Consider the following 57,671-nt stretch of genomic DNA (forward strand, 5'->3'; position numbering starts at 1 on the left):
TCATCCAGCTGGAAGACAGGACCACTATGGTACAACGGAGAATGGCTAGATGCTCTAAACGTAGAAGAATTACCTAAAACAACAGACGAGTTCTATGATCTTCTTGTTAGATTCCGTGATGAAGATCCAAACGGAAATGGAAAAGCAGACGAAATTCCATTGCTTGATATACAAATGGACAGCTCTCGTCCTTGGCTTTTAGCTGCTTTTGGAATAAAAGAGTGGGGCATTGAAGAGAATGACGGAAAAGTTAGATACGCTCCAATCCAACCAGAGTATAAAGAGTACTTGCAATATATGAATAAATTATATGAGGAAAAGTTACTTGACCCAGAAACTTTCTCACAATCAAGTGAGCAAAAGAAAGCAAAAGGACAAAATAATAGAATTGGTGTATTTCCAGATTGGTTCTCTTTCTTTACAACAGGTGATTCTCAAGAGGAAGCAATGAATGATCCAATGTTCCATCCGATTACAAATGATCCTGGCTCTGAACCAGTAGTGCCAATTAAATCTGGTGTTACGAGAGGCGCATTTTCTTTATCAAGTGATAATCCTAATCCCGAAGCTGCAATGCGTTGGGTTGATTATTTCTATTCACAAGAAGGCTGGGAAGAACTTAATAAAGGACCTGAAGGCTACACTTGGGAATGGGATGAAGAAAAAGAAACAAAATTACCACTTGATCCACCAGAAGGCTTTGAATCATCAGAAGAATATCGAGCAACAATTACACCGGACTATGCAATTACAACACCAACACTAAGAGCTCCAAAGCAATATGAAGAAATATCTGATTTCGATCAATTCTTAACAGAGGAGACAAATAATAAAATAAAACCATTTGGTGAAGTGCCTTATCCATTAGTTTACTTTACTAATGATGAGCAAAAAGAAATTAACACGATCGAAGTTGATCTTAAATCCTATGTAGAACAAATGGAAGCTAAATTTATAACTGGCGTAAAACCTATGAGTGATTGGGATGAGTATGTAGAAACAATTGAAAAAATGAATGTTGAAAGATATGTAGAACTATACCAAAAAGCTTATGACAGATGGGCTGATTCTGCAGAATAACTAACAAGGCTTGTATACTTTTGTATACGAGCCTTAACCATAGAAATCATCTAGGAGGGTACTTTAACCGTGTTCTTAACAGAGAAGAAAGTAAACAATAGAATCAATGAACTATCTGAATATAGATATCGTGATCGTATGTGTCTAAAGGATTGGCAATTCGTAGTAGATGATGGAGAGATAGGGGCATATCCTTCTTCAAAATCTACGTCCAATGCTAAAACCGTGAGTATCGGGGAGCACTGGAAAGGAAGAGACCTTTATGCTTGGCTATCTAGTGTAAAGAAAATACCTGAAGAATGGTCTGGTAAAAAAGTTGTCGGAGTTTTTGATTTTGGTAACACGGGAGGCGGAAATAATTCGGGATTTGAATCACTATTATTCATTAATGGTGAGCCCTTCCAAGGTGTAGACTCCAACCATAAAGAAGTCTTTCTTAACGCTGAACATATTGGAAGTAGTATAGCATTTGATTTTCGATTATGGTCAGGTATGGAAGGTGGCGGCGAGCCACAGATTCAAGAGTTCAAATTCAAACGTGCTGACCTAGCATGGCTCGATGAAAAGGTAGATAAGTATTACTTTGATACAAAAACAATTATTGAAACTGTTGAAACACTAACAGATGACAAACCGGAGAGACACAAATTACTAACAGCATTAAATCAATCTTTAAATAAGATTAATTGGTTAAACCCTGGTTCTGACGCATTCTATGAATCTGTCTATGAAGCAGAAGCATTTTTAACAGAACAAATGGCTACGATAGAAAAAAGTCATGACGTAACCTTCCATTGTATTGGTCATACCCATATAGATGTCGCATGGCTTTGGCAATTGAAGCATACAAGAGAAAAATCTGCACGTTCATTTTCTACTGTATTAAGATTGATGGAGCAGTATCCTGAATATCTCTTCCTGCAAAGTCAGCCTCAATTATATGAATATATTAAAGAAGATTATCCAGACATCTATCAACAAATGAAGAAGCGCATTAAAGAACAGCGCTGGGAAACAGATGGCGGTATGTGGCTAGAAGCGGATTGTAACATTCCATCAGGAGAATCTCTTGTTCGTCAGCTTTTGCTAGGATCAAATTTTCTGCGAGAAGAATTTAATAAAGAGACAGAATATCTATGGCTTCCAGATGTGTTTGGTTACAGTTGGGCATTGCCACAAATCTTAAAAAAATCCGGGATTAAAACCTTTATGACAACAAAGATTAGTTGGAGTCAGTTTAACCGCATGCCACACGATACATTCCATTGGCGCGGTATTGATGGCAGCGAAATTTTAACACATTTTATTACAACAACGGAGCCTTGGCCTGAATCTACTTATTACACTTATAACGGATATATCACACCTAAGGTTATACATGATTCGTGGGATGAGTATAAAGACAAAAATATCAACCAAGATCTTCTTCTATCTTATGGCTATGGTGATGGTGGTGGCGGTGTAAACAGAGAAATGCTTGAAACTATGAAGCGTATTGACGACATGCCTGGATTACCTTATGCAAAGCCTTCTAGAGCGGATGACTATTTCAAACGCCTACATGAGACGGTTGATAATACGAATGAATATGTTCATACATGGGATGGCGAGCTATATTTAGAGTTTCATAGAGGAACTTACACTTCACAAGCTTTTATGAAGCGAATGAACAGAAAATTAGAGTTACTATACCGTAATAGTGAGTGGTTGAATGTAATAGATGGCTTACATGCAAAGTCAGCAGCAAATTATCCAGCAGCTCAACTAACAGCTGGTTGGAAAACGATATTACGCAATCAATTCCATGATATTATTCCAGGATCATCAATTAAAGAAGTCTATGAAGATGCTAAACAGGAATATGAAGAAGCTGAACAGATTGGAAATGAAGCATGGAATCTAGCAAGTTCTCATCTTATTCAAGACGAAACGAATCCTTACGTTTGGACAATTTTCAACTCTGCCCCTTGGAATAGAGACGATCTCATATTTATCGCTGTTGATGAAGCAGGTCGATTTAAGGATGAGGCAGGTCATGTATTAGAAGCACAATATACTAATGGCGGCTACGATGTAAAGGTAAATAATATCCCATCTATGGGTTATGCACCAATATATTTTGAGCCTACTGAAACACCTAGTCAATTAGAGGAGCCTTTTACTATTTATGATAAAGGGATACGTACACCTTACTATGACATTGCGTGGAATGAGCAAGGACACCTTGTGCAAATATACGATCGCGAACAAAACAGAGAGGTTCTCGCACCGAATAGTCGCGGTAACGTATTACAGATTTTTGAAGATAAGCCGCTTATGTTTGACGCTTGGGATATCGATATTTTTTATCAAGAGAAAATGGAAGAAGTAACTGAATTGATGTCCATCGAGTGTGTTGAAAAAGGGAACTTAAAGACTGTCATTCGATTTAAATGGAAGTATGCATCAACAGTTGTTGAACAAGACATGATCGTATACACAGGAACCCATCGTATTGATTTTAAAACGTATGTAGACTGGCAAGAACGTCAACGTTTAATGAAGGTGGCATTCCCTGTTGATATTCGCTCAACAGAAGCAACTTATGATATACAATACGGAAATGTTAAACGCCCAACACACTGGAATACGAGCTGGGACTATGCGCGATTTGAAACGGTTGGTCACCAGTGGGCTGATTTATCTGAGGGTGGCTATGGCGTAAGCTTACTAAACGATTGTAAATATGGTTATGACATTAAAGATAATGTAATGCGGTTGTCATTATTAAAATCAGCTACTCACCCAGATCCACTTGCTGATAAAGGAGAACATCAATTCACCTATTCTCTATTCCCACATGCTGATAGTTGGATTGAAGGTAATACCGTCAAGGAAGCTTGGCATTTAAATAGCCCATTAACATGTAGCAGTGGCGTGATTGAAGAAAAAGGAAAATCATTATTGCACTGCACGGCTGATCACGTCATGATCGATGCAGTGAAAAAGGCCGAGTACAGTGACGCTGTTGTTATCCGTATCCATGAATATGCTGGTAAACGAACAAATGCAAGTCTTTTCGGAGATTGGAAGATAGAGTCATGGAAAGAGTGTGACTTAATGGAACGCCCAATCGATGGATCAGAAGGCATTGGTAATATTGATTTCTATATTCAACCATATGAAATTAAAACATTTTTAGTGACCTTTGCAAAATAAATGTTCGGACAACACGATGTAATTAAATAACATGAACGAGGAAAACAAGGAGGTCTCTATGAATAACAAACATATTCATATCATCTCACACACACACTGGGATAGAGAATGGTACTTACCTTATGAAAAACATCATATGCAACTAATTGATTTAATGGATACATTACTTGAAACATTGAAGACAACTGCTGGCTATAAGAGCTTTCATTTAGATGGTCAGACAATTATTTTAGATGACTATCTACAGGTTCGTCCGGAAAAAAGAGAAGAACTGAAACACTTTATTCAAGAAGGAAAGATACACATCGGTCCTTGGTATATTTTGCAGGATGAGTTTTTGACTAGTAGCGAATCCAATATTCGCAATCTACAATACGGCATGTTAGATGCTAATAAGTGGGGAAATATTTCTAAAATCGGTTATTTCCCCGATTCATTCGGAAATATTGGGCAAGCTCCACAGATCTTGCGTCAAGCCGGAATTAATTGTGCTGTATTTGGTCGAGGAGTAAAGCCAACTGGTTTTAACAATGAAGTAATCGAGTCTGACATTTACGAATCTCCTTACTCAGAAATGCATTGGCAGTCTCCAGATGGCTCAAAAGTTTATGGTATATTGTTTGCGAATTGGTACTGTAATGGAAATGAGATTCCTGTTGAAAAAGAAGCTGCACGAATTTACTGGGAGAACCATATTCAATCATTAGAAAAGTATGCCGCTTCTTCTCATATGCTTATGATGAACGGATGTGATCATCAGCCAATTCAGACTGATTTAGATAAAGCTATTCAAACAGCTGAAGCGCTACACCCTGATATTACATTTACTCATTCTAACTTTAATGATTATGTAAAAAAACTTGTAGATACGCTACCAGAAAACTTAAAAACAGTAAAAGGTGAATTGCGTAGCCAACAAACTGATGGCTGGGGAACACTTGTTAATACTGCATCAGCACGCAATTATCTTAAGCAAATGAATCGAACGGGTGAAACGCTACTTACTAAAGTTGCTGAACCGCTGGAAACCTTCGCCTATATACTAGGTAAGCCATACAATCACAAAAAGTTAGAGTATGCGTGGAAGACATTAATGCAAAACCACCCACACGATAGCATTTGTGGTTGTAGTGTCGATGAAGTACACCGAAATATGGTAACTCGCTTTGAAGACAGCAAACATGTAACTGAATCAATTATTGATGAAAGCCTTACAGCTATAACCGAACAAATCAATACCTATGCTTTTAGTGAATGGGGTAAAAATGCACTTCCGTTTGTTGTCTACAATACTACAGGCTATGAACGAACTGGAACTGTTAGTATGACACTAGATGTAAAACGTGAATATTTTGCTGATGGAGTAAATAAAGAAGCATTAAAATCATTTGAGTTGGGTACGAAAGAATTGGTTGATGCTGATGGTACACGTTACCCATTTAATATGGAAGACTTAGGAATACACTTTGGCTATGACTTACCTAAAGATAGATTCCGTCAGCCATACATGAGCCGTCGTATAAAACTAACATTTGAAGCAAAACAAATTGCAGCTCTTGGCTACAAATCATTTGCTCTTGTGCCAGCCGATGAAAATACTACTCCTATCAATAAGGATACTCTTGTAATTAATAATTCAGAGATGGAAAATGAAAAACTTTATGTACGTATAGCAAAGAATGGATCATTAACCGTTGTCGATAAAGCTACTGGAAAAGCGTTTGAGAATCTCTGTATTTATGAAGACACTGGTGATATTGGTAACGAGTATATGTATAAACAGCCCGATAATGAGAAACCGAGAACAACAGAGAATCTAGAAGCCGAGATCGAACTAATTGAAAATACAGCTTTTCGAGCAACTTTTAAGATTGTGCATCATTGGGAGATTCCAAAAAGTGCAACCGGATTATTAGAACAAGAGCAAAAAGAGTTAGTACAATTTAATGTAAGGAAAGCACAGCGAACAAAAGAAACTATTCCGTTTGTTATCCGAACGCACGTGTCATTAGATAAGAATGGCGAAACGATCGAAGTAACAACATCATTTAATAATCAAGCTAAAGATCATCGTTTACGCGTTCTTTTCCCAACAGATATTCAGACTGATTCGCATCAAGCTGACTCAATATTTGAAGTAGCCATGCGCCCAAACCATCCATCAGAAGAATGGACAAATCCGGATCAATCACAGCATCAACAAGATTTTGTGAATGTTAGTAACGCTAATGAAGGATTAACCATTGCCAATTATGGATTAAATGAATATGAACTATTACCAAACGACAAAAATACTATTGCACTTACACTACTTCGCTCAGTGGGAGAAATGGGTGATTGGGGATACTTTCCAACTCCAGAAGCACAATGTCTTGGTGATCACACCGTGTCATTTGCTATCATCCCTCACAGCGGAGAGGAAACAAAAACGGAGAGCTTCCGTAAAGCGTATCAATATCAGATTCCTTGGTCAACGCAACAAACCAATCTGCATATAGGCGATTTACCTTCTCAAGGAGCATTTATTGAATGGGATGGGAGTAACATTGCTTTTTCTTCCATTAAAGTATCAGAAACAAGCGAAGATATATTAATGCGTTGGTTTAACATGGCGGATAATCAAGAAGAGTTAACGATTCATACTCCTTGGCCTTATCATACTCTATACAAAAGTAATGTCATCGAAGAACAAGGAGAAACAGTTACAAATGGAGATAACAAAGATAGTTGTCTTCCTATTTCAGGTCATGAAATTTTAACGATTGGTATAACAAAATAATTTATGTCTAGATAGGCAAAATGCCTCGATGCTCGTTTTGCCTGTCTGGACTAACCAATAGAAAAGGGGTGATGCATCATGCAAAAATCACTATCTGACTTCAATACATCCTTAACGAACATAATCAATCAACATTTTAAAGATGACTTAAAAATCCGTACTATGTTTGAAAATTGTTTCTCGAATACATATGATACTACCTTGCGTCCGCAAGAGGATGGAACAACATTTGTTATTACGGGAGATATACCAGCAATGTGGTTAAGAGATTCAGCAGCACAAGTGCGCCCTTATCTTTTATTAGCTGAAAATAGTGAATATATGTCTGATTTGATTCATGGTGTCATTCAAAAGCAGCTTAAATATATCATACACGACCCATACGCAAATGCTTTTAATGAAACTGCAAATGGCCAACGCTACCATGACGATAAAACAGAGATGACTCCACTTATGTGGGAGCGCAAATATGAAATTGATTCGCTTTGCTATCCAATTCAACTTGCTTACCTATTATGGAAAGCGACAAACCGTACGGATCATTTTAATTCGACTTTTGAACAAGCAACTAAAGCAATTATAGAAACCTGGAAAATAGAACAATATCACACCAAAAAATCAAGTTATTATTTTTCTAGAGATAGTTGTCCCGCACAAGATACATTATCTCATGATGGTAAAGGTGCTCCTGTTGGTTATACCGGAATGACGTGGTCTGGATTCCGACCTAGCGATGATGCATGCCAATATGGATACTTAATTCCTTCGAACATGTTCGCAGTTGTTGTACTAAAGTATATTGCAGAAATTGCAACAGAAGTACTTGATGATACTGTTCTCGCGCAAGTTGCCATTCAACTTGCGGAAGAAATCGATCAAGGTATTCAGAGGTATGGAAAAGTTGAACATCCTAAGTTTGGAACTATTTATGCCTATGAAACTGATGGGCTTGGCAACCACCTTTTAATGGATGACGCTAACGTTCCAAGCTTGTTATCTATTCCTTATTTAGGCTACTGTGATGCGGATGATCCTATTTATTTAAATACAAGAAAATTTATTCTAAGTGATTCTAACCCTTATTATTATAGTGGAGAAGTTGCAAGTGGAGTTGGAAGTCCGCACACTCCTGAAGACTTCATTTGGCATATTGCTCTTTCCATTCAAGGATTAACAGCTACCTCATCAAACGAAAAGGCAGCAATTCTTGAAACATTTAAACGAACAGATGCTAAGACGAACTTGATGCACGAAGGATTTCATGTTGATAATCCAGATATATTCACCAGATCTTGGTTTGCTTGGGCTAATTCAATGTTCAGTGAGTTTGTGTTAGCGCAGTGTGGCCAGTACGTAAAGGGATCACCACTTGCCAAATAAGTTGTATAATATTTTTTCACTCACACACAAGAAGGTTTGAACAGAAAGTCTATTCTTTTTGTTCTTGCCTTTTTTTCTTGCGTCTATTAATAATTATTGAGACAAGGTTATTTATACAAAAAAGAGCAATACATATAGAAAACAACATATCATACCTCAAAGATTTATTAAAACTTTTTGCTGCTTGTTCTGTTCCTAAACCGTAATTCTCTGAAATATGCATTAACTTCATATAAAAATAAATAGCTCCAAGAAATAAACTTACTTGTATTATAATGTATATGAATTTAATTAGCTTTTTCTTCAATGTCATCTCCTCCCTTACATTTTTCCAGATATATTCACTAACAAAAACAGCTTTATAATCTAATTACACACATGTCATTTCCCGGGAAATAAGCATATAAAATGTCGGGAAATTTTAAATCATTATGTAATAATAGTATAATATGAAGCAAAACACCTCAATAAGCGAAGGAGTGTTATAATGGAACATATTATTTTTATAGAAACAGGTGTTGGGATTGATACACACGGGCAAAATGTAACAAAGGCAGCTGTCCGAGCAGTAGAGAATGCCATCCACTATAATTCAATGCCTGGATTAAAAGAATATTTACCAGGAAAGTCGTTAGACAATATGAAGGTAAATGTAAAATTAGCTGTTCCCGCTGATAAAGATCTCGTTGATATCGAAGTAATTCGAAAAGAGATTCCATATGGCACAGTCACGGTTGAAATCGTTGATGGCGGGATGGCAACGATAAGTGGAATTGTTTTAGAAGAACAAGAGGACAAAAATGATCTAATGTATATCGTTAACGCCGCTGTTGAAGTTGGCTATTAATCTTTGTTAATCGAATCTCCTTTATTTTATCTAAAATAAAGGAGATTTATTTTTTTTATTGAATAATTGTTATATACCCTAAAAAGGAGATGGATCACATGACATACATTGCAGCAACAGATCGATACGAACAGATTCCATATCATCGCGTTGGTCATTCTGGATTGAAACTTCCAGCTATTTCTCTTGGATTATGGAACAATTTTGGTGGTACTGATGCAGTTGAAAATCAACGTGCCATGCTTCATCGAGCATTTGATTTAGGCATCACACATTTTGACTTGGCAAATAATTACGGGCCTCCACCAGGATCGGCTGAAGAAAACTTCGGTAATATATTAAAAAAAGATTTTCAACCTTACCGAGATGAATTAATCATATCAACTAAAGCTGGGTATAAAATGTGGGATGGTCCTTATGGCGATTGGGGCTCAAAGAAATATTTAATTTCTAGCTTGGATCAAAGTTTAAAGCGTTTACAATTAGACTATGTTGATATCTTCTATCATCATCGTCCTGATCCGGACACACCGTTAGAGGAAACAATGGCTGCACTTGACCTAGTCGTTCGTCAAGGCAAGGCATTATATGTTGGTATATCTAACTATTCTGCAGGCGACACAGAAAAAGCAATTGAGATTTTGCAACGACAAGGTACACCGTTTATTATTCATCAAGCTGCTTATTCCATGCTAAATCGTTGGATTGAAGATGGTCTAACCGATGTGTTAGAAAAAGGTGGAGCTGGATGTATTGCATTTGTACCATTAGCACAAGGATTATTAACAAACAAGTATTTAAAAGGAATTCCAGAAGATTCGCGAGCAGCGAAAGAGCATATTCCTTTCCTTAATAACAAGGATATCACCAACGAAGTTATAGAAAAAGTAAAGAAATTAGATGCCTTAGCAAACGAACGAGGGCAATCTCTTGCTCAAATGGCGCTTGCTTGGGTTTTACAAGAAAAAACGGTTGTATCTGCGCTAATTGGCGCTAGTCGTGTAAGTCAAATTGAAGAGAATGTAAAGGCACTAGACAATACCTCTTTTACAAAAGATGAATTGTCGCTAATTAAAAATATTTTAGGTGAGAATTAATTGCTTTATAAGCTATCATTTTGATTAAGCTAATAAATAACCGAGTGATAACGCTCGGTTATTTATTGACATAGAATTCATTGTTGCAAGTAAATTGTAATTAATTAAAAAGTATACTGTTTGTACTAATTTATTATTCTTATTTAGTTTCCTTTTTTACTGTTTTTTACCAGCTGTATATTTGTTCGGGATTTTCTTTTAAGGTGTTATACGTATCTTCTGACAATTGTTTTATTTTTATATCTGCTTGAACAGATTCAACCGCTAACCGACTCGTAAGCTCATTTCGGAAATCTTGTTCGAATGAAATATTTTTATCATTTAGCGAAACAATCACACTAGCAATTGTTCCCTCTTTATTCAAATAACCAGATGTAATACTTTGCTGAATAAATTGGTTTGAAAAATCATATAAGGTTACATCCTCTTCCTCAATGGTTTGTAATAATTGTTCTGCTTCTTGATTCAAAGGATTCACTTCTAACACTGACAAGTCTCTGTTAACAATTACTTCAACACTTGGATTAATTTTTAAAATAATTGCATAGGAAGCTTCTGTTGATCTAGCAGAGAAGATATTTATCACAATTACTATGAGAAAAGCAACCGCGATTAATTTGATAATATGAGGTACAGAGGTTATGAGCTGTTTTTTTTCTACTACATCGTTCTCGGAAATAGTAACTTCCTCTCCAACTTCAGGCATATATCCCTTTGTTCTATTTACTCGCTTAAAATCACCTTCATTGGTCAATATAATATACTGTTTTTTCTGCACTTCCATTACGATGCCGTGTAATTTATCATAATTCATCATGCCACACCTTTGCATTATTATGTTTACTGGCTATTAAAGTACATCCAGTGATAGAGTTCTTCTTTCATATTGAATAAAAAATAATTCAATCATGTTATCTATTATTTTATTATAGATAACGCTTACAATTACTATTAAATTACTTCTTATTCCAATTATGACTTAGAACCTTACTTATGACAATGCGTTTAATCATAGCATATCTATATTCTTTCGCAATTCTTATCAGTTTAAATGACGTTTTCTTATTATATTATTAAAAATAATCTACTATCACGTGCTCATTTATACATATTAAAACATTCTAAGTACGAACTATCCTCAAACATAAAAAACTACGCCTAGACGTAGTTTTTAGTAGCTTATTTTGTTGGAGTTGGATAGGAAACTAAGCATTCCGCTTTTCCACTTAAATGAAAATCTGAAATGGTAGCAGGAATGATAAAGTGGTCTCCTTTTTTAATATTAAATTTTTTGCCATCGATCGTTAACACAGCTTGTCCCTCCACTACACTTACTTGTAAGAAATCAGCTGTACGTGTTTGATTTACTTCGCCATCAAGATCCCAATGATACACAGTGAAATAGTTTTCTGTTACTAAGCGTTTTGCAGTTAGCCCATCTAGTTCCTCTACTACTTGATCGTAATCTGGAGTATGATGAGGCACGGTGGTTACTTCTACTGAAGAATCGAGATGTAATTCACGTGTATTGCCTTCTGCATCGGTTCGATCATAATCATAAACACGATAGGTAATATCTGAGCTTTGTTGTGTTTCTAAAATAACTAATCCAGAACCAATAGCATGAATCGTACCACTTGGCACATAAACAAAATCACCAGCTTTTACTGGAACACGACGCAACAGGTCCCCCCAATTTTCGTCTTCAATCATTTTTGCAAGCTCTTCTTTCGTTTGTGCGTGATGTCCACAGACAATCTCTGCCCCTTCTTCTGCTGATAATACATACCAACACTCTGTTTTACCATAGGGTTGTCCTTCCACTTCGCGTGCATAAGTATCGTCAGGATGAACTTGAACAGATAAATCTGCTGCAGCATCTAATATTTTAATTAATAACGGAAAAGCTTCGTTATTGTTTGCTGTCTTATTAAAAAGTTCACCTTGCTGCTCCCATGCATCTAATAAGGTTTTTCCAGCTAGTTCTCCATTTATGATTTTACTCGGTCCATTTGGATGTGCGGAAATTACCCATGCCTCTCCAGTTTGGTCATTAGGAATATCACAGTTAAATTCCGTACGTAGCTTGTGACCTCCCCAAATACGCTCTTTAAACACAGGCTCTAAGAATAATGGCTCTTGATACATAAATAACATATCTCCCTTATGTTTTTCTTTATTTACTATTTTATCACAGAAATGCATCTTTGGATTTTCAACTTTTGTCCACATTTTTATGCACATTCTAAATAAAAAACTCTTTATCAACAGGAATTAATCGGTTATGCACAGGTTTTCCACAACTTTTCTTAGTGCACTACAAAACTGTTTTGCATATTTTGTATAAGAATAATTGTTCGCTACTAAATATAGAGAGTTATCCTCAGGTTTATGCACAGGTTGTGTATAAGTTTGATTAGTTATCCACGGTTTAGCTTTAAACAATGCAATCTTAGTAATGTTTTTCGTTTTTAGCTTGTGTATAACTACTTTTTGGCTGTTAAAAATTTCTCCATTGGCTCGGTGTTGCACCAACATTTTTCTTAAATTGTTTGTAAAAATAGGTGGTGTCAGAATAGCCTACTATAATTCCGATTTCTCCTGCACGGTAATGTGTTGTTTTTAATAACTCTTTTGCCTTTTCTAATCTATACCGATTCAGATACTCAGAAAAAACAATTCCTAGTTCCTTTTGAAACAGTTGCCCTAAATAGATTGCGTTAACATGGAATTGTTGTCCTAAAGTCTTTAATGATATTCCTTCGTTGTAATGCGCGTGAATAAAATCTAGTACATTCTGAACGATTGGACTTCGCTCACTTTTCTGTTCGTGAATGGATAGCATTAATTCATAGCAATATTCCTTTAATATTTCTTTTAATTGATTAACATCCTGACTATAAGATATTTTTTCAACGGATGCTGTATAGTAAGATATATCATCCGTTTTAAGTGAATAGTGAATATAAGATATAAAATCAAAGGTATATCTTCTAGCTACCTGTGGCGAGATATATTTAGAGTGGTGAACAAGATATTGAAAGAAAGTATCAATTACGTTTAATGGCTCACCTTCTCGGTTAAGCATTTGCTTTACTATTTCATCCTTTAAAACTTGTTGTTCTTTCAACTCTCGCTGCTTGTTCACAACAAACCGACTAGAAATCAATACATTAGGTTGAGAATATAATTCAAGTAAGCTGTTTTCTATCGCATTAGTAAAACTATCGACAATCGTTTCCATTTGCGAAACAGGTTCGCCCATTGATAAATAAAATAAGCCTGTTTTTAATTCCCCTGTTTTTAAATCATTTACTAAAGTTTGATTATCAGAATACAATTGCTCTTCGTTTAAACCTTCGAAAATAATGATAAGTTCTTGGTTCGGACTATACAGACAGTCGGCTGTATAATTCGAATAAATATAATTTCTAATTGCATGCTTCGTTTCAGTATTTTGATAATTTTCAAAGCTTAAAATGGATACATTAAAATAAGGTTGGTTAAACGTTACATTATATAGCGATAGCCTTTCTAAACAATCATGCTTATCAATTTCACCATTTAAAAATTGCCATAATGCGTTATCTTTTAAAGTAAAAGAATGTTCTGCCTCATTCTTATCATTAATTACATTCATTTTTTGCCCAATATTTTGAAGGGTTGCAATTAGTTCAACTTCATCTACAGGCTTTACCAAGTAGTTTTCAACACCCAGCAATAAACTTTTTTTGATGTACTTAAATTCTTGATAACCAGTCAAAACAATACTTTTCATTTGCGGCTGAATTTCTATCGCTTTTTTTATTAATTCTAATCCTGTCATTCTATCCATTAATATATCAGTAATTAATAAGTCTATAGTATTATTTTCGATAAATTCTAAGGCTTGCTCTCCACTGTCAGCAGTCGCGACAATTTCAAACCCATAATCCTCCCAATCTAATAATGCTTTCATTCCTGCTGTGATTATGGTTTCGTCATCAACAATAAGTACTTTATACATGTCTATCACCTCTTTTAGGTATGGATAATATGACACTTATTCCCGCATATTCATTAGTTTGTATTGTAATCCCAAAAGCGTTTCCGTATTTTAATTTTAAACGCTGATGAATATTCCTTAAACCAATCGATTGGACCTCTTCATTCTCTATCGTTTCAAGGTAGCGCATAACCTGATCTAGTCTCTCCTCTGTCATTCCTTTGCCATTGTCATCTACAATAATGTTTATTTGATCTTCTAGTTCTATCACTCGAATAATTAATTGATTGTCTAAACGATCTTTTTTAAATCCATGAATAAAATAATTCTCAATAATTGGTTGTAAAATTAATTTTTGTACAAGTATTTGTTTGACGTCACTAGGTACATCAAAACGAACTTGTAATTTATTGGGGTATTTAAACTGCATTAATTTTATATATTGATTCACGTTTTCTATTTCCGTATATAAAGGTACGGTATCATTGGACTGTAATGAATATCTAAATAGTTTAGATAAATGAAAAATCATTTTACCGGATGTCTGTGATCCTTCAACAATAGCTACCATTCTTATTGCTTCAAGCGTATTAAATAAAAAATGTGGATCGATTTGTGCTTGCAGTGCTTTTAATTCGGCTTGTTGTTGCTTAATATTCAGTAAATAAAATTGATGTATGTAAATATTCAGTTCGTTTAACATGGAATTTATATTGACGGCAATCTCTGTTAATTCATCTTTATGTTTCGATTCTGGAATTCTAGCATCCAAATTCCTTTCTTCAACTTGGCGAATAACGGACACAATCGTCTTAATTCTCCTAGAATAATTAAATGTGATCGAATAAGTAACTAAAAGTGCAATTACAATAACCGATATGATAAGAATCCACATGGTTCCTCTAATAACGGAGAGCTCTGCCCAACCTTTATCAGGAATTACACCGATATATGTAAATTCTCCTTTATTAGCAATGGTATTAACGTAATAATTAGCACTATCCCATTCTATTTCTGTTTCATTTGTTTCGTTCTTTATTTGATTAAGCATACTTATTGGAACACCATTATTAAATGCGTAAGCGATATCACCATCTCTGTCCAATAAAAAGAAAGAATTAGAAACACCTTCACGCTTCTTTAAAATTCTATCAATACGATCGGTTGAAAAATAAAAAGATATCTCTCCAATATTTTTAAGAGTTACAGGGTTATTAATTATTTTTTTTATCGTAATTGTGTTCTTAAGTTTACGTTGACTTGGTAGTGATTCTTCTGCTACTTGTTCTATTCCTTGTCCTACTAAATTACCTAATATTAAGTCACTATCAACAATGCTATTATTCCATTGAATGTTATTATTAACTACTAAATATTCAATCGTTGGGTCTTCTAATGAGCATATACTAATCGCATTTAATTCACTATCTTGACCAAAATAATTAGTGAAATATGTCTCGATATTATCAGGTATAAAAGATTTATTCTGTGAAAATTTATCTAAGCGATATTCTAAATAGTCTACATAACCGTTATGAAGAACAAAAGAAATGTCATCAATTAAACCTTCGTTAATATATAAATCTCTTATTGACTTTTTTATATCTAAATCTTTATCTGAAACATAATCTTCGACTCTCTCTAGTGTTCTATTATTAATATTAACTTCTTTTTGAATAATAATATCCGAGTAGTACTTCGTTATTGTAACAATCAATACGATAACGGTTACAACAATTGTAATAGAAGATATTAAGAATAAACGATTAAATATATTATGAGTAAACCGTCGCAGAGCTTTTCTCCAGATTTTCATATAGATAACCTCGAATCCAACTTTTTTTAATCATAGCACAATACGCATAAGAAAATATGAGACCTGGTTACCATTTATTCTAACAGTTAAACACAAAATAAAATTGAAACAAAATCAAGCTGGAGTAATTTATCCAGCTTGATTTTCAAATATTGTTATTCCGTAGCTTTCCATTCATCAAATTGGCTTTGAATTTCTTGTATAACTTTATCAAGTCCTGCTTCTTTCAATTTTTTATTAAACTTCGGAAGGTATTCTTCTGGATCTACAGAGCCCGTAGCTAATGCAGGATAAAATTCATTAGAAATGTTCGTTATCGCTGCAAGTTCTGTTCTAATTGGATCGCTATTGAAATGAAAACCTAATGTCGGTGCTTCCATAGCTGAATCATTAAATTCTTGGAATTTCTCCCACTTATCTTTAGGATCATTTTCGTATAGGTATAAAATAAAGTGGTTTCCTAATGAATACGTTGGTACGTTATAACGTTCAATTCGTGCTGGAAGGTCTTCGATTACATCATCTTCATTTTTTGTATAATGTACATCTTCTATACCTTTATCTACAAGGTTACGAAGATATGGGTCGGTATTTAATAGATTTAAAAATTCCATCGCTTTCTCTGGATTATCAGAAGTAGTTGAAATAGCTTGGATAGCACCAGAAACAGAGTCATTGATTGTAACAGGTTGCTCTGCGGGCACAGAAACAATTTCATACTTTGCTGCACGACTCCATACTAAATCAGCATATGGCTGGGTATCTCCCATACGGACAAACCAATTTTCTACATCCATTGGCCAGCTATCTTTACTTGTAGCTGCATCTTGTTTTAAATATCCAGCATTAAAGTATTGGTGCATCGTCTTATACGTTTCCATTGTTAAATCAGATTCAAAGTGATTGATTACCTCATCTGTATTGCCTTCAAATGGAATAGCGAATGGCATTTCATTATTAAAGATATAATCATATGGTAAATATGCATTAAAGGTTGCCATAGGTGTAATATTTGGCTCATTTTCCTTAATCACTTTTAGCATTGGTTCAAGATCTTCTAATCTTTTAACCTTGGAAAGATCAAAATCATACTTGTCTACTAATCGTTTGTTAAACGAATAAACCGTTTGTCTTGCTGCTTCTTTATTAGAAGGAACACCATATATTTTTCCATCGACTTTAATTCCTTCTAAAAGCGTAGGATTGATCTCTTCTTTTAATTCTTTTCCTTCCTCATCTAACATATCATCAATTGCAACAAATGCACCTTTTTGAGCGTTTTGAATATAATTTGTTCCATTGGTAAATATAATATCAAATGGTTCACCAGAGTTAATCATTACTTGAGACTTTTGATCCCAATCGCCCCAATCAATTTGTGTCATCTTTACAGTGGCATTAATTTTATCTTTAATGTAATCATTCACTTCTTCAAAAACTTTCTCCGTATCTGGTTGTGGTGTTCCAACAGTGTACCATTTAATCTCATATGTTTCACCATCTGATCCATTGTCTGCCGTGCTTTCTTCATCACCACACGCAGTAAGTATAAAACCTATTACTACAAATAACGCCAATAAAAACCCCAACTTCTTCTTCATTTCATCACTCCTCTTTCTGTTGTTTTATTCTTTAACGCCACCAATAGTAAGTCCGCTTATAAAATATTTTTGGAAAAACGGATACGATACCGCAATTGGCAAGGTGGCAATTACAACCATGGCCATTTTTGCTGATTCTTGTGGAATTGTACTAAACAAGCTTTGTTGCATGTTAGCAACGTCCATATTCTCTCTCATAAATTCGAGGTTTGCCTCTATTTTCATTAATAATGATTGAAGTGGTACTAAATTAGGATCATTAATATAAAGTAAAGCTTGAAACCAATCATTCCAATAACCTAGTGTACTAAACAAGGCAATTGTCGCAATCCCTGGTAAGGATAATGGAAATATAATCTGAAAGAAAATACGCCATTCACTTGCTCCATCGATACGTGCTGATTCCAAGATTGATTCAGAAACTGATTTCATAAAGAATGTCCTCATGATAATTATATAAAAGGCATTCATTGTAAGAGGCAGTATTAATGCCCAAACAGTATCTTTTAATTCAAGAAACTGTGTTACAACAATATACATCGGAACTAATCCACCACTAAATAACATCGTAAAGAAAGCAAGCATTGTAAAGAATCGTCGATATTGAAATTGAGGTCTTGATATAGCATAAGCATAAAATGTTATCATTAATACACTTATAGCTGTTCCAACAACGGTAACAAAAATGGATACACCATATGAACGAAATAATTGACCTCTCATGCTCCACAAATATTGATAGGCATCGCTACTCCAAGCTTCTGGTATAAGTTGAAAACCATTTTTCACAATACTTTGTTCACTAGTTAAAGAAATAATAACAACATAGATAAACGGAAAAATACATGCAATTGCTAAAATACCTAATAATACTGTAACAATTATATTTACAACCGGGTGTAATCGCTGAGGATCTCGATATTTTTTTCCCATGGTCTTCATTTGACCTCCTTTCTAAATTTCCAATCCAATGGAGTGGTCGATAGCTAACCGTATGGTAAGTAATACAAGTTAGAACAGAGCACTCTCTTCGTCAATTTTTCGTACAATATAGTTTGTAATGATCACAAGTACGAAACCTACTACTGACTGATATAGTCCAGCTGCTGTACTCATACCGATATCACCCAAATTCATCAAACCGCGATAAACGAATGTATCTATTACGTTTGTTACAGAATATAAGGCACCTGAATCCCTTGGTACTTGATAAAATAATCCAAAATCGGAGTTGAAAATCTTACCTATATTCATAATGGTTAAAATAATCATTAGAGGTTTTAACATTGGTATAGTAATATTCTTGATTTGGTTCCATTTGGATGCTCCATCAATCATTGCGGCTTCATAATATGTTCGGTCAATACCTACAATTGAAGCTAAATAAACAATACTACCATAGCCGACGCCTTTCCATAAGCTCATAAATACAATAATAAACGGCCAGTATTTTGGCTCACTATACCAGGCTACTGGATCAATGTTGAACCATTCGAGAATATAATTTAACAATCCATAATCAGCGCTTAAAAAAGTGAAAACAAAGTAACTTCCGATAACCCATGAAATAAAGTGAGGAAATAGAATGGAAGTCTGATAAAATTTCGATAATTTTTTACTTAACATCTCACTAAGTAAAATAGCTGTGGCTACTGCAAATACAAGCCCTAATACAATAAAAATAGTATTATACACAAGTGTGTTTCTTGTAATAATCCATGCGTCATCTGTACTAAATAAGTATTTAAAGTTGTCAAAACCTACCCATTCACTATTGATAACACTTGCGAAGAAGCCATCAGGATCTATCCGGAATTTTTTAAAAGCTAATACTTGCCCAAACATTGGTAGGTAAGCAAATATAAGAAGCCATATTGTTCCGGGTAAGACCATTAGAAGCCAAGTTCGATTTGTGTATATATCGCGTGCTATTTTTTTCATTTTTCTCCTCCTTCGTGTTTAATAGAATTTCGGTATGCTGATTTTTTAGTATGTAACAAGTTATTGTCTGCTACATGGTTTACTAAGTAGTCCTAATGAATTATTACATTCCTTCAGTCAGTAGTTTGCTATTAAACAATTTATTGTAAGCGCCTTCATAGTTATATTTTAAAGCTTTTCTCTACCGATTTATAGTTGATTAATTTTCGATTAACTGCAAAAATCTTAGAAATAAATATTAAGATTAAACATTATTAAATAAATGAAAAAGTCTGCTGACATATAGACAGCAGACTCTTCATTTTAAAATAGTATTTTTATTGTTTTTATTTCATATGGTTTAATATTTAACGAAATAGATGATTCTGAAATGTTTCCAATAGGCTCTTCCATTAGATCTGTTTCAACCCATGACTTGTACTTTTTGTGAACGATAAGAGGTACACTTCCTCTGCGACCTTCAAATTCATGTAAACGAACGATAATCTCCTTACCATCATATGCTGGTTTAATTGCATCAACCCAAACATGATCCGCAGTAGTTTCAATAAATGAATGATTACCTGTCCATTTCCCTTTCACTGCTAATATTGAATCATTTAACTCCCATGCCTTCACTTTTGTTTTTGCATCACGCCAATCACCTAAATGAGGGTAGAGCGAATAAGTAAATGCATGTTCGCCTATATCCGCTTCTGGATCGGGATGCATTGCAGCTTTTAATAAGGTTAATCGCATGACATTTTCTTTTATATCGTAGCCATACTTAGAATCATTTAGTAAGCTAACACCGTAATCCGGCTCTGATAAATCAGCCCACTGGTGGCCAACCGTTTCGAACTTCGCCATATCCCAGCTTGTATTCCAGTGTGTTGGACGTTTTACATTTCCATACTGAATATCATAAGTGGCTTCTGTAGCACGAATCTCTACTGGAAAGGCTACCTTTAGTAGTTTTCTCTTTTCTTTCCAATCAACAAAGGTTTGAAAGTCTATACGACGGTCATTATGATAAAAGGTTATCTTCTGCGTTATGGTGGTTTCATGATATAACCAAGTCGCTTCCATACTAAATGTAAGTAATCCATCTTCGGCTACTGTGAATGAAGTAAGTTCATTAATCTCTTCCATTTTTTCTTGATAAAAGAGGTCGATATCCCATGCATCATGAGCAAGTGGTTTGTCTTCAAAGATTTGTAGTACATTCCCTTTGCTACCATTAGCTAGTATCTGACGTTTTGCTTCTTTATCATAAATCTCAATAATATGCCCTTGTTCATCCCATTTAACATGATAAAATGGTGTTTCTAGTTTTTTATCATGATAGCTAAAACTTTTTGATGGCTCTGGTATTGTTTGTGATGGTTGAAAATGCAATTGGCTAACACCAAAAGAAGGTAAATTATCCACTTCAACAAGCCAACCATCTTTCTGTCTTTGGTGATTCAATAGATTGTTATTATTATCTTTCCAGATACCAGCAGCATAATTAGTAAACTCTGAAATGAATACGTTTCTTTTTCCTGTTTGATGTATTGTATTGAATAGGATAACGGAAGCTTCTGCCTCTTCCTTCTGTCTACTAATAATGTTCGACTCCAAATTCTCCACCAACTGAAGGGCTTCTGCATACTCTTCTTTAGCGTCTTCATATACTTCACGAATAGATGAGCCTGGGATGATATCATGAAATTGATTTCTTAATATTATTTCCCAACCACTCTTCAACTGTTTATTCATTTCTAACATTTGATCCTCTGATAGCCAAGAAGCTAAGAACTCTGCTCTACGATACATAAGTTCAAGTTTCCGATTCATTTTTTTTATAAATGCTTGACTTGTGTAAGTACCACGGTGATATTCTAAATAAAGTTCACCATCCCATTTATGAACATAACCAGAAGATTGTTCTACATTTTCATGTAATTTATTAAAGAAAGTATTGGCAATTGATGTTTTCACATTTGGCATTCCTGGTAATTGATCAAATCTTCGTCGCATTTCAAGCATATGACGATTAACTCCACCACCACCATCTCCATAACCATAAGAAAGTAATAAATCCTTAGATAAATCCTTATCCCGGTAGCTCTCCCATGCCCCTCGTACTGTTTTTGCTGTGATGAAGCCATTATACGTATAGAACCAAGAATCTGCATCATTCCAAGGTTCTGGAGTAGTAATAAAATGTGTTAAAATCTCTGTTCCATCAATCCCCTTCCAATAAAAGGTGTCATGTGGCATACGATTATACTGATTCCAGCTTATCTTTGTTGTCATCATTGTTTTAATACCTGACTTTTGTAAAATCTGAGGTAACGCCCAGCTATAACCAAAGACATCAGGTAACCATAAGTACTGACAATCCACACCAAACTCCTCTTTGAAAAACCTTTTTCCGTGTAAGATTTGTCGAACAAGTGACTCACCACTTGGAATATTACAGTCAGCTTCTAACCACATTGCACCTCCGACTTCCCAATTCCCATCTGCTACCTTCTGTTTTATTTGCTGATAAATTTCCGGATAGTCTTCTTTTATATAACGATATAGTTGTGGTTGTGTTTGTAAAAATAAATATTCAGGGAACTGTTTCATTAACTGTAATACCGTTGAAAAGGAACGTGCTGACTTTTCCCTAGTATTTCTTAATCGCCATAGCCAAGCAACATCAATATGTGTATGTCCAACAGCATGTATAGTGATATCAGAATGTTTCTCTACTGCTTCAACTGCTCGACTTAAATTAGCTTCTGCTTGATAACAGGATTGATAAAAAACGTCACTTCCTGGTTCAGTCCAATCAATCGTCTTAAATGTATCTTGAAGCATTTGTTTGATAATAGAATAATGCTCATCATTTTCATTACTTTCTTTTAATACTTCGTAAGCAGCTAATAAAGTGTAATATAACTGATCCAATTGCTTATCTAACCAACCGATTTTTGCCGTTTCCAATTTGAATTCATTTTCAATTGGGATACCTCCGCCTTCAAGTCCAGACCAAAGTCTGAAATCTAATTGAAGTGGGGCTGTTTGAAGCTCCTTATCAAACAGAACTTCCTCGTGATTAGAATCAACACCTTGATACGGTTTACCATTTACAAATAATAAGGATTCGAAACCGGAGTTATTTCCTCCGCCTGTTTTACCGAACGAAAAGAGCCCTACCATTTGCTTGTCCTGAAATTGCAAATGTTGATCTATTTCAGCATGTAACCATAGATAACGGTCTCTTCCTTTCCAATAATCTCCCAGTTTCATATAGATTTTCTCGTTGTAGTTTCTCGGTGGGTGATTGCCAATTTGTCCATCATCTTCATACGTATAAAAATGTGGAATATCAAAACAATCACGATAACGATAGCCTTCCAATTCATTGATACGCGCTTCAAATTTCCTTTCGGTTAAAAACATATTTTCACCCCGGCTTCTTTTATTTATAACGAAAAATTACCAGCAGTTACAATCCGGTGATAAATGTTTCCACCAATTAATCCGTCAACAATCTCCCATGGACCATCATGAAGCAAGCGTTCTTCCTCTAACTCTTCTAAGTGATCTATTTCCCCTTCCAACCATTGATTAATACGATATTTAACGGAATCGATTCGTGTTATTACCCCTCCATATCGGATATCTATTACTTCCCAGCCAAATGGTTTATAAGCTTCAAGCCAGATATCACGATGCAATGTACGAAGTTTATCTACATTTGTTTTCACCCAGTCTAACTGAGTAAGAAATGATCTAACTTTTTCAATGTCTTTTCTATCATAAGCAGCTTTTAATTGGAGACCTAGCTCGGCCTTAACGCCCAACACACTTGCTAATTGTTGATAGAAATTAAATAAGCGCTTCCATTCCGGATTATTATTTTTAGCTTTTTCAATCATTGGAACTAAATTTCTATAGTGCTCTCCAAGTCCTAACCCTTTAATATTTTCGTCATATAAACCAAGTAAAATATCTTGATATAAGGTCACTTTTGAAGTCATAGATATATTCATGTTGTCTTTCATTACACCAGGTGTTTCATCTAAGTATTTCAAAATCATAAAATCTTCAAAGTTACCATTGCAGCAGAACTTAAAGCGGTTATTTATCTGTTCTGCTGTTACATCTCGATGGTACGTGTGTTCAGCAAATAGTTGAAGGATTGGATACGCAGTAGAGAAAGGTGTTTCTGCGCCATTATCACCCCAAAGTGTTACAAAAACTTCTTGAATCTCTTCCTTTTTACAAGCTCGCATAGATGCTTCAGTAGTAGCAACTGCTTTTCCATAGTTTGGTGCAATGCCATTCCAAGTCCATGCTCCACCAGCAAAAATTGGCTTGCGGCCTAGCTCCTTGTGATGCTTAAAACTATTTTCATAGACTTCTTGCTTATTGTCATAGTAATTCCAATAAACAAGCTCCACATCTGGTATTCCATCAATAATATCCGATCGTATTTGGCCGTCTTCATCACGATAATTACTATCTTCAGCAAATAATGGGGAATACATATCGCTCCATATCATTGGTTTATATCCATACTTTTCGGTTAGTGCAACAACCTTTTGTAAATGCCTATTCATTATCTCAATATGATTTTCATAACCATGCTTTTCTAAGTATTTTCCCAACCCTAATTGAAAGGTTTCATCCATTCCTATGTGAATACGTTTCGTTTTAAAAGCTTGGGAAGTTGCCTTTATACAGTTTTCTAAAAATGTATATGTTTCCGGTTCATCGACTAGTAATATATCATCTGTATCTTTAAAATTTGAAGCATAATTCCACTTAATTGCTTCACGTAAATGACCTAAGGTTTGAATACATGGAATCATCTCAATCCCCAATTGATAGCCATATTCATCACAAATTCTTAATTCCTCCGCGGTATACCTTCCACGCATATATCCGAAATAAGGGTGTTCCTTCACTTCGTACGTATCTTCGGTATATAACATTAAACTATCTAATCCCATAATTGCCATTTTTCTTAGCAATCGCTTAATGTCTGATACTGTAGGAACTGCATTACGTGAAGCATCTATCATCACCCCAGACATCTCAAACTGTACTTGTTCTGATACATGGAATTGATTTGTTTCTTTAAATCGTTCTAACCATATGCCTAATGCTCGAAAAAATTGAACTGGTTTATTAAAAATAATTTCTCCTTGATTATTTTTGTTTGACACACTTAGGCAGTCTTTCTCCTGCTTAACTTGAATAGGATAACCATCTGCTGAAAGCTCAATATCTAATTCACTAGCTATTATTTGCAAACCTTCTATTACAGAAGATATGTCTCCTTTTATGTTCAACTTCATCTTCATTCCTCCTATTAGCATACATTTGTTGATTCATCACCCTGTTTGTTGCGTTCGTTTCTCAATAGCGGTAAATCGGCTTAACGTTACTCTCATCATCCAAAACGCTGGTAACACAGCTGAAACAAACGGTATTAATCCTGGTTTTTCATAAATCATATATCCTATTAATGAAAAACCTAAAATGATTAATATTGTCGTAGGAAGGCTGGTTAATGCGAATAGAAAAGACTGCTTCAGATACACCTTATTGGATAATTCATAGTGAGAATAAATCGCAAAGAAATAACCGACAGCTAGTAATAATATAAAAAAGAGGATCCATAATAAAATAAACAAGGAATTGGCTAAAAATCCTGTCATTAATTGGTCTACAATTTGAATATCAACATAAAGGAAAAACGCAATTCCATAGAAAACAAAGCCAATTTTATTGCCCTGCTTCCATTCTTTAAAATAAATACGCTTAAATTCCTTGAAGACAGGTATGTCCGTCTGCTTCCTCATCCATTTCCGCAAAACGTGAAATAACGCAATAGACGCAGGAAAAAAGCCGAAAATACCCAATCCTAAGATTGTAAATGCAAACCAATACCAATTTAGCAATATCGCTTTCCATATCCATTCAAAGACAACGAGCAACCATGGTGTTCTTTTCATTATGTTCTCCTCTTTTCTTCTAACAAAGCTACTTTCAATAAAAGTTAAGCTATGTTATTTTTTTGCTAATTGCTTTTCTAACGGACTTCCTTTCACGGCTTTACCAGTTAAGCTCAATACAAATTCACTAAACATACTATTTGCCCAAGCAAACCAATCCCTTGTAAATTCTTCTGGTCTATCCGTGTCAAAGCCCTCATGCATGTAATTGGTTCCACCATCTGTATTTTTAAAATAACTTAGAATACGTTGCTTTTCTGCTTCATCTGTCGTTGTCATCCCTTCAATTGCGAATGCGATGTGCCAGACGTAATGATCAGGTGTATGGGGACTACCAATTCCTTTGGCACATTTCCCTTCATAATAATAAGGATTATCTCGGCTTAATAAAAAATTACGTGTATTCTTGTAGACAGCATCTTCATATGGAAGATATCCTAAGTACGGAGCAGCTAAAAGACTTGGAACATTGGCATCATCCATCATATTGTACTGACCATCTCCATCTGTTTCATAAACATAAACATCTCCATGAAATGGATGGTTCAGCTTACCATGCGCCTCAATTCCTTGTTGTATATCGGCGCGAAGTTTTAAGCACTCTTCTTTAAGAGAAGGCTTATTAATCACTTCATCCGCCATTTCAGCTGCATAACCAAGTGCTACAACAGCAAACATATTAGCAGGTACTAAATAACCATACATACATGCGTCATCACTCGGACGAAAAGCACTCCATGTCATACCAGTAGGAACGACTTTCCCTCCTTTTCCATCACGTATTAATGTGTCCGATTGGCGAACATCAGCACGTGAAAATGTATAATTAGATAATTTTTCATGATCTTGCTCTGTTCTCCACACTTTCAATATCGTTTCCATTACTGGTTGTAGCATTTCTTTAATAAAATCTGTTCGTCCTGTAGACTTCCAAAATAAATATGCTAATTGAATCGGATAACACAATGAATCAATCTCATATTTTCGTTCCCAGATATTTGGTGTCATATCTGTTTGATCAGTTTGGTGTCCTTTACCGTTTGCACTTTCATTAAATGCATTGGCATATGGATCATGCAAAATAAAATCAAATTGTTGACGAATGACGCCTTCTAATAAATCGGCTATTTCTTTATCTTCTTCTGCGGCTAATAGATAAGGACGTACTTGTGCAGCTGAGTCCCTTAGCCACATTGCCGGAATATCGCCTGTAATAACAAATGTCTTACCATCTTCTTGTTGCTTTAATGTCGTTGTATATGTGTTAACAAAACAGTTCTCAAACATCTGATGTAACTTCTCATCTCCAGGGAAAAACTCTTTTACTTGATTAATTAGTTTTTGTAATGATTCTGGTATATTTTCTACCATTTCCTTCACTCCTAAAGTTTTTTATCGAAACCGAGTGTAATAATTTCACTTTCTCCTATTTCATATAAATCTTCTTCTTTATTTGTTTTTTCTTCGAGAATGGAGCTTTTATATGATTGATGCTTTTGAATCTGAGCTTGTAACGTTAATTTCTTCTCATTGGGATTAAACCAACGCACCATTACATCTTCGCGCTCTTCTTCTACTTTCATCGATGACCATGCAAGCCCATCTGCCTTCACCTTTAAAAATTGATGTTTATCCGGTAATAAACCCTCATGTATGCTCGTTTGAACAGCGACAAATGGTACTTTAAACTGATATGCATCAATAAAAGCTTGTGACTGTATAACATCTGATTCGTGTGGGAGCACTTGCCATTCAGCCGTCTGTAATCCTTGACATTGCGCTTCAGGCGTTGGGAAGTCTCCCCAATCTCCTAGCTCGGCAACCGAACGAAGAACAGTTACTGCAATCGTGCCGTCTTCTTTTAATATTTCATACTCTTGCAAACCATCTGTTGCGATCGTCAACCCTTTTTGGTTATCAGATAAGCTACTGAATCGATGTTGATGATGACAAAAACTAGGATTCTCCCATTCTTTTTCTGGTGTATTTGGACGAGAAACAATTTCAAAAATACTATCCGCTTTATGTTTGTCTGCTCTTATACCTGTTGGAAACAAAACACGTAAACGGTGATCTGTTGCTTGGTTATCAATGATTAATTTAAAAGACGGACCTTTCATCCCTTTTGCAAGTGTCACAATGGTTTTAAGTGCTATGTCTACCATTTGCTCTGATCTACCCGCTTCTCGTTCCTTGTGCCAAATGAGGTGTTTACGTTCTTTTACTAACTGATCATCAGCAGAAATAGGAATAGAAAGTGTTTGTGTAAATTCAAGTATCGTTCTAAATGCACTACGTTCGATACATTCAAACTTAGCGATAGAACCTCTTGTTGTTATTGCAGGCTGTCCCTTTGCTTCTTTATACATATATTCGTTCCCTACATCTCCAGTATTCTCATATATCCCGAGACGTTTAAAGGACTCACCAGTAACTTTATCCGCTAAATCAAAGCTACCATCTTCATGAAAACTAACATGTACATATTCATTTTCCATTTCATTGCTTTCTGTTTCAGGTTTATTTTCCTCTATTAATTCTTTAGGACTAAATGTCGGCACAAAGTAAAACGTTTTATAACCAAACGCTGGAATATCTTCTGTAAAAAATGAGAGCTTTACACGCTTCGCATAATACGGTTGACGGAATTTATCATCTGGTAGATCATAATCAAATGTAATAATAGGATCATCTGCTTGAAAATCAATTAGGTTACCTTCACAATCTACAAGTTTATAAGATGATGCTGGTTTATTTTCGAGATGAGCTGGTATTTGCTCAAATGGCATTTCTGAAAAATACACTTTATCCAGATCTATTACCTTCGTAACGACATCACTTTTTGACCAGCCAGTGGTATTAATGATGACAATAGGAATGCCGCCTTCTGGTGCGCTGGAAGTGTCAATACGCTGAGATAGTTCAGTAGACTTATCCTTAACAAATACATCACCCATTTGTGCGACAGTTTCAAACCGAGTGACCATTTCTCTGTGTACTTCATCAATACTGCAACCACAAATACTATCATGTGGATGATTTTTCATTAGTGATTTCCACATAAACTGCATATATTTATGCGGATAAGGAGCTCCAGTTAAAAAGTTTAACGTTGCAAGTGGCTCGGCAACTTTCTCTAATAAATTCTGGCAATAATTATTCCATTGTTTTAAATAAATTCGACTTGATGCCGTATTAACAAGTGTAGACCATCCATCTGTACGTTGATTCCGTAGCTCTCCTTCAATCGTTTGTAGACTCTTTGGAAGTGATTTATTTAGGTCTGTGACATATTCATCAAAGCTTGAGTGTTTAAATGTATAATTAGGGTAAAGCCCCGTTGCTGTTTCTATTGCTTCTGGTACATCTTTTTGTAGCGGTTGGTGGTCACACCCATTCATAAATAACAGTTGATTCGTTGATGCGTATTTCTCAACATCTTTCAGTTTCTTATCCCAAAAAGCTTTTGCTTCTTTTTTGTCAACGGGTATCTCGTTTCCATTCGAATACCAATTTGCGAATAAAATCCCTAACACTTTAGATCCGTCTGGTGCTTTCCATTCCATCTCTGAAAATGGTGATTCAAAAGAAGGCGTATCCGATACAGTATTATTAAATCCAGTCGGTTTAACTCCTCGACCAAAGGCAGCCGTATGAATATTTGCTTGTTTTAAAAGTTGTGGTGCTTGCCCATAGATTCCAAAAGTATCAGGAAAGTAGCCAATTTTAGATACATGTCCATAACTCTTCGTATCATTCAAACCAATTTGTAAATTCCTCACATTAGATTCTGAACTAGTTAAAAAGGCATCTTGCAAAATGTACCAAGGGCCAATATGTATTTTCTTTTCTTTAATTAATTGTTTAACAATATCTCTATTTTCAGGGTGAACATCGAAATAGTCTTCTAATAAAATAGTTTGTCCGTCTAGATGAAAAGACTTAAATGCATTACCATCCTTTTTGAATTGTTCAATTAAATGATTCATTAATTTAATAAAATAATAACGATGCTGTTCAAAAGGTAGATACCATTCTCTATCCCAGTGCGAATGAGAAATTATATGGGCAGTTTTTTTCATAATACTCCACCAATCCTTTTTAAAATATTAAGAAAACGCTATCATTTTTCTATAGCCACAATTCCTTATTTCTACAATAAAAAAAACCATAGCCACTAGCAATAGAATGATTGTAACTCATAAAGTTATTACAGTGTTTATTAAATTAGTTCATTGATTTAAGTAAGTGATACAAAAGAGGTCACCCCCTTTTCGCATAAATGCTACGAAGGGCTAACCTCTTTTGACAGAATGAACTTGAGTGAGTCTATGAGCTCTTTTTCAACTGCTTCATACGCTCCATGGCCTGAACTAGACGGTCATGGTTAGTGACTTGTTCTCTTCGTTTGGGATGCAGTTTGTTGTAAGCGACTTTACAATTATTAACAATATGCTTATCATCAATAGTTAAGTCGTCGACACTCGGCAAATCATTAATTTGATGAATGACCTTTGTTACCTCTTCATTTAAATAAGCCACACTAAATCTTAAGCTTTCCCTTTGACCTGCAGTTTGAACAGTATAGTAGATCCTTCCAGATTCAGTACTACCGAAGTCTAGCTGATTAAATGTAATGCTACCATCTTGTTCAGCCGTCGTTTCTGCTAACACAACCTGTCCATCTATGGAGTTGTATAATCGAACCGTTTGATTCTTTTTAACTCTATCAATGGTAACCTGATCTTGATCTCCCTCATTATTTTCTGCTGTCACAAAATGCATCATAATATTATCTGTTCTAGGGAGAGCGTCGCTTTCAAACATTTGCCACTCATAAATACGGATAGCACCCCAAGGAGAATTCCCGCTATCATGAATCTGTAGTTTGAATTCTCTTGCTGTAATAGGCTCATCTAAAATAATGTCGGTTACAGCTTTTGTATTATCTGTAATCCTTTTAGCACTAATCCACTCCCCGTTATCATCCTTATAAAGGAGTTCAAAATCAACGGTGTTCATGTTACTTGCTTCACCGCCATGTTCTGCGTGTTCTACGCGCCAACGACGGATCGTTTTCTTTTCACCAATATCAATGCTCATATAACCACTTTCCATATTGGTTGCACACCACTTGCTGTTACCAATTTCTGTACCGTCTATTGCTTTAACGGCGGGCTCCGCATCGTTTTCCGCTGACACACCAGTTACTTTTGCATTAAGAGCAACATTGGGTGAAGTAGGATTTTGCTCTATTTCTGTTGCATCTGTATCCATGCCCCAATCAAATCGAACTTCAGCGGCTTCTCCACGCACATAATCACGATTGACCGGTACCACCTTTAGCAAAGTAACATTATCAGATGCAGCATTTTCAGTAGTACGTGTAATATTTGGTGTGTAGAAATAGTTATTTGGTGTTACACCTAGAAGTGTTTCTACTCCATCAGCATTTTCTTGGTAAACCTCATAGTATAGGTCATTGTCAGCCCAGCTCAAACGTGCTTCTGCCTCAAACGCTGTCCTAGGCATCTTTTTTATAATTTTTACATCTGAAGGCTTTGTTAGAACCGCTGCTTTTTCATCATAGACTGACAACTGACCTAAATGGATTGAATAGTCATCCATTTTGTCAGCATTACTTACTTTTAAACTTAACGCATGGGCTGTTTTTCCGGCATCCTTCCCAAGATCGACAACTGTTGTCTTCCACTCGGCGCCTGACTTAGGCAATGAATAATATTTCATCTTATCCTGCGCATAATCCTTACTGTAAGCCACACCAAGTGACACGTCTCCCCCTGTAGGATTTTGATAAACTACACGTACCTTAGTTGAATCAGTTACAGATAGTTTTGTGCTATAAAGCATTGTGTCATTAACAGAACCGGCATCAAGTGTACCACTGAATTCTAGTGCGTTGCCACCATTATAGGCTTTATCAAAATCATATGAAACATTGATTCTGCTTCCTTCATTGCGGACCCACCAGCGCCAAGTAGGCATAATATCTTGAATAGAACGGTTATTCCATTCTAGTTTACTGGCTATTTTTCCATTTACAAAATATTGTTTTCCGTGTCCACTATTAAAATTAGTCGTAAAAGGCTTTTCCTTAATAACAGACGAATCCGTTACAAAGCGAGCCATCCCCTTCCAATCAGCAGAATCATCGGCAAGTGCAGGGTCACCCTGAGGCCCTGTCCACAATGTTTTTTCTTTTTCATGGAAATCAGCTGGATCTTTGGCTATTCCCATTGTTGAATTTGGTGTATAAAGCGCGATGGAAACCTTTGGCTGCTTGTCCTCATTTAACAGTGCATCCGTATTGACTTTTGTATTATACGCATTCTGTTGTAATTCAAAACCTGCATAGGCATCAAAAGGATTACGCTTATGACCGTTCATTGTTTCAACGGTAGTATTAATTTTGTTCGTTGACCAGTTATAGTTTAAAAAGAATTCATCAACGGCGTAAACACCATCCTCAGCTGGTTTTACGTACATGTCATTCTTACTATTGATAGCATTTTGATAGTTAATGGCACCATTATTATCTTGTGCATCATACCAGCTTACATTAAGTTTTGAATTCCGCTTAATATAGCCCATCATTTCATTCATGCGTTCTGCTGTCTGTTTACTAACACCATATGTTTCCTGATTAAAGAAATAGCCATCAAATCGAAAGTATTGCGCTACTTCAATCATTTTGTCTGCTACTGGGAAACTACCATCTGCTTTCTGCTGCGTAAATGCTTCTATTTCCGCAACCCCTTCAGGTGAATTACCCCATGGGAAACCAAGCGTTGCATAGACTGGAACACCATTCTTATGAGCAGCATCAACGATATCCGGTGTTGGAATGGCGAAAATTCCCTCACTCGTACCCGCCCAATAAATGTATGAATCAAGCAACTGCCAGTTATCAAAGGCGTAAACATTGAATTCATTACTTCCTACAGAGCTTGCCTCATCATGATTCCATGTTGTGATGGAAGCAGAAGTAATACCCGCTTTTGGATTAGCTAATGGATTAACTTGCGATCCTTTAAAGCGATTTTTGTTTAAAGGAATACTAGCACGGTTCAATTCTGCATCAGGGTCATTTTCAGGCGACCACTTTAGCAACGTTTCCACGTTAAAAGCCGGGGCCAACGGCTTAAGACTAAGATGCTCCGCATAATTCTCATTGACGACATCTGTTCCATCCCCATTCACTTCGGCTCTTACTTCATTCACTCCCATTGAACTAAATAACATGAAAGTGGCTAATACAGATAACATACGAGTGTAAAACTTATTTCGTTTTCTCCTCATATTATCCTTCCTTTCTAAAGGTTTGTTTTGAAAGCCCTTTCATTTATTATAAAATTCCTTTTTTGGTTTAAATAGTGAAGTATTAATAGATTTAATGGGAAAATTAAATCTAAAATTTCAGTTTTTTATGCATTTGCAATAAAGCGCATTGTATTCAAATAAAAAATAAGGTAACGAGCGGCATCTTTTGCTACCGCTCGTTACCTTATTGTTCTTGTGCTGTTAATGTTACATTCGTACTCTGCTTGCTTCCATCACGATAAAACGTTACTGTCATTTGATCTCCTGGCTTTTTATCTTGATAGAGATGCTTACGCAAATCAATAATGTTTTGAATTGGTTCGTTATCTAATGCAGTAATAACATCATAAGTAGTCAAACCAGCTTCTGATGCAGGTGATCTAGGTTCTACGCTTTGCACATAGATCCCGCTAGTTACTTCACTAGGCAAACTCAAGCTTCTCGCCCATTCGACTTGTGCAACATCTTCTAATGAATATGCTTCTACGCCTAAAAAGGCACGTGACATTCGTCCGTTTTTTTCCAATTCTTCTATAACTGGAATCGCATCGTTTATTGGAATAGCAAATCCAATCCCTTCTACAGACGATTGTGCGATCTTCATGGAATTGATGCCAATTAACTGGCCATCCATATTAATTAGCGCGCCCCCGCTATTACCTGGATTTATTGCTGCATCGGTTTGGATTACCTCTGCTTGCCAATCGGCTCGACCATCCCCATTAAAATCTTGAGGAATTGCTCGTCGTTTACCGCTAATTATTCCTTGTGTGACAGATCCAGATAAATCTAAACCTAATGGATTTCCAATAGCAATGGCTGGCTCTCCAACTTTAACATGATCAGAGTCTCCTAAAGTGGCGACGTGCTCTACGGCATCTCGGTCCATTTCAAGTACTGCTAAATCCATGAACAGATCACTACCTCGAAGCTTCGCAGATAATCTTGAATCATCGGATAAAATAACTTCAATTTGATCAGCACCATCTACCACGTGGTAATTGGTAACTACAAATGCCTTATCTCCTTGCAGTTTATAAATAACTCCTGATCCAGTTCCTGCCTCACTTCCCGCTTCCTCAGAAAAGATCGATGTAGCTTGAAGATTCTCTATTCCTACAACCGTAGGAGCTACTCTCTCAACAACCTCAGTAATTTGAGTAGAGATATCTACACTCATCGGTTTTACTAAAGAAGGGAGTTCATTATCTCCAGTAGACTGTTCCTGTTGATAAGCTGATTCTGGGAGAATAATTTGATAAGGTAAAATATCATATCGGATTAAACTTGGTAAGACTGCTGCAAATAATAACACACCAACGACCATTCCTAATAAACTTGGTACAACCCAAGATTTTCTTTTGCGTTTATTTTGATCGGTATGGTTAGGCTGATACGGATCATTATAATTCACGTAAAACGCATCCTCTCTTTACTATCTCGTTTAATGCTAGTGTGCCTCATTACAACATTTTTAAACGATTTCGCACAAAGGAGTTGGTGCATTTGGATCGGTGTCATGTATTTCAAGCTGACTACCTATTGGAAAACCTTTTTCTATTAAATGATTTTCTACTGACATTCGTGCTAGCTCTTTCATATTATTATCTTTACTTAAATGAGCAAGATAAATTCGTTTTGTCTGATCGCCTATTATATCAGACAACGCCAAGGCAGCATCATCATTTGAAACGTGTCCACTATCACCTAGAATACGACGTTTTACGTTCCAAGGATAACGTCCCATTTGTAGCATCGATACATCATGATTGGCTTCAAAGATTAAAGCATCAGCGTTTTCTACTGTTTTCTTTATTCTTTCTGATACATAGCCAAGATCAGTCACGATGGCTACTTTTTTTCCGTCGTGATGAAAGGTGTAAAACATCGGTTCTGCAGCATCATGTGATACACCGAATGATGTTACATCAATATCACCGAAAATTTTTGTCTCTTCCATGTTGAAGGTGAATTTCTGATCCAGGGTGATTTTCCCGATTGAACCCTCCATTGCCTTCCATGTCTTTTCATTAGCGTAAATGGGCAAGTTATATTTTCTAGCCATGATCCCTAATCCTTTAATATGATCACTATGCTCATGTGTGACAAGTATTTTAGAGAGCTTGCCAGGATCAATATGCGCCTCTGTTAACAAGCGCTCCATTTGCTTTCCACTTAACCCTGCATCGACTAATATATTTTCCTTATCTGTACCGATATAAAATGCATTGCCTGTGCTGCCTGATGCTAATACTGAAAAACGTAACGTCATTCATTTCCCACTCCAATTGTTGTATCGACAATGTTTAATAAACTGTCCTTTATTGTTTCATATAGCGCCTGTTCTTCCTCTTCATCCTCAGTTTGAAGATAGAGCATGCTGCTTGTTTCGGGTGTTCCTATTTCTTTAATAAATTCTTTATAGGTAGTTTCAACAAAATTATTATTGTCGGGGTAATTATGTCCCTCAATTGCGTTGACAAAATATTCTTGTGATTCATTTACTTGTACATTCCATGTAGGATTTAATACTTGCTCTCCATTAGGAAGAGAAATTAGATTATGATATCCCAAATTGACAGCTGTTACTTTGTCACCAGTCTCAATCAAATTCTCCTTTAAGAATAGGGTAGAAATAGCATTCATTTGTGAATTTAATTTTTCTGGTTCTTGTTGTTCATTATCTTCTTTTTCCATCATCGTCTGAATGTATTGTGTCATTTCCCCATCATCATTTAATTGAATGATAAGCAGTGCATTTTTATTATAAAAAATAGGTAGATCCATTCGTTGAAAGAAAACAAGAATATTCTTCGACGAGTCCTTGCCCCAATACGTGTATTGCTTATTATTTAATATTAAATTATCAAGCTGTTCTTGATAACCTTCTTCTTCAACATCAATTGGTACCGGTTCTGTAAAACGACCAATTAATAAATAATCGTTTACAATGAGTTGTTTCTGATTATCAAGCTGTTCTAATTTAGCAATATCAGTTTCAGAATACGCTTTATTCATCGCATAGATCAATGGTGCCTTAAAAGATTCATCAGACACATTTTCTTCTATGCCTTCAATATTCGAAGCAATCTCTTCTTCTGTCGACGATTCTTCACTATACTTATATTCGTCTTTCGTTAGCAGTTGTTGGATGAGAAATATATCAAGGACAAGGAAGCAGATAATAAACAATAGCTTAGTTTGATTCCACTGCATCTTGTACTCCCCCTATCCTTTGCTCCGGCAACTCTAATTCTTCCCATCCTCCGATTACCTTCACATACCAAGTAGGTGTTAGCTTATAAAGCTGCCTTCCGCTTTGTTGTTCTAATTTATAGCCAATCGTCACATCGTATACAGAGCGATTTGTATAGCTGTCTCCTTGCAAAATAGATATGACAGCAGATGCGTCCAGTATATTAGACTCTTGTCCTGGTCCACGAATATCGAGCAATTGAATGTTGGGGTGAATATATTTATGCACTTTTTGATCATGCCATTGCACAGATATCCTAGTTAGTGAATCAATTTGATACACTGGCCGTCCGTTAAAACTCAAATTATAATTGACGACATTTGTTCTCGCGGTAGTAGACAAGTCCGTCAAGATAAATCGATATGGATCGTCGGCTGTAAATCCTAAGTGCGTATTAATAAAATTATTATGCACTTGATCTAACAATTGATAGTCATCAATCTCTTGGTCATTTGTTGATGTCGCATTAGTTGGATCAGTGAAGCTAATCCGATTCGTATCTCTCGTCAACTCCCTTGTACCATCCGTATAAATCATTGCACCCTCTTTTAGAAAGGAGCTTTTGACGGAAGAAGGGGTTTTAAATAGCAAATTAATAAATGGATTGACTTCTATCTCTTTATAAGAAGATAGGTAAGACGATATACTTAGTTCTTGAGGTAAATAAATATTCACATCCTCATTATTTTTATATACAAGATAATTCGATGTCACATTATTATCGCGATAGTTGTTTAAATAGGTCACTATTTGACTATAATTTTGAACACTAGCTCGAATCGCAGCGCCTGTACTTGCATTAATAAATACGAGCTGTGGATCTCCTTGACTATTTGATAAATTAATATATAATCTATCAAAACTGCCTTCTGGTATCAATTCATCGTCTACCATAAATAAATCACGCACAATTTCATTAGGCACTGCTGTTGGGAATATAATTTCTGTTAGGTTTTGCTCCTTGTTGATTGCCTCGTAATCTATCTCCGTTTTGGAAAAATCAAAGATAGACCATGTTTGCATTTCTTCATATAATGAAAGTTCGTCTTCTTTCATTTTTAACCCAACTGGTTGCCCTGCCACATGATAGATAATTTGTGAGGGTTGAATTGTTTCTCGCTTTGTTTGAGCTTCTCCCGAGAGCTGAGCCTCAATTAAATCTTCATTACTCGCTAATTCTTCATTGCTCGGTTGGTAATTCCAAATAGCAATTGTTAAAAGCAAGCTTAGCACAACCAAGAAAATTAAGACGATTGTTGTCCAAGTTTCGAGTTTCATGCTTTCTCACCCCGCTTTCGATTAATAAGCGGTAAAGTAAATATAATTGTTGTCCCTTTACCCTCAACACTATCCGCCCATATTTGTCCATGGTGAGTAGTGATGATTTCTCTTGCAATGGCAAGTCCCAAGCCAGTTCCACCAAGTTGTCTAGAGCGCGCTCTGTCCGCTCGGTAAAAACGATCAAAAATACGATCAAGCTTATCTCGCGCAATACCAGGCCCTTGATCCGTTATACTTACTTTAATACGTTGCCTTTCTTTCATTACTCTAAAGATAATCGTCCCATTTGGCGGTGAATATTTTATTGCATTCGAAATAATATTGTCTATTACTTGAATTATTTTGTCTTTGTCAACCCAAAGGAACAAACTATCTTTCGGTATATGTCGTTCAATTAAAATAGATTCTTCTTTATTCATTTCAAAACGATCCAATACATGGTGGAAAAATGGAACAATATTCACTCGCTCTTTTTGCATTGGCTGTTCTTTATGATCCATTTTTGATAACTGCAGCAGATCATTAACTAAACGAATCATTCGTTCTGTTTCGTTTTGTGTTACTTGTAAAAACTGTGGTGCAATTTCTTTATCTTCCCAAGCACCATCTGTTAAAGCCTCTAAATAACTTCGCATCGTTGTTAGCGGTGTGCGAAGCTCGTGAGACACATTGGAAACAAATTCTCGTCGTTCTTTTTCGATTTTTTCTTGTTCTGTTACATCACTTATTACGGTGATGAGGCCAGTAAATTCACCTTGTTCATCTTGAACGACAGAGAAATTTGCTTTGATTAAGAAAAATTGCTCATCATCACTAAAGTCAATGGTAATTGATCCTGCATCTTGAAACGCTAATGATTCTACTGTGTAATCTTCTATTTGTAATACATCAATAATTGACTCATCTTTTACGTCCTCAAATGATTGATCTATTAAAATCGATGCAGGTTCATTCATTAACGTAATTTGACCATATTCATTTGTAGCAATAACACCATCTGACATGTTGGAAAGAACGGTACTTAATTTCCTTCGTTCTTCCTCTGTCTTATGATTGGCCAACTTTATCTTGCTGCTCATATCATTAAAGGTTGTGGCTAGTTGGCCAATTTCATCATTTCCATAAACATTTACCTTTTTTGTAAAGTCACCTTGAGCCATAATCAGTGCTTGTCTACGCATTTCTGTTATTGGCTTCGTAATCGATCTAGCAACAAGCACACCAATTAACGCACTAATTATAATGGCAATAATTGTTCCATTTAAAAAGATATTGTTAATATTATCAAGTTGTGCATAAACTTCTTTTTCCATCGATGCTTTTAAGTAAATGACACCTAAAGATTGATCTTGTTCATAAATAGGAACTACCCTAACAAGCTGGCGGTCTCCAGTATGTGCATCGCGCTGCACAGTTTCTGTATCGACATTATATAAAATAGCATTACGAATCGGTGTATTCTCACTCGTAATTATTTTACCTATGTCTTCTTGTTGTGTGTTTGCACCAATAATACGATATTGACGATCAATGACTTGCAATGTGGAATAAGATTCACTTCTTCCGTACAAATCAACAATGTTTTGAATGTCTTGTTGCAAGGCATTCCCGTTTCCTTCTTCAGGTCGTTGTTCTTGAAGTGCTTCTTTAACATTGTATGTTAATACATCTAAACGCTCTTCAATATTATTAATAAAGTTTTCTTCTAGGTCATCTTGTAGTTCCTTGGCAAAGTATGCCCCAATTACTTGAAAGGCTAGCAAAAGTAATAAAATCATAATCATAATGATTTTAAATTGGATCGATTGTGTCACTTTAACCTTTTTCATAATTATTTGTTACTCCTGTTCAGGGTTACGTAAATAATACCCAACACCTCTTCTAGTAACAATCCATAAAGGATTACTTGGATTGTCTTCAATTTTCTCGCGTAAACGTCTGACTGTTACATCAACGGTTCGTACATCTCCATAATAATCATAACCCCAAACTGTTTCTAATAAGTGTTCGCGTGTCATTACTTGACCAATATGGCGTGCTAAGTAGTGTAATAATTCAAATTCTCTATGGGTTAACTCTACATAAGTGCCATCTCTTGTTACGGTATAGGCATCCGGATGAATGACTAAAGAACCGATCTGTATATCCTTATTTGATCTAGCATTGTCTGTTGCGGGTTGTTGTTGCCTTCTAAGGTTAGCTTTTACTCTAGCGATTACCTCACGATTACTGAATGGCTTTGTGACGTAATCATCTGCGCCTAATTCTAATCCAAGTACCTTGTCAATTTCTGAATCCTTTGCCGTCAACATGATAATTGGCATATTATGTTCCTTTCTAATTTCTTTACACACTTCATTACCATCTCGGTTTGGCAGCATAATATCTAATAGAAGTAAGTCCGGTTTTTCTTGATCGGTTAAACGTATTGCTTCATCCCCATCGTACGCACAAACGACTTCATATCCTTCTTTTTCTAGATTGAACTTCAATATATCTGCAATTGGTTTTTCATCATCGACTACTAATATTTTTTGACTCATTTGTTGTTGCCTCCTTCAATGTATATATGGTTTAAAGTTATTTATCTTGTATGGTCTTTTTGCTTTGTTGTCATTGCTAGTTTTTATTATTGTAATAACTAGCATTAGTTATATTTTATCGTACTTTAACGTAAATGTCTTTTTTATAGTAGAATTGTTTCGCTATCCATGATTATATACTAGAGTTTTAAGGTTTCTGATATATACACAAGACCCTTGCTGCTACTACAACAAGGGTCTTTTTAAATATTTTTATTTATCTAATTAAAATACGCTAGCTGGGTTAATCAACGACCCATTTTTATATACTTCAATGTGTAAATGTACGCCTGTTGAATTTCCGGTAGTACCCATTACACCGATTTTTGATCCTCTTGTTACTGTTTGACCAGGTCTAACACTAATAGAAGATAAGTGTGCATAAATTGTTTTGTATCCGTTGTTATGGTTAATAACGATCTTATTTCCATATCCACCGTTATCCCAGCCTGCAGATACTACTGTGCCGTTGTCTGCTGCTAGAATTGCACGATTGCTCGGACGTGCAATATCCATTCCTTTATGGAAAGAGCCCCATCGTGAACCCATATTACTTGAAACATATCCGCCAACTGTTGGCCAAGCGAAGCTGCCTGAACCCCTTGAAGGCATTACTTTTGTTCCCTTAACAACAATTTCCTTCACAGGTTCTTTCGTAACTTCTTCTGATACAACTTCTTTATTTTTCACTTTGCCATTCACTATTTCTAGTGCATATTGTACTTCTTTTTTACCGTCTTTTCCTTCTTGTTGTACTTTTGAATCACCTTTGTACATATCTTCTGACTCTTTCACTTCTTTTTCATATGAAATGTCTTCTTCTACTTTTTCTTCTTTTTTCACAATTACGTTTACAAATGGGGCATAAGCCGTAACACGAAGTTCTTGTCCTATTTGTAATACAGAGTCATCTGATAGACCTTCATTTAACTCTAATAATTTAGCAGTGTCTAAATCATATTGTGCGGCGATTGAACCAAGCACGTCGCCTTCTACCACGGTATGTTTTTTCTCTTCTAGTGTTCCTTTTTTAAGCAACTCTACACCTTGCTCTACTGTTAACACTTCATCCTCTTTCACTTTTCGTTGTTCAAAAGATACTTCTTCTGATAGAGCGATTTCTAATGTTGAAGAGTCTCCAACAGATAAGTTAACTTCCTTTTTATCTGTTTCCTCTTTTTTATCTGTTTCTTTGTTAGCTTCTTCTTGTTGTTCTGTTTCTTTCTCTTTTTGTTCTTGTTCAAATTTATCTAAAATTTCTTTATCAACATACTTTGCTTTGTACTCGTAAAGTGCTTTTTTTGCTGTCTCTTCATCTTTAAAGAATCCTGCTGCCTTGCCTCCGATTTGTAATTCGAAAGCATTAACATAAATAGCAATCTCTTCTTCAACAGTCTCTAGTACTTTTTGGTTGTTTGTTCTAGAGTTAAATGTACGTTCTGAAACATAAGAGACTTCTTGTTTAACTGCATAAGTGTAAGCATCGTTTGCTTTCTCTTTTTTGTCTATACGTTCATCTATGTAGGAATTAATTACGTCTTTGTCATCAACAGATCCAATATGTTCTCCATCTAAATAAACATGATAAACGGTATCAAGTTCCTTTTCTGCACCGACAACATTAAATGTGAGACCCACACCAAGTAGTGTCGTAATAGCTGTTTTTTTCCATAGGCTTAGCGAATTCGTTTTTTTATTACTTACTATTCTTTCGTTCTTACGCATCTTCCTAGTCCTCCTACAGCGAACCATTTTTCCCGTTCTCTATGATTTTTAAACCTATTATAGGCTACCATATAGTAGATATACATTTAAACCCTTTTAAACAAACTGTAATAAAACTGTATCATAAATTCCATTTTTATACTAAAATCAACCTATTTACGTGATGTTTATTACTATATAACAAGCTTTCTACCATAAATACCCTGTATTATTACAATTAAATTAGTAGTTTGGCATATAACAAAAGACCTACTCATTCAAGTAGATCTTTCATAGATATTGCCTATTAAATTTAGCTATAAACGCTTCGGACTTCATTCGTTTGTGTTCTATCTGGTCCAACAGAAAAGATAGATAATGGAATCTGTGTCAACTGAGAGATACGCTCAATATAGTGACGTGCATTAACTGGAAGCTCGCTTAGATTTTTTACACCAGTAATATCTTCAGTCCAGCCTGGTAATTCTTCATACACAGGCTCACAATCAGCTAGAACTTTTAAGCTAGCAGGGAACTCCTCCATGATTTTTCCATTGTACTTATATGCTACACAAATCTTTAATGTTTCAATACCGGTTAGTACATCAATTGAATTTAATGATAAGTCAGTTATACCACTTACACGGCGTGCATGACGAACAACAACACTGTCAAACCAACCAACACGGCGTGGGCGACCAGTCGTTGTTCCATATTCCCGACCAACTTCACGGATTTGATCACCGATTTCATCATGTAATTCTGTAGGAAATGGTCCATCACCAACACGAGTGGTGTATGCTTTTGATACCCCTACTACGTGATCAATCTTTGAAGGTCCTACACCAGAACCAATCGTAACACCGCCTGCTATTGGGTTAGATGATGTAACAAAAGGATATGTCCCTTGATCGATATCAAGCATCACACCTTGTGCACCTTCAAATAAGATACGACGTCCTTGATCTAATGCATCATTTAATACAACAGATGTGTCTGTCACATACTTCGCTATTTGCTGACCATATTCATAATATTCTTCTAAGATATCTTCTACTTTTAATGCCTCTGTTTCATATACTTTTGTGAATAAGCGATTCTTTTCAGCTAAATTTTGTTCGAGTTTTTCTTGAAATACTTCTTTATCTAGTAAATCGGCAATCCGAATTCCTGTTCTAGCTGCTTTATCCATGTATGCCGGTCCAATCCCTTTTTTGGTTGTACCAATTTTATTTACACCTTTATCTTCTTCTTGTAATAAATCTAGTTTAATATGATAGGGTAAAATCACATGTGCACGGTTGCTGACACGAAGGTTGTCTGTTTTTACACCTTTATCATGTAAATATTTTAACTCTTCAATCATTGCTTTTGGATCAATAACCATTCCGTTTCCTAATACGCTTGTCTTTTCTTGAAAAAAGATACCGGATGGAATTAAGTGAAGTTTATATGTTTCTCCATCAAACTTTATTGTATGCCCTGCGTTGTTACCGCCTTGATAACGAGCAACTACTTCTGCATTTTGCGATAAAAAGTCAGTGATTTTTCCTTTTCCTTCATCGCCCCATTGCGTTCCAACCACTACTACTGATGACATGTGCCTTACCTCCATTTAGCTTAACTAATCATTCGGGTGTCTTTCATTTATTTTATACTATTTTTCTCATGAAATACCAAAGTAAGTGTACCAATTTTGTTCACTTATTGTCAATAAATAAACGAACATTTTTGTTTTATTACAATTATTCGTTCGACTTTTGGTCGTTTAGTTCCTTTTCTTTGCTTATAATACAGCATTTTTCTCATAAAAAAACCACCCTGAGTTTATTCTCAGGATGGATCATTTATCCGCCTACACCAGCAGGAGGAATATCTTCGGCTTGATAACGATGATCAAGGTCCACAAACTTATTATATTCTTTCACAAAGGCTAATTCGACCGTTCCCACCGGGCCATTACGTTGCTTCGCCAAAATAATTTCAATAATATTTTGCTTTTCAGATTCTTTATCATAATAATCATCACGATATAGGAAACCTACAATATCAGCATCTTGCTCAATACTTCCTGATTCACGCAAATCAGACATCATTGGGCGTTTATCTTGCCTTGATTCTACACCACGAGAGAGCTGAGATAGTGCAATGAGTGGAACATTCAATTCTCTTGCTAGTCCTTTTAAAGACCGCGAAATCTCAGAAACCTCTTGTTGTCTGTTCTCTTTGGAGTTGGCACTACCTTGAATCAATTGTAAATAATCAATCAAGATCATTCCTAATCCATGCTCCTGTTTTAGACGACGACATTTGGATCTTATTTCATTTACACGTATTCCAGGGGTATCATCAATAAAAATCCCAGCATTTGATAAGCTACCCATCGCCATGGTCAACTTTCCCCAGTCTTCAGATTCTAAGTGACCGGTTCTTAACCGTTGGGCATCGATATTCCCCTCTGCACAAAGCATACGATTAACTAGCTGCTCTGCTCCCATCTCTAGACTGAAGATTGCCACATTCTCATCCGTTTTTATTGCAACATTTTGTGCAATGTTTAATGCAAAGGCAGTCTTACCAACAGAAGGACGGGCCGCAACAATAATTAAGTCATTTCGCTGAAAACCAGACGTTATTTTATCTAGATCACGGAAACCGGTTGGGATACCTGTTACCTCGGCATTATTTTGATGAAGTTGTTCAATATTATCATATACTTCGATTAAAACATCTTTAATATTTTTAAAAGCTCCACTATTTTTTCGGTTAGAAACTTCTAGAATATTCTTTTCCGCTTCACTTAAGACTTCTTCAACTTCGTCTTCTTTAGAGAAGCTTTCCGTAACAATATCTGTAGCGGTACGTATCAATCTGCGTAATAACGCTTTTTCTTCTACAATTTTTGTATAGTAACCGATATTTGCAGCTGTGGGCACAGCATTGGCTAAATCACTAAGAAAGGAAACACCACCAACGTCATCTAATAGCTTGGCATTAGATAAGGCTGTCGTTACAGTTACTAAATCTATTGGCTCGCCTCGATCAGATAATTGCATCATGACTTGGAAAATACGTTGATGGCTTGCACGATAGAAGTCTGATGGTACTAACAATTCTGAAGCAGTGGACATCGATTCTGGCTCTAAAAATATTGCACCTAGTACGGCTTGCTCTGCCTCCATATTATGTGGCGGTGTTCGTTGCTCTTCCCAAGACTCACTCACACGTATTCCCCCTTCACCTAGCACAGATGAGTATGGGACGTGCTATATCCCATACTCATTATTAAAATTCGTACTTTCAAATAAAGTAAAATAAGTTTGCTTACAATAGATTACACTTCTTTTACATGGACTTTAATTGTCCCGGTCACTTCAGGATGAATTTTTACAGGTACATTGGTATAGCCTAGTGCTCGAATAGGATTATCTAGTTCAATTTTACGTTTGTCCATTTTAATGTTGTGTGTCTTCTTTAATTCTTCCGCAATTTGTTTGCTTGTTATAGAGCCAAACAAACGACCATTATCGCCTGATTTTGCTTTTAATTCTACTTCCATATTCGCAAGCTTTTCTTTTAGTCGTTTTGCTTCATCAACTTCTTCTTGCTCTAGTTGTTGCTCTTTACTTTGTTTAGCTTCCAAAGCCTTCATATTTCCGTGTGTTGCCTCAATTGCCAAATTATTTTTTAGAAGATAGTTTCTTGCGTAACCGTCAGAAACGTTTTTCACTTCTCCTTTTTTTCCTTTTCCTTTTACATCTTTTTGAAATATTACTCTCATCTGTCAGTCTCCTCCTTCAAGATAATTATCAATAATTTCTTTTAATTGTTCATAGGCGTCCTGTATAGAAGCATCGTCTAATTGTGTCGCTGCATTAGTTAAATGACCGCCACCGTTCATGCTTTCCATAATTAATTGGACATTCACTTCTCCTAGTGATCGTGCACTAATACCGATTCGTCCATCTTGTCTTTCAGATATGACAAAGGATGCGCTGATTCCACTCATTGTAAGTAATGTATCTGCTGCTTGTGCAATAATTACTGGTCCATATCTTTGACCTGTTTTGCCAAGGGAGATTGCAATATTGTCTCGGTATATTGTTGTACTTTCAATCAAATGGCTTCTTTTAATATAAATATCTAAATCTTCCTTCATAAAACGTTGCACTAAAATCGTATCTGCGCCTTTTGAGCGTAAATAGGAAGCAGCATCAAACGTTCTTGAACCCGTTCTTAGGGTAAAGCTTTTCGTGTCTACAATAATTCCAGCAAGTAACGCTGTTGATTCTAATCTGTTTAACTTCAATGCGTTGGGCTGATATTCAAGTAGTTCCGTTACTAACTCGGCAGTTGATGAAGCATATGGCTCCATATAAACAAGGGTTGGGTGTTCGATAAACTCCTCTCCTCGTCTGTGATGGTCAATAACGACAACATGATCGGTCTTGTTTAATAATTTTTCTTCGATAACAAGAGATGGTTTATGTGTATCGACAACAACAACCAATGTGTTTTTTGTAATGAGTTCCATTGCTTCTACTGGCGATACAAAATTGGACCATAAATCTTCATCTCCTCTTATCTCTTCCATTAATCGTTGTACACCAGTATCAATGTCATTTTCATCGACCACAACAAATCCATTTATGTCGTTCGCCTCTGCTATTTTTGATATCCCAATGGCTGCACCAATCGCATCCATGTCTGGTGACTTATGACCCATAATTAAGACTTGATCACTTTCCTGAACAAGTTGCTTCAAGGCATGAGAAATGACACGTGCTCTTACTCTTGTTCGTTTCTCCATCGGGTTTGTTTTCCCACCATAGAAACGAACTTTTCCGGTTTCATCTTTTAATACGACTTGGTCACCACCGCGCCCCAATGCCAGATCAACACTAGATTGTGCTGTTTCACCTAAGTCTGGTAATGATGCTCCACCGAACCCTATCCCAATACTTAGCGTTAGTGGCACATTTTTATCCGATACTAGTTCTCTTACTTCATCTAAAATTTCAAACTTGGAATTCTCTAGTTCTTGTAGAATTTCCTGATTCATTACAGCTAAAAAGCGCTCTTGTGAAATACGCTTTAAATAGATGCCGTATTTATTTGACCATTCATTAAGCGTGGAGGTGACATTCGAATTAATCTGACTTCTAGACGCATCATCCATTGCTTGAGTGATTTCCTCATAATTGTCTAAGAAAATAATACCGAGCACCGTTTGTTCATTCTGGTATAGATTCTGAATTTCTGTTTGTTTCGTTCGATCAAATAAATAGAGTAGTCTCTCTTCTCGTTTGACTAAAACTTTGAATTCTATCTCATCTAAATGAACCCAAATATCTTCTTTTCCCTCTTTAATCATTGGAATGAGGTCCTCCGAAAAATATTCAAGTGATTGTCCTACAAATGTTTCATTATTAGAAAACTGATTCATATAAGGATTAGTCCATTCAATTTGAAAGTCTTCACTATATAAAACAATCCCTATTGGCATTTCTAATAAAGCTTCTTCTCCTACTTTTTTTACACGATGAGACAATGTAGAAATATATTCTTCTGTCTCACTCAAAATGTGCTTCTCTGAACGCACACTATAATATAATGAAGCCACTAAAATTACAGTCATAACAATTCCTAGCATCCATTGGAAGAACCAAATAAACCCTAATAAAAGAAAGGATAAGGAATAAATAATCCATAAGTGTAAACTTAGTGTTGGCTTCTTAAATAAATCTGGCATCTTTTTCAGCTCCTACGCCCAGATCTGAGCTCACTTTGTTTGTTTCATTCTCTCCTTTAAATCAAACCCTATATCAATTATACCTAAGATTCTAGTTAGATAAAGACCGATTGGAAGAAAAATAATACAAGACAGAATAATTAATATAGGAAATGCATTGGAGAGCCGTTTTTGATGAGAATAAAATAAGATAACAGCAATTCCTTGTAAAGAAAACAACACTCCCATTAAATTGGTTGTATTCACTATCACCGCTTCTAAGCTCCCAGTAGCACCAATTGGTAAAAACGCCAAAAGAATGGTACCTAAATAAAGCCAAATGACTCCCTTTGGAAGGCTAAAGGTACGAAACGGAGGGAAAGCTAATCGTTTTTTTTCTTGCCATAAAATCACTTTATAGCTTAACCATTGTGTAGCAAACGCTAGCCCAATCGAAATAAATACTAAAATGGAAGGAAAAAGGGTAATGATTTGATTCATCTGCTTCTCAATCAAATCTAACTCGTCCGCTCCTAATGGAAGTCCTGTTGATTCTGCCATTGATTTCGTTATCTCTATTGATTCATCAACAACTGATTGATACTGATCAACAAGATTCACCTGCGAAAACAGTTGGACCATCACAAAGATAAGAAGTAAACCAATGGTCACTCCCACAGTTCCTAATGCCCATGTTTCATAAGGGTGTCGTTTTTGATGAATCGCATGACCAATAAAAGTACCAGCACTTATCGCCAATAAAGTTAATGGTAAGGTTCCCGTAAAAAGAAACAACGATAAAATGACGGAAATAATAATAACAAATCCGCCTAATAAAAGTGTAGAAAGATAGCCATATCGCGCTGCATAAAGCACAAAAGGAATGGGCAGTACAAATAGTGCAAATATCTCACTTCCCGGTAAAAAAACAACTACTAATAATAGTAGGAGATATACCAATCCCATCCTTAGTCCATCTTTTAACTGTTGTGTATCATTCATTACTTTCACACCTCTACTGATTTTACTAGCTTAGAAAAAGCACAGCTACCATGTGCTGTGCCTAAGTACTAGCTTTTCTCTTTTATATAATTGTATCTTCTTTCTGCTAAAATCTATACCATTAAGTATAAACCATACGGTCAAATGCTGACAAATATTAATTGTTCAGCTAAAATTCTCTCATTTGTCTGTAGATAAGCGTGAATAAATATGATGATCTTCATACGTTCCATTTATTTTAAGTTCATCACGTAAGGTTCCTTCTCTAGTAAATCCGCAATTCTCTAATACATGAATGGATCCAGTATTTCTTGGCATGACTCCAGCCTCTATCCGATGAAAACCCGCTTCTTGAAAAGCAAATATAACAGCTAAATGCACCGCTTCTGTCATATATCCTTGTCCGGTATATCTGTAGTCAAGTGAATAGCCAATCATACATTTGTCACCAACGTTACGTTCAACAAAGAAGAGATTAACTGTTCCTACTAATTGGTCTGTTTCATTAATAAAAATACCAAATCCATATTGTCTATCTTCTGACCAATCCTGTTGTTGAACTTCTATCATCTCTTCATGACTTTCTAATGTAAAAAAAGCATCTTCTTTGTCAACAGGAGAATAGCGATTAAATATTTCTCTGTTCTCCTTGTTGATCTCTAACAATGCAGTTGCATCGTCTTTTTGTAATTGACGGATGTATATTTTATTTCCAATTAATTTATTCTTCAATACTTTCCACCCCTTAGCGTGCACTTCTTTTCTATATTGTAATCGAACAAAAGAAAATTTGCTCAATTTTTATAAACTGTTGAAATTTTCTGTTATTTGTATTAGACTGTTCTTAATTTAATAAAGTATCTCTTATCCAGAGAGGTGGAGGGACTAGGCCCTTTGAAACCTCAGCAACAGGCCCATGTAGGTACTGTGCTAATTCCAGAAGTGTTATGTACTGAAGATAAGAAGAGCGAGGATAAACACAAACATAACCTCTCTTCTTATCAAAAGAAGAGAGGTTTTTTAAACTTTTACATTATAACCTGGCGTTTCGCTTCGGAAATACACTTCGCGTTCCTGGGGCACGTGCTCAGCTAACTTAGTAAATCAAATATCGATTTACTAAGTGGATCTTCGCATCGTGCTGATCCCCTAGGAGTCTTCGTGTATTTCCTACGCTAATTAGCCAATTTAACCTTAATGTAAAGGCATGTAAACACTATAAAAGATAATAACCTATCTGAATAATTAATCGCTATATCTTTACAGGCAACAAAATAACTTGTTGCTTACTGTTAAAAATAGAAATAAAACTAGCGGAGCAAGTTAAAGGAGACGAGACTCCTGCGGAAACAACACGAACTGAAGATCCACTCGGAAAGCGTTTTTTGCTTATCCGAGTTAGCTGAAGTCGTGTCCGCGGAAAGCGAGTCCCTTTAACTTGTAAAGCGAATGGGGTGAGTAATTTATCTACTGATCTGATGTTGTTAGAAATGTGGTTACCATGCTGTAACCGTGTTTGTATAGATAAATGAATAATAGGAGGGAATATGATGAAGCGTAGTTTAGTAGAAAGATTGCAAGATGGTACAGTTATAGCAGGAGAAGGTTATTTGTTTGAGTTAGAGCGAAGAGGATACTTACAAGCAGGATCATTTGTTCCAGAAGTAGCATTAGATAACCCTGAAGCACTTAAACAAACGTATCGAGACTTTATGCTAGCGGGATCAGATGTTGTATTAGCCTTCACTTATAATGCTCATCGTGAAAAGATGCGAATTATCGGTAAAGAGGAGTTACTAGAGCCACTTAACCGACAAGCCATTCGATTAGCAAAAGAAGTAGCCAAAGAACACCCTACTGAAGAGGCCTTGGTTGCCGGCAATATTTCAAACACGAATATTTTTGATCCAGAAGACCAAGCTTCAAAGGATAAAGTAAGAACAATGTTTGCTGAAATGATAGGTTGGTGTAAAGAAGAAGGTGTTGATTATATTAATGGAGAAACTTTTTATTATCACGAAGAAGCAATAATTGCATTAGAAGAAATTACAAAGCAGGACCTACCTGCTGTGATAACGATCGGACTAATGGGTGAGAACATTCTGCGAGATGGTTACACAGTAGAAGAATCATGTCGTATCCTTTCAGAGCATGGCGCACTAGTTGTAGGAATGAATTGCTTTAGAGGGCCAGATACGATGCAACCTTATTTAGAGAAAATCCGCGATAACGTAGACGGTTATGTTGCTGGTTTACCTGTTCCTTATCGAACAACAGAAGAGCACCCAACGTTCTTTAATTTACCAGATGGCGGCTGCTCATGTCACGGAGGGTTAGAGACGTCATTCCCAACCGCACTCGATCCACTTTATCACAACCGTTATGAACTGGCGGAATGGGCAAAACAAGCAAAATCTATTGGTGTAAATTATATTGGTTTATGTTGCGGTGCATCTCCTGCTATGCTTCGCGCTGTAGCAGAAGCAGTTGGAATAGAAACCGTTAATTCAACCTATTCACCAGATATGGAGAAACACTTTTTATTTGGTAAAGATAAAACATTGAAAAATCATAACCTGAACTATCGAACAAAGGCTTAAAGAAATAGCATAGAAATAGAACTCCTGTTATGATAGTGATAAAAATGTTGCAAAGGGAGTTAGAACATGATTAAAACAATAATATTTGATCTTGATGATACGTTATTGTGGGATAAAAAGAGTGTAAAAACAGCTTTTCAAAAGACTTGTGCGGTAGCAGAAGAAGTACATGGATTAGATACTACTAAATTAGAAGAGTCTGTCCGAGAAGCCGCGCGGGAACTGTATGCGTCTTATGAAACGTACGAATTCACACAATCAATCGGGATTAATCCATTCGAAGGTTTATGGGGAACTTTTGATGATGAGTCAGACGGTTTTAAGAAAATGTACGATATTATTCCTGCCTACCGTAAAGAAGCTTGGAAACGTGGTTTAAATAAGCTTGGTATTGATGATGAAACCTTTGCAAATGATTTAGCAGAACGATTTATTAAAGAAAGAGAAAAGCACCCTTTTGTGTATGAGGAAACGTATAAAACATTAGATGATTTGCATGAAAATTATCAGCTTATTTTATTAACAAATGGTGCGCCATCTTTGCAAGAAAAGAAGCTTACTATTACACCTGAGCTACGTCCCTATTTTGACCACATCATTATCTCTGGTGCTTTTGGCAAAGGAAAGCCAGATCCTAGCATTTTCGACCATGCTATTGGATTAGCAAATGTCGAAAAAGATGAGGCGATTATGGTCGGTGACAACTTGATGACAGATATTTTAGGATCTAACCGAGCTGGTATTCGCAATGTTTGGATTAATAGAGAAGATAAAGAGCTAACTGATGTTAAACCAACCTATGAGATTAACGACCTTAGTGAACTTATTAGTTTAGTTAAAAAGCTTTAATCGTTATTTTTTGAAAGTTACCTTTAACGAGGTAACTTTTTTATGTTAAATTTTATTGCTACTGCTTCGATACTTTGCTATGATATGTTGACGACCGTTCGTAAGGGAGGTTTTTATATGTCTTATCAAGCAATTAAAGATGCTGCATTGAATTTGTTTGCTACTCATGGCTATGAAGGAACATCACTTGCAGCTATCGCAAAGAATGTGGGAATAAAAAAGCAGTCTATCTATACTCATTTTAAAGGAAAAGATGATTTATTTTTACAAGTATTAAAAGAAACGTATACGATTGAGTTAAAAAGAGAAGAAGATTATTTAAGTACAAACTTTGATAAGCCACTAAAGGTTTTTCTGTGGGATGCGTTACAAAGTTATATGTATCGCTTTCGCCATGATAAAAGGCTAAATTTATGGTTGAGAAATTCTTTTCTTCCTCCTAATCATTTGTATGATGAAGTAATTGACTCATTATATGACTACATTGATCAAGTAGACCGATTGTACTTGAAGCGTTTTAAACATGCGTCTATTCAAGGAGAAATAAACCAACCTCCTGCTACTGCGTCGATGGCCTTTTCCGCTTTATTAGATGCAATTGGTATGGAAATGGTTTACGGCGGAGATAAACGCACAGATAGAAAATTTGAGGCTGCTTGGCAAATTTTTTGGCTCGGTATTTCTAGCACAGACAAGACAACTTAGTATTGGGGGGGATTTATTTGTATCATGCACATACACTAAAAGAAAAAATTCGTTTGTTCTTAACTATTGTCTGGCCAATTATGGTCACACAAATTAGTTTATCTGCCATGAACCTTGTCGATACCATGATGGCTGGTCGCGTGGGAACGGATGACTTAGCAGGAGTTGCAATTGGTTCGAGTCTTTGGGCTCCAATATTTACAGGGATGAATGGAATTATGTTGGCCATTACCCCTATTATTGCGCAAATGCTTGGAGCAAATGAACGTCACAAAATTCATTACACGGTTAATCAGGCGTTATATCTTGCTGTTTTAATCGGTGGGAGTATTATCCTGTTAGGTTCTATTGCATTAGATCCAATTTTAACTTTTATGGATCTAGAACCAAGTGTTCAACATATTGCTTTTCATTATTTGATTGGACTTTCTATAGGTATTATCCCGTTATTTCTATCAAATGTGATTCGTAATTTCTTTGATGCACAAGGGTATACACGGATTACTATGTTCATTACTATCTTAGCTGTTCCTTTTAATGTTTTGTTAAACTATAGCTTGATTTTCGGAAATTTTGGCTTACCTAAGTTAGGAGGAATTGGTGCAGGATACGCGACCGGGATTACCTTCTGGATTATTTTTATTACTGGTATGATCATGACATTCAAGGTGAGGTTAGTTAGAGAGTACAAGCTTTTTGTTAAATGGGTAAAACCATCTATTCTCGCTTGGAAAGAACAATTATCAATTGGCGTTCCAATGGGGTTATCTATCTTTTTTGAAGCAAGTATATTCTCAGTTGTCACACTACTTATAGGAATAATGTTTTCAACCAATGTAATTGCCGCAAATCAAATAGTTATTAGCTTTACTACCCTATTATTCATGATTCCATTAAGTATATCGATGGCAATAACGATTGTGGTTGGCTATTCCATTGGCGGAAAGCAGTTAGATGCTGCAAAACAATACTCTTTTATTGGAGTATTTAGTGCGATTGGATTTTTATCAATAGGGTCTATCATCATGATATTATTTAAGGAGCAAATCGCGTACTTTTATACCACGGACCCTGCTGTTGTTCAGATTGCAGCACAGTTATTTATGATAGCTATCTTATACCAACTTTCTGATGCTGCTCAAGCAAGTCTTCAAGGAGTGCTGCGTGGTTATAAAGATGTAAAGTTACCTTTCTATATTGCGTTTGTTTCTTATTGGATCATTGGTATCCCTACCGGATTCATTCTTGCAGCATATACCACTCTCGGCCCTGCAGGTTTTTGGGTTGGTATTTCTTTAGGTTTAACAGGAGCAGCAATTGGATTCTTTATTCGATTAAGAATTGTATATCGAAGAGCGCGGGCAAAAGTAATAGAAGCTGGAGCATAAGCTATTTAATTAATGTAGTAAAAACCGTCAGGAAGCGACTGTATCACCGCTTCCTGACGGTTTAATTGTTACTATCTTTTTTTGCTTCTTCTGCTAATTCCTCAAATGATTTCACCTTACCATGAGGATCTTGTGATTGTTTTCTATTGTTCCATTCACGTTCTCTACGGCTTTTTGATTTAGACATAAGCGTTTTTCTCCTTCTAACTAGTTGGCTTATTTTTATTTTTAGACATTCTTATTTGTTTCGCTTTTTCCTTATGAGCACGATTTGCTGCTGCACTTCCTAATTCCTCAGAGAATTCCGAATCGGTTTTACTGGAATCAAAACCTTGTTTGTTTTTTTGTTGTGGATCATTTTTCTTTGTCCGCTTCGCCATTATCTTCACTCCTTTTATGTTTTTAGTATGTGAAATGAGGAAGTAAATATTCGTGTAAGTGTTGGATAAGGAATAAAAATCAATTTAAAAAGAAGACCCAATATTTGAGTCTTCTTGATTCAATCTATATTTCCATAGCTGTCACGTCATAAATATCTGCTAGTTTTGTTAAACCTTCTACATCAGCATCTGTAACAGTTTTATCAACCGTCAATAGCATAATCGCATCTCCACCTACATCTGCTCGCCCAACTTGCATCGTAGCGATGTTTATTCCTTCTTCAGCTAAGATGCTACCAACTCTTCCAATTGCACCTGGCAAGTCTTTATGATGAATAAATAGTACATGGCCTTCAGGAGCTAAATCAACACTATAATTGTCGACCTTGACGATACGTGCTCCTAACCCATTTAGAAGTGTACCTGCAACGGTATGCTTATTTGTTTTTGTCTTTACTTCTACTGTAATTAAGTTGGTAAAGCCTTGTGTCGAACTTGTTTTTTGTTCATGTATCACAATACCCCGTTGTTCTGCTAAGAATGCCGCGTTTACATCATTAATGTGATCACCAAAGTGGCGTTCTAGCAACCCTTTAATTGTATTTCTTGTTAATGGTGCTACTTCCATCTCATATAAAACACCGGCATAATAAATGGTTATTTCTTCGATCACTTCTTTTGTTACATTCGTTAAAAATAGCCCTAGCTTTTCTGCTAAATTAAAATATGGTTCAATTTTCTTCATCAACTCTTTTGGAACTGATGGTAGATTAACCGGATTTTTGACTGATTCGCCTGTTAAAAACCGAACTACATCATGGCTCACATCAATCGCTACATTTTCTTGTGCTTCTACCGTGCTTGCACCTAAATGTGGTGTAGCAATTACTTCAGCTAATTCAAGTAACTTATGATCTGTTGCTGGTTCTTCCTCAAATACATCTAAGGCAGCTCCTGCGACTTTTCCAGATACAATCGCATCATAAAGTGCGTCTTCTTCAATAATTCCACCACGTGCACAGTTAATGATTTGAACCCCGTCTTTCATTTTTTTAAATGCTTCAGCATCGATTAAATGTTTTGTCTCTTTTAATAACGGTGTGTGTAAGGTAATAAAATCTGCTGAACGAATTACTTCTTCAACTGTTCCATGTGAAACACCCAATCGTTCTGCCTTCTCTTCAGTAAAGAACGGATCATAGGCAATTACCTTCATGCGTTGTCCTTTTGCTCGCATGGCAACCTCTCTACCAATGCGCCCCATTCCAATTACACCTAACGTTTTTCCTTTTAGTTCAACACCTACGTGTGATTTCCTATCCCACTTCTTCTGTAATAATGCATGATAAGCTTGAGGAATTTTTCTAGCAAGAGACATTAACATCGCCATCGCATGTTCTGCAGCTGAATTCGTATTACCATCTGGCGCATTAACGACAATAACACCATGTTCTGTTGCTGCTTCTAGATCAATATTATCGACACCTACACCAGCACGACCAATAATCTTTAAGTTTTTTGCTTTTTCTATAATCTCTCTAGTCACTTTCGTTTGGCTTCGTACGAGCAAAGCATCATAATCAACAATTTTTTCTTTTAATTCATCAACGGTTAAGTCAGTCAACATGTCCACTTCTACTTCTTTTGCTTCTCGTAACGGAAAAATACCATCTTCACTTAACGGATCACTAATTAACACACGGTACGTCATTTTATTTCCCCCTATTTGATTAATGGATTGGTTACATAGGTTCTTCTTCTATTTTACATGAATAGCTTACGAAAATACCGTCACACGCATCTCCTTTCTTCATTTTATTAATATAAATAAAAAAACTTCCCACCCTCTACGTTTGCGTAAGGGGCGAAAAGTTGTAACATCCGCGGTACCACCCTGGTTTTGCTGTCAATAAACAGCCTTTGTTGGATTATGCGTAACGTGCATCACGTGTAGATCTACTACTGTTCAATCTACCTACTCCGAAGTGCTATTTATTGTGCGATTCACTGGTTTTCACCACCCACCAGCTCTCTTAAGAATCGGCCTCAACAAACATGTCTTCTTCTACGTATTATTATTCACAAATAATTTTGAATTTTCATTTATAATAGCACGAATAGAAATTATGTCAACAGATTTTATACAAGTTTTTATATGAAGGCGCGTTCATTTACCTATATGTCTTTCATAAGTCAAATAAGAGTAAAATCTATAGCTAATTGGTATTAACGTAATAAAAGATATCCATTTAGATGAAGGTTCAGCAATTACTGCCCATGCAATTCCTATTAAAATGGATAAAACAAAAAATAAATTACTTGTAAAGCCGTTTAAAGGTTGGTTGTCTAAAAAGAGCGTATAGCCAGTCTTCAAATCTTTTGCATAACAAGCTTCATGATATGGAACAACTATAAATAAATACGTTGTTGTAACCAGATCGTCACGTTCTTTTATGATCTTCTCACATTTATCACAGTAAATAGTTTTTGACAGAATAATCACCTCTTTGTAAAGCAATATCTATTCGATTTTATTCTCTTAATACAATTATTATAATGCATAGTTCTAAAAATTGTTGTTATCTGATCATAAAAATTACTTTCTTTGCCCCAATTAACATGTCTTTATCACCTATAAATAGTTTTATAGATATATTCAGCTTTTTTATTCATTTTCTTGATAAATTAATTGTATGCTTACTGTGTAGTCATTTCTGGTCTATAATTGCATTCCTTTTTATATTTCATATAGGAAAACAGGGAACAATTTTTTAAAAATTGTTCCCTGTTTTGTTTGTCATTCTATTATTTAAATTAAAAAGATATATGTATTTAAGATCAGGTATAAACAGTAAAAAAGACACGATAAGTTCTCTTATCGTGTCTTCATTTAACAATTAATCGTTCACGTAAGGCAATAATGCCATTTGACGTGCGCGCTTGATTGCTCTAGTTAATTTACGTTGATATTTTGCAGAAGTACCTGTTACACGACGAGGAAGAATTTTTCCACGCTCTGAAACAAATTTTCTTAGCAAATCAACATCTTTATAGTCAATGTGTGTAATACCGTTCGCTGTGAAATAACACACCTTACGACGCTTTGAACGTCCACGACGAGCTGCCATCAGAAAGCCCTCCTTTAAT

Annotated in this window: 42 protein-coding genes, 1 riboswitch and 1 other annotated feature (1 of these 44 cut by a window edge); of the genes, 10 read left to right on the top strand and 32 right to left on the bottom strand. The window is 35.8% G+C overall.

The features are described 5' to 3' along the window. From HP569_RS06250 to HP569_RS06265, 4 genes are all read left to right on the top strand, one after another. A protein-coding gene (locus HP569_RS06250; protein ID WP_182200300.1) for an extracellular solute-binding protein crosses the window boundary here: on the top strand, positions 1-1,080 show its 3' portion. 522 nt of this gene lie to the left of the window's left edge; 1,080 of the gene's 1,602 nt are visible here — the last part of the coding sequence; the start codon falls outside the window, past its left edge; it ends in the stop codon at positions 1,078-1,080. A gap of 69 nt (positions 1,081-1,149) precedes the next feature. Then, the gene (locus HP569_RS06255) at positions 1,150-4,278 is read left to right on the top strand and encodes an alpha-mannosidase (protein WP_182200301.1); all 3,129 of its coding nucleotides are present in this window, start codon (positions 1,150-1,152) and stop codon (positions 4,276-4,278) included. 58 nt (positions 4,279-4,336) lie between these two features. Beyond that, the gene (locus tag HP569_RS06260) at positions 4,337-7,057 is read left to right on the top strand and encodes an alpha-mannosidase (protein WP_182200302.1); all 2,721 of its coding nucleotides are present in this window, start codon (positions 4,337-4,339) and stop codon (positions 7,055-7,057) included. Between the two features lie 78 nt (positions 7,058-7,135). Then, positions 7,136-8,437: a glycoside hydrolase family 125 protein gene (locus HP569_RS06265; RefSeq protein ID WP_182200303.1), complete on the top strand. Its 1,302-nt coding sequence runs from the start codon at positions 7,136-7,138 to the stop codon at positions 8,435-8,437. Positions 8,438-8,486: 49 nt separating this feature from the next. On the opposite strand, the gene HP569_RS06270 is transcribed toward HP569_RS06265, so the two are convergent. Further along, a complete protein-coding gene (locus HP569_RS06270) occupies positions 8,487-8,744 on the bottom strand; it encodes a hypothetical protein (protein ID WP_182200304.1) in 258 nt (85 codons plus the stop codon). A 180-nt stretch (positions 8,745-8,924) separates the two neighbouring features. Here HP569_RS06270 and HP569_RS06275 point away from each other — a divergent pair, with 180 nt between their 5' ends. Beyond that, complete coding sequence (locus HP569_RS06275; protein WP_182200305.1) at positions 8,925-9,284, top strand: Lin0512 family protein; 360 nt, start codon at positions 8,925-8,927, stop codon at positions 9,282-9,284. 98 nt (positions 9,285-9,382) lie between these two features. Then, positions 9,383-10,381: an L-glyceraldehyde 3-phosphate reductase gene (gene mgrA / locus HP569_RS06280; RefSeq protein WP_182200306.1), complete on the top strand. Its 999-nt coding sequence runs from the start codon at positions 9,383-9,385 to the stop codon at positions 10,379-10,381. A gap of 166 nt (positions 10,382-10,547) precedes the next feature. On the opposite strand, the gene HP569_RS06285 is transcribed toward mgrA, so the two are convergent. The 26 genes from HP569_RS06285 to HP569_RS06410 form a co-directional block, all read right to left on the bottom strand. Next, the gene (locus HP569_RS06285) at positions 10,548-11,195 is read right to left on the bottom strand and encodes an anti-sigma factor domain-containing protein (RefSeq protein WP_182200307.1); all 648 of its coding nucleotides are present in this window, start codon (positions 11,193-11,195) and stop codon (positions 10,548-10,550) included. A gap of 365 nt (positions 11,196-11,560) precedes the next feature. Continuing rightward, positions 11,561-12,529 (bottom strand): mannose-6-phosphate isomerase, class I, encoded by a 969-nt coding sequence (gene manA, locus HP569_RS06290; RefSeq protein WP_182200363.1) that lies wholly within the window; start codon positions 12,527-12,529, stop codon positions 11,561-11,563. Positions 12,530-12,881: 352 nt separating this feature from the next. Further along, entirely contained in the window at positions 12,882-14,387 is a 1,506-nt protein-coding gene (locus HP569_RS06295) for a response regulator transcription factor (RefSeq protein ID WP_182200308.1), read from the bottom strand. Further along, complete coding sequence (locus tag HP569_RS06300; protein ID WP_182200309.1) at positions 14,380-16,182, bottom strand: sensor histidine kinase; 1,803 nt, start codon at positions 16,180-16,182, stop codon at positions 14,380-14,382. The genes HP569_RS06295 and HP569_RS06300 overlap by 8 nt, the downstream gene beginning before the upstream one ends. Positions 16,183-16,337: 155 nt before the next feature. Continuing rightward, entirely contained in the window at positions 16,338-17,783 is a 1,446-nt protein-coding gene (locus HP569_RS06305; RefSeq protein WP_182200310.1) for an ABC transporter substrate-binding protein, read from the bottom strand. A 24-nt stretch (positions 17,784-17,807) separates the two neighbouring features. Further along, positions 17,808-18,725, bottom strand: coding sequence for a carbohydrate ABC transporter permease (locus tag HP569_RS06310; protein ID WP_246366950.1), 918 nt, complete (start codon positions 18,723-18,725; stop codon positions 17,808-17,810). A 69-nt stretch (positions 18,726-18,794) separates the two neighbouring features. Next, positions 18,795-19,724: an ABC transporter permease gene (locus HP569_RS06315; protein WP_182200311.1), complete on the bottom strand. Its 930-nt coding sequence runs from the start codon at positions 19,722-19,724 to the stop codon at positions 18,795-18,797. Between the two features lie 303 nt (positions 19,725-20,027). Further along, on the bottom strand, positions 20,028-23,141 hold the full coding sequence (locus tag HP569_RS06320; protein ID WP_182200312.1) for an alpha-mannosidase: 3,114 nt from the start codon (positions 23,139-23,141) through the stop codon (positions 20,028-20,030). A gap of 23 nt (positions 23,142-23,164) precedes the next feature. Beyond that, positions 23,165-25,045: a beta-N-acetylhexosaminidase gene (locus HP569_RS06325; protein WP_182200313.1), complete on the bottom strand. Its 1,881-nt coding sequence runs from the start codon at positions 25,043-25,045 to the stop codon at positions 23,165-23,167. 36 nt (positions 25,046-25,081) lie between these two features. Beyond that, the gene (locus HP569_RS06330; protein WP_182200314.1) at positions 25,082-25,705 is read right to left on the bottom strand and encodes a YesL family protein; all 624 of its coding nucleotides are present in this window, start codon (positions 25,703-25,705) and stop codon (positions 25,082-25,084) included. A 54-nt stretch (positions 25,706-25,759) separates the two neighbouring features. Beyond that, positions 25,760-27,076, bottom strand: a complete 1,317-nt coding sequence (locus tag HP569_RS06335; RefSeq protein WP_182200315.1) for a glycoside hydrolase family 125 protein — start codon at positions 27,074-27,076, stop codon at positions 25,760-25,762. Between the two features lie 11 nt (positions 27,077-27,087). Further along, entirely contained in the window at positions 27,088-29,787 is a 2,700-nt protein-coding gene (locus HP569_RS06340) for an alpha-mannosidase (RefSeq protein ID WP_182200316.1), read from the bottom strand. A gap of 247 nt (positions 29,788-30,034) precedes the next feature. Next, on the bottom strand, positions 30,035-33,025 hold the full coding sequence (locus HP569_RS06345; protein ID WP_182200317.1) for an endo-beta-N-acetylglucosaminidase: 2,991 nt from the start codon (positions 33,023-33,025) through the stop codon (positions 30,035-30,037). Positions 33,026-33,230: 205 nt separating this feature from the next. After that, positions 33,231-34,460, bottom strand: a complete 1,230-nt coding sequence (locus HP569_RS06350) for a S1C family serine protease (RefSeq protein WP_246366951.1) — start codon at positions 34,458-34,460, stop codon at positions 33,231-33,233. A gap of 60 nt (positions 34,461-34,520) precedes the next feature. Beyond that, positions 34,521-35,318: an MBL fold metallo-hydrolase gene (locus HP569_RS06355; protein ID WP_182200318.1), complete on the bottom strand. Its 798-nt coding sequence runs from the start codon at positions 35,316-35,318 to the stop codon at positions 34,521-34,523. Beyond that, positions 35,315-36,262, bottom strand: coding sequence for a two-component system regulatory protein YycI (locus HP569_RS06360; RefSeq protein ID WP_182200319.1), 948 nt, complete (start codon positions 36,260-36,262; stop codon positions 35,315-35,317). The genes HP569_RS06355 and HP569_RS06360 overlap by 4 nt, the downstream gene beginning before the upstream one ends. After that, complete coding sequence (locus tag HP569_RS06365; RefSeq protein ID WP_182200320.1) at positions 36,243-37,580, bottom strand: YycH family regulatory protein; 1,338 nt, start codon at positions 37,578-37,580, stop codon at positions 36,243-36,245. Before HP569_RS06365 ends, HP569_RS06360 begins: the two co-directional genes overlap by 20 nt. Then, entirely contained in the window at positions 37,577-39,412 is a 1,836-nt protein-coding gene (gene walK / locus HP569_RS06370) for a cell wall metabolism sensor histidine kinase WalK (RefSeq protein ID WP_182200321.1), read from the bottom strand. The genes HP569_RS06365 and walK overlap by 4 nt, the downstream gene beginning before the upstream one ends. Before the next feature lie 9 nt (positions 39,413-39,421). Continuing rightward, complete coding sequence (gene yycF / locus HP569_RS06375) at positions 39,422-40,126, bottom strand: response regulator YycF (protein WP_182200322.1); 705 nt, start codon at positions 40,124-40,126, stop codon at positions 39,422-39,424. Between the two features lie 264 nt (positions 40,127-40,390). Continuing rightward, positions 40,391-41,890 carry a M23 family metallopeptidase gene (locus HP569_RS06380; RefSeq protein ID WP_182200323.1) on the bottom strand — a complete coding sequence of 500 codons (1,500 nt, stop codon included), beginning with the start codon at positions 41,888-41,890 and terminating at the stop codon, positions 40,391-40,393. Positions 41,891-42,182: 292 nt separating this feature from the next. Next, positions 42,183-43,469, bottom strand: coding sequence for an adenylosuccinate synthase (locus HP569_RS06385; protein WP_182200324.1), 1,287 nt, complete (start codon positions 43,467-43,469; stop codon positions 42,183-42,185). Positions 43,470-43,716: 247 nt separating this feature from the next. After that, the gene (gene dnaB, locus HP569_RS06390) at positions 43,717-45,093 is read right to left on the bottom strand and encodes a replicative DNA helicase (RefSeq protein WP_182200325.1); all 1,377 of its coding nucleotides are present in this window, start codon (positions 45,091-45,093) and stop codon (positions 43,717-43,719) included. Between the two features lie 110 nt (positions 45,094-45,203). Then, a complete protein-coding gene (gene rplI / locus HP569_RS06395; protein WP_182200326.1) occupies positions 45,204-45,650 on the bottom strand; it encodes a 50S ribosomal protein L9 in 447 nt (148 codons plus the stop codon). Positions 45,651-45,653: 3 nt separating this feature from the next. After that, positions 45,654-47,621, bottom strand: a complete 1,968-nt coding sequence (locus HP569_RS06400) for a DHH family phosphoesterase (protein WP_182200327.1) — start codon at positions 47,619-47,621, stop codon at positions 45,654-45,656. 30 nt (positions 47,622-47,651) lie between these two features. Beyond that, positions 47,652-48,602, bottom strand: coding sequence for a YybS family protein (locus tag HP569_RS06405; protein WP_182200328.1), 951 nt, complete (start codon positions 48,600-48,602; stop codon positions 47,652-47,654). Positions 48,603-48,782: 180 nt separating this feature from the next. After that, complete coding sequence (locus HP569_RS06410) at positions 48,783-49,334, bottom strand: GNAT family N-acetyltransferase (protein ID WP_182200329.1); 552 nt, start codon at positions 49,332-49,334, stop codon at positions 48,783-48,785. 129 nt (positions 49,335-49,463) lie between these two features. Further along, a riboswitch (SAM riboswitch) is annotated at positions 49,464-49,567 on the top strand. A gap of 585 nt (positions 49,568-50,152) precedes the next feature. On the opposite strand from HP569_RS06410, the gene HP569_RS06415 reads away from it, so the two are divergent. The 4 genes from HP569_RS06415 to HP569_RS06430 all read left to right on the top strand — a co-directional run bounded on the left by HP569_RS06415 (position 50,153) and on the right by HP569_RS06430 (position 54,144). After that, complete coding sequence (locus tag HP569_RS06415; protein WP_182200330.1) at positions 50,153-51,202, top strand: homocysteine S-methyltransferase family protein; 1,050 nt, start codon at positions 50,153-50,155, stop codon at positions 51,200-51,202. A 66-nt stretch (positions 51,203-51,268) separates the two neighbouring features. Next, positions 51,269-52,051 (top strand): HAD family hydrolase, encoded by a 783-nt coding sequence (locus HP569_RS06420; protein WP_182200331.1) that lies wholly within the window; start codon positions 51,269-51,271, stop codon positions 52,049-52,051. Between the two features lie 117 nt (positions 52,052-52,168). Then, positions 52,169-52,756 carry a TetR/AcrR family transcriptional regulator gene (locus tag HP569_RS06425; RefSeq protein WP_182200332.1) on the top strand — a complete coding sequence of 196 codons (588 nt, stop codon included), beginning with the start codon at positions 52,169-52,171 and terminating at the stop codon, positions 52,754-52,756. Positions 52,757-52,773: 17 nt separating this feature from the next. Further along, positions 52,774-54,144: an MATE family efflux transporter gene (locus HP569_RS06430; protein ID WP_182200333.1), complete on the top strand. Its 1,371-nt coding sequence runs from the start codon at positions 52,774-52,776 to the stop codon at positions 54,142-54,144. Between the two features lie 61 nt (positions 54,145-54,205). On the opposite strand, the gene HP569_RS14345 is transcribed toward HP569_RS06430, so the two are convergent. The 5 genes from HP569_RS14345 to rpsR all read right to left on the bottom strand — a co-directional run bounded on the left by HP569_RS14345 (position 54,206) and on the right by rpsR (position 57,652). Then, positions 54,206-54,331: a DUF6254 family protein gene (locus HP569_RS14345; RefSeq protein ID WP_220464451.1), complete on the bottom strand. Its 126-nt coding sequence runs from the start codon at positions 54,329-54,331 to the stop codon at positions 54,206-54,208. Positions 54,332-54,347: 16 nt separating this feature from the next. Beyond that, positions 54,348-54,524, bottom strand: coding sequence for a hypothetical protein (locus HP569_RS06435; protein WP_182200334.1), 177 nt, complete (start codon positions 54,522-54,524; stop codon positions 54,348-54,350). Between the two features lie 124 nt (positions 54,525-54,648). Then, entirely contained in the window at positions 54,649-56,235 is a 1,587-nt protein-coding gene (gene serA, locus HP569_RS06440; protein ID WP_182200335.1) for a phosphoglycerate dehydrogenase, read from the bottom strand. A 146-nt stretch (positions 56,236-56,381) separates the two neighbouring features. Further along, positions 56,382-56,601 (bottom strand) — a binding site (T-box leader). A 90-nt stretch (positions 56,602-56,691) separates the two neighbouring features. Then, a complete protein-coding gene (locus HP569_RS06445; RefSeq protein ID WP_182200336.1) occupies positions 56,692-57,042 on the bottom strand; it encodes a hypothetical protein in 351 nt (116 codons plus the stop codon). 379 nt (positions 57,043-57,421) lie between these two features. Next, a complete protein-coding gene (rpsR, locus tag HP569_RS06450; RefSeq protein ID WP_090851159.1) occupies positions 57,422-57,652 on the bottom strand; it encodes a 30S ribosomal protein S18 in 231 nt (76 codons plus the stop codon). Positions 57,653-57,671: the final 19 nt, after the last annotated feature.

This window comes from Paraliobacillus salinarum (genome assembly GCF_014083865.1).
GTDB classification, from domain to species: domain Bacteria; phylum Bacillota; class Bacilli; order Bacillales; family Amphibacillaceae; genus Paraliobacillus; species Paraliobacillus salinarum.

What these genes read in the sequence shown, in the direction of transcription:
- HP569_RS06425 (WP_182200332.1), top strand. Translation starts at nt 52,169, where the DNA reads ATGTCTTATCAAGCAATTAAAGATGCTGCATTGAATTTGTTTGCTACT.
- rpsR (WP_090851159.1), bottom strand. Translation starts at nt 57,652, where the DNA reads ATGGCAGCTCGTCGTGGACGTTCAAAGCGTCGTAAGGTGTGTTATTTC.
- HP569_RS06340 (WP_182200316.1), bottom strand. Translation starts at nt 29,787, where the DNA reads ATGAAAAAAACTGCCCATATAATTTCTCATTCGCACTGGGATAGAGAA.
- HP569_RS06435 (WP_182200334.1), bottom strand. Translation starts at nt 54,524, where the DNA reads ATGGCGAAGCGGACAAAGAAAAATGATCCACAACAAAAAAACAAACAA.
- HP569_RS06310 (WP_246366950.1), bottom strand. Translation starts at nt 18,725, where the DNA reads ATGAAGACCATGGGAAAAAAATATCGAGATCCTCAGCGATTACACCCG.
- HP569_RS06325 (WP_182200313.1), bottom strand. Translation starts at nt 25,045, where the DNA reads ATGAAGTTGAACATAAAAGGAGACATATCTTCTGTAATAGAAGGTTTG.
- HP569_RS06380 (WP_182200323.1), bottom strand. Translation starts at nt 41,890, where the DNA reads ATGCGTAAGAACGAAAGAATAGTAAGTAATAAAAAAACGAATTCGCTA.
- HP569_RS06315 (WP_182200311.1), bottom strand. Translation starts at nt 19,724, where the DNA reads ATGAAAAAAATAGCACGCGATATATACACAAATCGAACTTGGCTTCTA.
- rplI (WP_182200326.1), bottom strand. Translation starts at nt 45,650, where the DNA reads ATGAGAGTAATATTTCAAAAAGATGTAAAAGGAAAAGGAAAAAAAGGA.
- HP569_RS06305 (WP_182200310.1), bottom strand. Translation starts at nt 17,783, where the DNA reads ATGAAGAAGAAGTTGGGGTTTTTATTGGCGTTATTTGTAGTAATAGGT.
- HP569_RS06355 (WP_182200318.1), bottom strand. Translation starts at nt 35,318, where the DNA reads ATGACGTTACGTTTTTCAGTATTAGCATCAGGCAGCACAGGCAATGCA.
- HP569_RS14345 (WP_220464451.1), bottom strand. Translation starts at nt 54,331, where the DNA reads ATGTCTAAATCAAAAAGCCGTAGAGAACGTGAATGGAACAATAGAAAA.
- HP569_RS06365 (WP_182200320.1), bottom strand. Translation starts at nt 37,580, where the DNA reads ATGAAACTCGAAACTTGGACAACAATCGTCTTAATTTTCTTGGTTGTG.
- HP569_RS06275 (WP_182200305.1), top strand. Translation starts at nt 8,925, where the DNA reads ATGGAACATATTATTTTTATAGAAACAGGTGTTGGGATTGATACACAC.
- HP569_RS06265 (WP_182200303.1), top strand. Translation starts at nt 7,136, where the DNA reads ATGCAAAAATCACTATCTGACTTCAATACATCCTTAACGAACATAATC.
- serA (WP_182200335.1), bottom strand. Translation starts at nt 56,235, where the DNA reads ATGACGTACCGTGTGTTAATTAGTGATCCGTTAAGTGAAGATGGTATT.
- yycF (WP_182200322.1), bottom strand. Translation starts at nt 40,126, where the DNA reads ATGAGTCAAAAAATATTAGTAGTCGATGATGAAAAACCAATTGCAGAT.
- HP569_RS06415 (WP_182200330.1), top strand. Translation starts at nt 50,153, where the DNA reads ATGAAGCGTAGTTTAGTAGAAAGATTGCAAGATGGTACAGTTATAGCA.
- HP569_RS06420 (WP_182200331.1), top strand. Translation starts at nt 51,269, where the DNA reads ATGATTAAAACAATAATATTTGATCTTGATGATACGTTATTGTGGGAT.
- mgrA (WP_182200306.1), top strand. Translation starts at nt 9,383, where the DNA reads ATGACATACATTGCAGCAACAGATCGATACGAACAGATTCCATATCAT.
- HP569_RS06285 (WP_182200307.1), bottom strand. Translation starts at nt 11,195, where the DNA reads ATGAATTATGATAAATTACACGGCATCGTAATGGAAGTGCAGAAAAAA.
- HP569_RS06320 (WP_182200312.1), bottom strand. Translation starts at nt 23,141, where the DNA reads ATGTTTTTAACCGAAAGGAAATTTGAAGCGCGTATCAATGAATTGGAA.
- walK (WP_182200321.1), bottom strand. Translation starts at nt 39,412, where the DNA reads ATGAAAAAGGTTAAAGTGACACAATCGATCCAATTTAAAATCATTATG.
- HP569_RS06405 (WP_182200328.1), bottom strand. Translation starts at nt 48,602, where the DNA reads ATGAATGATACACAACAGTTAAAAGATGGACTAAGGATGGGATTGGTA.
- HP569_RS06360 (WP_182200319.1), bottom strand. Translation starts at nt 36,262, where the DNA reads ATGCAGTGGAATCAAACTAAGCTATTGTTTATTATCTGCTTCCTTGTC.
- HP569_RS06330 (WP_182200314.1), bottom strand. Translation starts at nt 25,705, where the DNA reads ATGAAAAGAACACCATGGTTGCTCGTTGTCTTTGAATGGATATGGAAA.
- manA (WP_182200363.1), bottom strand. Translation starts at nt 12,529, where the DNA reads ATGTATCAAGAGCCATTATTCTTAGAGCCTGTGTTTAAAGAGCGTATT.
- HP569_RS06260 (WP_182200302.1), top strand. Translation starts at nt 4,337, where the DNA reads ATGAATAACAAACATATTCATATCATCTCACACACACACTGGGATAGA.
- HP569_RS06400 (WP_182200327.1), bottom strand. Translation starts at nt 47,621, where the DNA reads ATGCCAGATTTATTTAAGAAGCCAACACTAAGTTTACACTTATGGATT.
- HP569_RS06295 (WP_182200308.1), bottom strand. Translation starts at nt 14,387, where the DNA reads ATGTATAAAGTACTTATTGTTGATGACGAAACCATAATCACAGCAGGA.
- HP569_RS06335 (WP_182200315.1), bottom strand. Translation starts at nt 27,076, where the DNA reads ATGGTAGAAAATATACCAGAATCATTACAAAAACTAATTAATCAAGTA.
- HP569_RS06300 (WP_182200309.1), bottom strand. Translation starts at nt 16,182, where the DNA reads ATGAAAATCTGGAGAAAAGCTCTGCGACGGTTTACTCATAATATATTT.
- HP569_RS06385 (WP_182200324.1), bottom strand. Translation starts at nt 43,469, where the DNA reads ATGTCATCAGTAGTAGTGGTTGGAACGCAATGGGGCGATGAAGGAAAA.
- HP569_RS06345 (WP_182200317.1), bottom strand. Translation starts at nt 33,025, where the DNA reads ATGAGGAGAAAACGAAATAAGTTTTACACTCGTATGTTATCTGTATTA.